Annotated in this window: 54 protein-coding genes (2 of these 54 only partly in view); 23 read left to right on the top strand and 31 right to left on the bottom strand. The window is 63.3% G+C overall.

From position 1 onward, the window contains the following. The 7 genes from QEN71_RS18310 to QEN71_RS18280 all read right to left on the bottom strand — a co-directional run. Window positions 1-1,313, bottom strand: partial view of a DHA2 family efflux MFS transporter permease subunit gene (locus QEN71_RS18310; RefSeq protein ID WP_201659715.1) — the 5' portion only. Its footprint begins 268 nt before the window's first position; the window shows 1,313 of its 1,581 coding nt (coding positions 1-1,313); its start codon is at window positions 1,311-1,313; its stop codon lies beyond the left edge, outside the window. A gap of 21 nt (window positions 1,314-1,334) precedes the next feature. Beyond that, window positions 1,335-2,438: an HlyD family secretion protein gene (locus QEN71_RS18305; RefSeq protein ID WP_201659718.1), complete on the bottom strand. Its 1,104-nt coding sequence runs from the start codon at window positions 2,436-2,438 to the stop codon at window positions 1,335-1,337. Window positions 2,439-2,524: 86 nt separating this feature from the next. After that, entirely contained in the window at window positions 2,525-2,968 is a 444-nt protein-coding gene (locus tag QEN71_RS18300; RefSeq protein ID WP_201659721.1) for a MarR family winged helix-turn-helix transcriptional regulator, read from the bottom strand. A 60-nt stretch (window positions 2,969-3,028) separates the two neighbouring features. Then, a complete protein-coding gene (locus QEN71_RS18295) occupies window positions 3,029-3,454 on the bottom strand; it encodes a MarR family winged helix-turn-helix transcriptional regulator (RefSeq protein WP_201659724.1) in 426 nt (141 codons plus the stop codon). Between the two features lie 74 nt (window positions 3,455-3,528). Further along, entirely contained in the window at window positions 3,529-4,419 is an 891-nt protein-coding gene (locus tag QEN71_RS18290) for a transglutaminase family protein (RefSeq protein ID WP_201659727.1), read from the bottom strand. Further along, complete coding sequence (locus tag QEN71_RS18285; RefSeq protein WP_201659730.1) at window positions 4,416-7,028, bottom strand: circularly permuted type 2 ATP-grasp protein; 2,613 nt, start codon at window positions 7,026-7,028, stop codon at window positions 4,416-4,418. The genes QEN71_RS18290 and QEN71_RS18285 overlap by 4 nt, the downstream gene beginning before the upstream one ends. A gap of 41 nt (window positions 7,029-7,069) precedes the next feature. After that, complete coding sequence (locus QEN71_RS18280) at window positions 7,070-10,480, bottom strand: transglutaminase family protein (RefSeq protein ID WP_201659733.1); 3,411 nt, start codon at window positions 10,478-10,480, stop codon at window positions 7,070-7,072. Between the two features lie 348 nt (window positions 10,481-10,828). Here QEN71_RS18280 and QEN71_RS18275 point away from each other — a divergent pair, with 348 nt between their 5' ends. Then, the gene (locus tag QEN71_RS18275; RefSeq protein ID WP_201659736.1) at window positions 10,829-11,899 is read left to right on the top strand and encodes a zinc-binding metallopeptidase family protein; all 1,071 of its coding nucleotides are present in this window, start codon (window positions 10,829-10,831) and stop codon (window positions 11,897-11,899) included. Between the two features lie 40 nt (window positions 11,900-11,939). Here QEN71_RS18275 and phaP read toward each other — a convergent pair whose 3' ends face one another. Next, window positions 11,940-12,359, bottom strand: a complete 420-nt coding sequence (gene phaP / locus QEN71_RS18270) for a phasin family protein (RefSeq protein ID WP_201659738.1) — start codon at window positions 12,357-12,359, stop codon at window positions 11,940-11,942. A 425-nt stretch (window positions 12,360-12,784) separates the two neighbouring features. On the opposite strand from phaP, the gene QEN71_RS18265 reads away from it, so the two are divergent. The 7 genes from QEN71_RS18265 (at window position 12,785) to QEN71_RS18235 (ending at window position 18,413) form a co-directional block, all read left to right on the top strand. After that, window positions 12,785-13,954: an HPP family protein gene (locus tag QEN71_RS18265; RefSeq protein ID WP_201659742.1), complete on the top strand. Its 1,170-nt coding sequence runs from the start codon at window positions 12,785-12,787 to the stop codon at window positions 13,952-13,954. A gap of 102 nt (window positions 13,955-14,056) precedes the next feature. Beyond that, window positions 14,057-14,470, top strand: a complete 414-nt coding sequence (locus QEN71_RS18260; RefSeq protein WP_201659745.1) for a MarR family winged helix-turn-helix transcriptional regulator — start codon at window positions 14,057-14,059, stop codon at window positions 14,468-14,470. Window positions 14,471-14,497: 27 nt separating this feature from the next. After that, complete coding sequence (locus QEN71_RS18255; protein WP_201659748.1) at window positions 14,498-16,315, top strand: chloride channel protein; 1,818 nt, start codon at window positions 14,498-14,500, stop codon at window positions 16,313-16,315. A gap of 113 nt (window positions 16,316-16,428) precedes the next feature. Beyond that, the gene (locus QEN71_RS18250; protein WP_201659750.1) at window positions 16,429-16,968 is read left to right on the top strand and encodes a DUF4142 domain-containing protein; all 540 of its coding nucleotides are present in this window, start codon (window positions 16,429-16,431) and stop codon (window positions 16,966-16,968) included. Beyond that, window positions 16,965-17,309 carry a cupredoxin domain-containing protein gene (locus tag QEN71_RS18245; protein WP_201659753.1) on the top strand — a complete coding sequence of 115 codons (345 nt, stop codon included), beginning with the start codon at window positions 16,965-16,967 and terminating at the stop codon, window positions 17,307-17,309. Before QEN71_RS18250 ends, QEN71_RS18245 begins: the two co-directional genes overlap by 4 nt. A 20-nt stretch (window positions 17,310-17,329) precedes the next feature. Next, complete coding sequence (locus QEN71_RS18240; protein WP_290468213.1) at window positions 17,330-18,049, top strand: RNA polymerase sigma factor; 720 nt, start codon at window positions 17,330-17,332, stop codon at window positions 18,047-18,049. A gap of 13 nt (window positions 18,050-18,062) precedes the next feature. After that, window positions 18,063-18,413, top strand: coding sequence for a hypothetical protein (locus tag QEN71_RS18235; protein WP_233472115.1), 351 nt, complete (start codon window positions 18,063-18,065; stop codon window positions 18,411-18,413). Window positions 18,414-18,415: 2 nt separating this feature from the next. On the opposite strand, the gene QEN71_RS18230 is transcribed toward QEN71_RS18235, so the two are convergent. Then, a complete protein-coding gene (locus tag QEN71_RS18230) occupies window positions 18,416-20,452 on the bottom strand; it encodes a 2Fe-2S iron-sulfur cluster-binding protein (protein WP_201659756.1) in 2,037 nt (678 codons plus the stop codon). Window positions 20,453-20,504: 52 nt separating this feature from the next. Then, on the bottom strand, window positions 20,505-21,146 hold the full coding sequence (locus QEN71_RS18225; protein WP_201659759.1) for a glutathione S-transferase family protein: 642 nt from the start codon (window positions 21,144-21,146) through the stop codon (window positions 20,505-20,507). Between the two features lie 111 nt (window positions 21,147-21,257). On the opposite strand from QEN71_RS18225, the gene QEN71_RS18220 reads away from it, so the two are divergent. After that, window positions 21,258-22,166 (top strand): LysR family transcriptional regulator, encoded by a 909-nt coding sequence (locus QEN71_RS18220; RefSeq protein WP_201659762.1) that lies wholly within the window; start codon window positions 21,258-21,260, stop codon window positions 22,164-22,166. Window positions 22,167-22,293: 127 nt separating this feature from the next. Beyond that, entirely contained in the window at window positions 22,294-23,346 is a 1,053-nt protein-coding gene (locus tag QEN71_RS18215; protein WP_201659764.1) for a sensor domain-containing diguanylate cyclase, read from the top strand. Window positions 23,347-23,372: 26 nt separating this feature from the next. Here QEN71_RS18215 and QEN71_RS18210 read toward each other — a convergent pair whose 3' ends face one another. From QEN71_RS18210 to QEN71_RS18190, 5 genes are all read right to left on the bottom strand, one after another. Continuing rightward, on the bottom strand, window positions 23,373-23,714 hold the full coding sequence (locus QEN71_RS18210) for a ribbon-helix-helix domain-containing protein (protein WP_201659767.1): 342 nt from the start codon (window positions 23,712-23,714) through the stop codon (window positions 23,373-23,375). A gap of 65 nt (window positions 23,715-23,779) precedes the next feature. Then, entirely contained in the window at window positions 23,780-25,363 is a 1,584-nt protein-coding gene (locus tag QEN71_RS18205; protein ID WP_201659770.1) for a GMC family oxidoreductase, read from the bottom strand. Window positions 25,364-25,378: 15 nt separating this feature from the next. Continuing rightward, window positions 25,379-25,999, bottom strand: coding sequence for a tat (twin-arginine translocation) pathway signal sequence (locus QEN71_RS18200; RefSeq protein ID WP_201659773.1), 621 nt, complete (start codon window positions 25,997-25,999; stop codon window positions 25,379-25,381). A gap of 55 nt (window positions 26,000-26,054) precedes the next feature. Then, window positions 26,055-26,453, bottom strand: a complete 399-nt coding sequence (locus tag QEN71_RS18195; RefSeq protein ID WP_201659776.1) for a VOC family protein — start codon at window positions 26,451-26,453, stop codon at window positions 26,055-26,057. Window positions 26,454-26,698: 245 nt separating this feature from the next. Further along, a complete protein-coding gene (locus tag QEN71_RS18190) occupies window positions 26,699-28,414 on the bottom strand; it encodes a SulP family inorganic anion transporter (RefSeq protein WP_201659779.1) in 1,716 nt (571 codons plus the stop codon). Window positions 28,415-28,590: 176 nt separating this feature from the next. Here QEN71_RS18190 and QEN71_RS18185 point away from each other — a divergent pair, with 176 nt between their 5' ends. The 5 genes from QEN71_RS18185 (at window position 28,591) to QEN71_RS18165 (ending at window position 33,344) form a co-directional block, all read left to right on the top strand. After that, complete coding sequence (locus tag QEN71_RS18185; RefSeq protein WP_201659782.1) at window positions 28,591-29,211, top strand: LysE family translocator; 621 nt, start codon at window positions 28,591-28,593, stop codon at window positions 29,209-29,211. A 319-nt stretch (window positions 29,212-29,530) separates the two neighbouring features. Then, the gene (locus tag QEN71_RS18180; protein ID WP_201659785.1) at window positions 29,531-30,160 is read left to right on the top strand and encodes a hypothetical protein; all 630 of its coding nucleotides are present in this window, start codon (window positions 29,531-29,533) and stop codon (window positions 30,158-30,160) included. Between the two features lie 9 nt (window positions 30,161-30,169). Beyond that, window positions 30,170-31,282 (top strand): GGDEF domain-containing protein, encoded by a 1,113-nt coding sequence (locus tag QEN71_RS18175; protein WP_201659789.1) that lies wholly within the window; start codon window positions 30,170-30,172, stop codon window positions 31,280-31,282. Between the two features lie 218 nt (window positions 31,283-31,500). Continuing rightward, entirely contained in the window at window positions 31,501-33,027 is a 1,527-nt protein-coding gene (locus tag QEN71_RS18170) for a sensor domain-containing diguanylate cyclase (protein WP_201659792.1), read from the top strand. A 125-nt stretch (window positions 33,028-33,152) separates the two neighbouring features. After that, window positions 33,153-33,344: a hypothetical protein gene (locus QEN71_RS18165; protein WP_201659795.1), complete on the top strand. Its 192-nt coding sequence runs from the start codon at window positions 33,153-33,155 to the stop codon at window positions 33,342-33,344. A 20-nt stretch (window positions 33,345-33,364) separates the two neighbouring features. Here QEN71_RS18165 and QEN71_RS18160 read toward each other — a convergent pair whose 3' ends face one another. Further along, window positions 33,365-34,774, bottom strand: coding sequence for an aminotransferase-like domain-containing protein (locus QEN71_RS18160; protein ID WP_201659798.1), 1,410 nt, complete (start codon window positions 34,772-34,774; stop codon window positions 33,365-33,367). 155 nt (window positions 34,775-34,929) lie between these two features. On the opposite strand from QEN71_RS18160, the gene QEN71_RS18155 reads away from it, so the two are divergent. Continuing rightward, window positions 34,930-36,258, top strand: coding sequence for an aspartate aminotransferase family protein (locus QEN71_RS18155; RefSeq protein WP_201659801.1), 1,329 nt, complete (start codon window positions 34,930-34,932; stop codon window positions 36,256-36,258). An 87-nt stretch (window positions 36,259-36,345) separates the two neighbouring features. Here QEN71_RS18155 and QEN71_RS18150 read toward each other — a convergent pair whose 3' ends face one another. Then, window positions 36,346-36,927, bottom strand: a complete 582-nt coding sequence (locus QEN71_RS18150) for a DUF6496 domain-containing protein (RefSeq protein WP_201659804.1) — start codon at window positions 36,925-36,927, stop codon at window positions 36,346-36,348. 224 nt (window positions 36,928-37,151) lie between these two features. Between QEN71_RS18150 and QEN71_RS18145 the strand changes: the two genes are divergently transcribed. Beyond that, window positions 37,152-37,403 carry a hypothetical protein gene (locus QEN71_RS18145; RefSeq protein ID WP_201659807.1) on the top strand — a complete coding sequence of 84 codons (252 nt, stop codon included), beginning with the start codon at window positions 37,152-37,154 and terminating at the stop codon, window positions 37,401-37,403. 74 nt (window positions 37,404-37,477) lie between these two features. On the opposite strand, the gene QEN71_RS18140 is transcribed toward QEN71_RS18145, so the two are convergent. From QEN71_RS18140 to QEN71_RS18125, 4 genes are all read right to left on the bottom strand, one after another. After that, complete coding sequence (locus QEN71_RS18140; protein ID WP_201659809.1) at window positions 37,478-38,698, bottom strand: ABC transporter substrate-binding protein; 1,221 nt, start codon at window positions 38,696-38,698, stop codon at window positions 37,478-37,480. Window positions 38,699-38,823: 125 nt separating this feature from the next. Further along, window positions 38,824-39,537 (bottom strand): ABC transporter ATP-binding protein, encoded by a 714-nt coding sequence (locus QEN71_RS18135; protein ID WP_201659811.1) that lies wholly within the window; start codon window positions 39,535-39,537, stop codon window positions 38,824-38,826. After that, entirely contained in the window at window positions 39,534-40,331 is a 798-nt protein-coding gene (locus tag QEN71_RS18130; RefSeq protein WP_201659813.1) for an ABC transporter ATP-binding protein, read from the bottom strand. The genes QEN71_RS18135 and QEN71_RS18130 overlap by 4 nt, the downstream gene beginning before the upstream one ends. Then, window positions 40,328-42,238, bottom strand: a complete 1,911-nt coding sequence (locus QEN71_RS18125) for an ABC transporter permease (protein ID WP_201659815.1) — start codon at window positions 42,236-42,238, stop codon at window positions 40,328-40,330. The genes QEN71_RS18130 and QEN71_RS18125 overlap by 4 nt, the downstream gene beginning before the upstream one ends. Before the next feature lie 311 nt (window positions 42,239-42,549). Between QEN71_RS18125 and QEN71_RS18120 the strand changes: the two genes are divergently transcribed. Then, window positions 42,550-43,689 (top strand): IS481 family transposase, encoded by a 1,140-nt coding sequence (locus QEN71_RS18120; RefSeq protein WP_201654201.1) that lies wholly within the window; start codon window positions 42,550-42,552, stop codon window positions 43,687-43,689. 629 nt (window positions 43,690-44,318) lie between these two features. Here the strand turns inward: QEN71_RS18120 and pcaC are convergent. From pcaC to QEN71_RS18105, 3 genes are read right to left on the bottom strand one after another with little or no spacing between them, the layout of a single operon-like run. Beyond that, window positions 44,319-44,711, bottom strand: coding sequence for a 4-carboxymuconolactone decarboxylase (gene pcaC / locus QEN71_RS18115; protein WP_201661813.1), 393 nt, complete (start codon window positions 44,709-44,711; stop codon window positions 44,319-44,321). Beyond that, window positions 44,708-45,499: a 3-oxoadipate enol-lactonase gene (gene pcaD / locus QEN71_RS18110; protein ID WP_201661810.1), complete on the bottom strand. Its 792-nt coding sequence runs from the start codon at window positions 45,497-45,499 to the stop codon at window positions 44,708-44,710. The genes pcaC and pcaD overlap by 4 nt, the downstream gene beginning before the upstream one ends. A gap of 21 nt (window positions 45,500-45,520) precedes the next feature. Continuing rightward, window positions 45,521-46,885 carry a 3-carboxy-cis,cis-muconate cycloisomerase gene (locus QEN71_RS18105; RefSeq protein ID WP_201661807.1) on the bottom strand — a complete coding sequence of 455 codons (1,365 nt, stop codon included), beginning with the start codon at window positions 46,883-46,885 and terminating at the stop codon, window positions 45,521-45,523. Here QEN71_RS18105 and QEN71_RS18100 point away from each other — a divergent pair. Beyond that, on the top strand, window positions 46,824-47,006 hold the full coding sequence (locus QEN71_RS18100) for a hypothetical protein (protein ID WP_201661825.1): 183 nt from the start codon (window positions 46,824-46,826) through the stop codon (window positions 47,004-47,006). The two genes, QEN71_RS18105 and QEN71_RS18100, sit on opposite strands and share 62 nt — an antisense overlap. Window positions 47,007-47,033: 27 nt before the next feature. Here the strand turns inward: QEN71_RS18100 and QEN71_RS18095 are convergent, their stop codons facing one another. The 3 genes from QEN71_RS18095 to QEN71_RS18085 form a co-directional block, all read right to left on the bottom strand. Then, the gene (locus tag QEN71_RS18095; protein WP_028368184.1) at window positions 47,034-47,693 is read right to left on the bottom strand and encodes a 3-oxoacid CoA-transferase subunit B; all 660 of its coding nucleotides are present in this window, start codon (window positions 47,691-47,693) and stop codon (window positions 47,034-47,036) included. Window positions 47,694-47,704: 11 nt separating this feature from the next. Further along, complete coding sequence (locus QEN71_RS18090; protein ID WP_201661804.1) at window positions 47,705-48,406, bottom strand: 3-oxoacid CoA-transferase subunit A; 702 nt, start codon at window positions 48,404-48,406, stop codon at window positions 47,705-47,707. A 306-nt stretch (window positions 48,407-48,712) separates the two neighbouring features. Further along, on the bottom strand, window positions 48,713-49,891 hold the full coding sequence (locus QEN71_RS18085; protein WP_201661801.1) for a 4-hydroxybenzoate 3-monooxygenase: 1,179 nt from the start codon (window positions 49,889-49,891) through the stop codon (window positions 48,713-48,715). 152 nt (window positions 49,892-50,043) lie between these two features. On the opposite strand from QEN71_RS18085, the gene QEN71_RS18080 reads away from it, so the two are divergent. Both QEN71_RS18080 and folE read left to right on the top strand, forming a co-directional pair. Beyond that, window positions 50,044-50,967: a LysR family transcriptional regulator gene (locus QEN71_RS18080; RefSeq protein WP_201661798.1), complete on the top strand. Its 924-nt coding sequence runs from the start codon at window positions 50,044-50,046 to the stop codon at window positions 50,965-50,967. Window positions 50,968-51,072: 105 nt separating this feature from the next. Continuing rightward, on the top strand, window positions 51,073-51,702 hold the full coding sequence (folE, locus tag QEN71_RS18075) for a GTP cyclohydrolase I FolE (RefSeq protein ID WP_201661822.1): 630 nt from the start codon (window positions 51,073-51,075) through the stop codon (window positions 51,700-51,702). A 661-nt stretch (window positions 51,703-52,363) separates the two neighbouring features. Here folE and QEN71_RS18070 read toward each other — a convergent pair. The 4 genes from QEN71_RS18070 to QEN71_RS18055 all read right to left on the bottom strand — a co-directional run bounded on the left by QEN71_RS18070 (window position 52,364) and on the right by QEN71_RS18055 (window position 55,544). After that, window positions 52,364-53,251, bottom strand: coding sequence for a DMT family transporter (locus QEN71_RS18070; RefSeq protein ID WP_201661795.1), 888 nt, complete (start codon window positions 53,249-53,251; stop codon window positions 52,364-52,366). A 100-nt stretch (window positions 53,252-53,351) separates the two neighbouring features. Further along, the gene (locus QEN71_RS18065) at window positions 53,352-54,179 is read right to left on the bottom strand and encodes an AraC family transcriptional regulator (protein ID WP_201661792.1); all 828 of its coding nucleotides are present in this window, start codon (window positions 54,177-54,179) and stop codon (window positions 53,352-53,354) included. Between the two features lie 39 nt (window positions 54,180-54,218). After that, entirely contained in the window at window positions 54,219-55,151 is a 933-nt protein-coding gene (gene epsC, locus QEN71_RS18060) for a serine O-acetyltransferase EpsC (protein ID WP_201661789.1), read from the bottom strand. Window positions 55,152-55,310: 159 nt separating this feature from the next. Then, on the bottom strand, window positions 55,311-55,544 hold the full coding sequence (locus QEN71_RS18055; protein ID WP_201661786.1) for a hypothetical protein: 234 nt from the start codon (window positions 55,542-55,544) through the stop codon (window positions 55,311-55,313). A gap of 286 nt (window positions 55,545-55,830) precedes the next feature. On the opposite strand from QEN71_RS18055, the gene QEN71_RS18050 reads away from it, so the two are divergent. Together QEN71_RS18050 and QEN71_RS18045 are read left to right on the top strand one after the other, a co-directional pair. Then, window positions 55,831-56,283 (top strand): DUF3005 domain-containing protein, encoded by a 453-nt coding sequence (locus QEN71_RS18050; RefSeq protein WP_201661783.1) that lies wholly within the window; start codon window positions 55,831-55,833, stop codon window positions 56,281-56,283. Between the two features lie 191 nt (window positions 56,284-56,474). Continuing rightward, window positions 56,475-56,838 carry the 5' portion of a short chain dehydrogenase gene (locus QEN71_RS18045; RefSeq protein ID WP_201661780.1) on the top strand. It continues 242 nt past the right edge of the window, so 364 of the gene's 606 nt are visible here — the first part of the coding sequence; it begins with the start codon at window positions 56,475-56,477; the stop codon falls past the right edge of the window.

Here is a 56,838-nt window from a genome sequence, read left to right as displayed (position 1 = left end):
CGTTCGTAATGCAGGTTCAGACGGTCGTTGAGCATCGTGCTGCACACGGCGATGCCGATTGCGCCGCCCAGATTGCGCATCAGATTGAACAGACCGCTTGCCGACTTGAGGCGAGAAGGCGGCAGCGAACCGAGCGCCATCGTCACGATGGGCGGCACGCAGAACTGCTGGCCGACGCCGCGCAGCACCTGCGGAATCAGCAGTTCATGCCAGCCCCACTGGTTCGTCAGCGGCACATACAGATAGCAGCCGACGCCGAAGCAGATCAGGCCGAACACCATCAGCAGCCGCATATCGACGAAACGTGCGAGGCGCGAATACACAGTCAACGCGACCAGTTGCGCGCAGCCCACCGACAGCAGCGCGATACCGATCTGCAGCGAATCGAAACCGCGCACACGCGAGAGAAACACAGGCGTCAGAAACACCGTGCAGAACAGGCCGATGCCCGTAATGAACGACAGCAGACTGCCGATGCCGAAGTTGCGGATCGCGAGTGCGCGCAGATCGACGATCGGCTCTTTCGCGGTGAATGCATGCACGAGAAACAGAAAGCCGCAGATCGCACAGATCCACGCACAAAACAGAATGACGTCGTCGCCGAACCAGTTCTTGCGCGGGCCTTCTTCGAGCACATATTCGAGGCAGCCGAGAAAGCCTGACATCAAAACGATGCCGAGATAATCGCCGCTCTTGAGCAGCGAAATATCGGCGCGATCGACGTCGACGTAACGCGGCACGAGCACCGTCACCAGCACGCCCGGAACGAGGTTCAGATAGAACAGCCAGTGCCATGACCATTGATCGGTGATCCAGCCGCCGATTACGGGGCCGATGGTCGGTGCAAGCGATGCGAGCGCGCCGATCGTCGTCGCGGCGATGATGCGCTGCTTGCCCGGAAACAGCATGAACGCAGTCGTGAAGACCGTGGGAATCATCGCTGCGCCGAGCGCGCCTTGCAGGCCGCGAAACAGGATCATCGAGTTGATGTCCCACGCGAGTCCGCACAGCATGCTCGTCACCGTGAAGCCGAACGCGGAGAACGCGAACACCCAGCGCGTCGAGAACACGCGCGTGAGCCAGCCCGTCATCGGAATCACCATGATTTCGGCGATCAGATACGAAGTCTGCACCCAGGAGAGTTCGTCCTGGCTCGCGGACAAGCCGCCGCCGATATCCTTCAGCGACGATGCCACGATCTGGATATCGAGCGTCGCCATGAAGAAGCCGAGGCACAGCAGCGAGAACGCGAAGACTTTGGTTGCGGTCGGCAGATCGGCCGGGTTCATGGGAGCGGAAGTCGTCTTGCTCATGATGTTCGCCGCGTCCGTGGATTACGAAGCCGAGCTTGTGTGATCGCCGTCGGCGCGCAGATGCACTTTCACCGTCGCAGAGAGACCGGGACGCAGCACGCCTTGCATGTCCTTCGGCACAGTGAGGCGCACACGAACGGGCACACGCTGCACGATCTTCGTGAAGTTGCCGGTGGCGTTCTCGGCGGGCAGCACGCTGAAAGTTGCGCCCGTTGCCGGCGCGAGACTTTCGACCACGCCTTCGATACGACGGCTCGACGCATCCAGATCGACGTCGACGGTATCGCCGACTTTCATCTTCTTCAGCTGGTCTTCCTTGAAGTTCGCGTCGATCCACAGACCGCTCGCGGGCACGACCGTCAACAGCGACACGCCGATATTCGCGAGCACGCCGACACGCGCCGTGCGATTGCCGACGTAGCCGTCGATCGGTGCGCGGATCGTCGTGTACTCGACGTTCAGCGCGGCGACCCGTTGCGCCGCCACTGCGGTTGCAACGCGAGCGTGTGCGTCGTTGATCTGTGCGTCGAGCACGCTTAGCTGACGTTGCGCGGCCGTCAGTGCCGCACTGCTGCGATCCACCGATGCATGGGCTTTCGCGAGATCGGCATCAGCACGTTCGACGACCTGGTTCGATACGGCATCGTCTTTCACCAGCTGGCGATAACGCACCGAATCCGACGCGCTGCGCGTGAGTTCCGCATTCGACGCGCGCACTTCGGCGGACTGTTCGTTGATCGTCGCGAGTTGCAGCGACTTCTTCGCTTCCAACTCCGTCACCGACGCTTCCGCGCTCGCGACTTCCGCGTTGGCCTGCGCGAGACGCGCATCGTAATCGCGCGAATCGAGGCGGATCAGCACCTGACCTGCTTTCACGTACTGGTTGTCCTGCACCAGCACGTCGTCGACGAAGCCGTTCACTTTCGGCGCGAGCACGGTGACGTCGCCGCCAACGTAGGCGTCGTCTGTGGTTTCGACAAAACGGCCCACGAAGAACCAGTACGAAACGGCGGCCGCGACCACGACGATCACGGAGATCACCGCCAGACGCATCCACGGAATGCTGCGTGTCTGTTTTGCGGCGCCGGCGACGGCGGGCGGTGCAATGGAAGGAGTGGTAGACATGGCTGTATTTGCGTGTGCGTATGCACTGAGAAACGTTGAAAAAAAGCGCTCAGAAGCGCCTGCTTTTTTGCTGCACTTCTTGAGCGTTATCGCTTCGTCATGTCGAACAGTTCTTCGCGCAGATTCGCAGCACGCTGCGTTCCGAAGCGCTGCTCGAACTCGTTCTGCGCTGCATGCCAATGCTCGCGCGCTGCTTTCAAGCGTTCTTCGCCCGCCGTCGTCAGCATCACGGTCAACACGCGGCGATTGCTGCGCGATGCTTCCGTGAAGACAAGTCCGTCGCGTTGCAGCGGCTGGATCGCGCGGACCAGCGTGGTTCGTTCCATCACCATCGAATCGGCGAGTTCCTTCATCGTCATCCACTTGCGATAACGCAGGTGGATCATGATCGAGAACTGCGTCGTCTTCAGGCCGACCTGGCCGAGATGGCGGTCGTAAAGCTGGGTCACAAAGCGCGCCGCCTGCCGGATCGCAAAGCAATCGTCTTCCGGCGACACCTGTATTTCTTCCGTTCCGGACTCTACGTGCATATGCACACCATTGAATCGATTTCGTCGGATGCGTCTCGCGACGCACAAAAGACAACGGGATTATGAAGACGTCAGATTGAACAGTTCGGCGCGCAATGCTTTCGCGCGGCTGCGTCCGAACTTGCTTTCGAATTCTTCCTGCGCTGCACGCCATGCAAGCGCGGCCTGCTCGAAGGTTTCCTTGCCCGCTTTCGACAGGCTGAACTGAAACGTGCGGCCGTCATGTTCCGACGATTCGCTAAGAACAAGACCATCACGCTGCAACGGCTTGAGCGCACGCACAAGCGTGGTGCGTTCCATCACCATCGAGTCCGCCAGTTCGAGCATCGTCAGACCCGGCTTGCGCGCAAGCTTGGCGACGATCGTGAACTGCGCCGCCGTCAGGCCGACTTCGCCGAGATGTCGCTCGTAGATTTGCGTCACGTACCGCGCCGCCTGGCGCAGCGCGAAACAGTTGCAATCGTCATGTGAAATGGGCTTGCTCATGGGAAGGAAGTCTATATGTGCGTATGCACGCTGTCAAATCGCAGCGCAGCACACAAACTGGAATTCTTTGTTGCTCATAACGCCAACACACTGACAGCCACGTCCACGCGATGCGCGCCGCCGCCAAGAATCATGCCGCGCAGCAGCGAAACGTCGCTGTAATCGCGGCCGATCGCGAGCGTGACGTGATCCATGTCGGCGAGAACGTCGTTCGTTGGGTCCAGATCGATCCAGCCGCTTTGCGGGCAATGCACCGACACCCACGCATGCGACGCGTCTGCGCCAATGAGACGCGGCTGGCCCGGCGGCGGATCGTTGCGCAGATAGCCACTGACGTAGCGCGCCGGCAACCCGAGCGCGCGCAGACAGCCGATCATCACCTGCGCGAAGTCCTGACAGACGCCGCTCTTCATATCGAACGCACGTTCGGCGGGCGTATCGAACATCGTCGCGGACGGTTTGTAGTCGAAATCCGCGTGAATGCGGTGCATCAGGTCGATCGCGCCCGCGACGATCGGCGTGCCAGGACGAAAGCTGCGCAGCGCGTAGTCGCGCAACGCGGGTTTGAGCGCGATATTCGGCGACGCAAAACAGAACTCGACTTGCGGATGACACGCGCCGCCCGCGCGAAACCGCATCGAATCCGCAACGTCTTCCCACGCAGGCGTCGCGTCGGAATCGAGATCGGTCCAGCGCGGCACGAGTTGAACGGTCGTTTCGCTGACCATCTGCAGGCGTTCGTGCGGCGCATCGAGCGCGAAATACAGCACGTCGTTGCCGAAGGCATCGATGCGGCTATGCAGATACGAAGGCGCCGGCTCGATGCGTTCCGTATGCGCGACCACGCGCTGCCACGCGCACGCAAGCGGACGAATCGTCGCGAGATGCTGCGCGGTTTCGACGAGCGTCGAATAGTGATAGGTCGTGCGATGCGACACGGACAGCAGCGTTTGCGCGTCTTTCATGACGACACCTGCGCCGCGAGCGTGTTCGCGTGGCTGAAATAGCGCGCGCTGATTTCATTGGCGGCGGCCGTCACGTTCATCGCGAGCCGGTCGCACAGCGCGATCAACTCCGTATACAGACCGTTGCCGTCCGTCGTGCACAACTGTTCGAGCGACGGCAACGTATTCGCAGCCGGCAGCATATCGCTGAACGGACGATGCCGCGCGCCGTCCGCCGCCCGCGAAATATCGTCGAGCTTCGAGCGCAAGCGCGCGTACACGCCGTACAGTCCGCGCGGATTGGTCGGCTCGATCACGAGCAGATCGATCAGCGCGGGCACCTCCAGCCGCCCCGGATACAGCGACCTATATGTGAGCGTGCTGTCGAACAGTTGCAGCAGCAGATCGAACGCGGCGGGCGTCGCAAGCTGACGCTGCATCGCGACGACGCGCAGTATCGATGTCATCGCCCACACGCGTTCGATATGGCGGCCCGCGAACATCAGTCGCCACGCTTCGTCACGCGTCATGCGGTCGCCTTGCGCGCCGCTGATCGCGGCCAGTTGCGTGGCGAGATGTTCGAGCGCGTTCATCAGCGAGACGCGGTTGTAGCGCGCCTTGCCGCGCGACGACGCATTCGACGACACTGCCGCAGCGGGCGTCAGTTCGTGCAACGCGTCGCGGAAGTCGTTGCGCGCCGCGAGCGTGATGCGCCAGTGATCGTTCGACAGCCGCCCGCGTATCTCGCCGCTCGCGCGCGCCTGGCTCGCGAGGTTTTGCCCGATGCTGTAAGCGCCCGTGTTTTCGTGCAGATTCGCGACCAGCGTGCGCTCGAACGCCTGCAACGATTGTCCCGCGACGATATCGCCCGGTTGCACGAGACCGAATTGCAGCGCGAGTTCGGCAAGCGTCGCGAACATCGTGTCCGCGCCATTGCTTTCCAGCGAGCCGAGTATCAGCCGCAACAGCCGCACGTTGTTTTCCGCGCGCTCGCCGTAACGGCCGCTCCAGAACAGATTCTCCGCAGCGCGGCTCGACACCGTGCGATGCTTGCGCGCGAGATCGGCGGGTTCGAGCGGCGACGGTAATAGTGTGAACGTCGAATTGGGCTGACTCGACAGCACCCACGTATCGACGCTACTGCCGCCGAACTGCATCGACACCGACGACTGCCGCTCCCCTGCGAGACGCGTGAAGCCGCCGGGCAGCACATGCCAGTCGCCGTTTACATCAGCGACGGCGATCGCCCGCAGCACGCCCGGACGATTGCCGAGCGTGCCGTCTTCATAGCGCGGCGTGCACGAATACGGCAGCGGCTGCTGGATCGTGAACGCATCGGGCGCGCGCTCGATTCGGCTCTTCCACCCGTCGAGCCGCTGCGCGCCCTGCGCCATCCCAGGCGGACCGTCAGGCTTGCGCGCAGGCCACGTCGGTTGCAGAAACGCTTCGTCCATGTTCGCGAACGCGTGCTCGCGCGCGGCTTCTTCGCCGCACCACCATGTCGACACGCCGTTGAGCAGCAGCGGCTCGTTGAGCAACGTCTGCGCGATACCCGGCAAAAAACCATGCATTGCAGGCGATTCGAGAAAACCCGAACCCGGCACGTTCGACACGATCACATTGCCCGCGCGCATCACCTGCAACAGACCGGGCACGCCGATCGTCGAATCGGCGCGCAGTTCGACGGGATCGCAGAACGCATCGTCGAGACGGCGCACCACGACATGCACGCGCTCGAGTCCCGTCAGCGTCTTCAGATACAGCATGTCGTTGCGCACCGTCAGGTCTTTGCCTTCGACGAGCGTCACGCCCAGATAGCGCGCGAGAAACGCATGCTCGAAATAGGTCTCCGCGAACGGCCCCGGCGTGAGCAACGCGATATGCGGCGCGCTGTCCGTGTTGCCGTCGCGCATCGTCGCGCGCGCCCATTCGGCGAGCGTCGCGATCAGCGTAGAAAACGTAGGCGCGAGCCGGCTCACGCGCATTTCGCGGAACGCATCGGCGAAAACGTTCGACACGATCATGCGGTTTTCGAGCGCATATCCAAGGCCCGACGGCACTTCCGTACGATGCGAGACGACCGTCCATTCACCGTTCGGCGCACGCGCCAGATCGACGCCGACTACCTGCAGGAACTGGCCGCCCTGTGGCTCGAAGCCCTTCACGGCGCGCAGATAACCGGGATGCCCGAACACCAGCGCGGGCGGCAGCTTGCTTTGCAGCAACAGCTTCTGCGCCCCATACACATCGGCGACGATCGCGTTGAGCAGCTTCGCGCGCTGCTTCACGCCGCGCTCGATATGCGCCCATTCGTCTTCATCGATGATGAACGGCAGTAAGTCGAGCGACCACGGACGCGGCTCGCCCTTATCCGCGTAGACGTTGTACGTGATGTCGTTGTCGCGCACCTGTTGCGCGATGGACGCGCGCCCCGGCTCCAGACCCGCGACGCCTTCCTCGCCGAGCAGTTCGAAAAAGCGCCGCCACGGTTCGCGCAGCAGGCCCGACGCATCGCGCAATTCGTCCCAGTGGCCCTCGCGCACGTCCAGCAGCGGCAGCGTGCGCAGCAACGCGAGAGCGTCCGGATGGCCTGCTGCCGCTTCGAACGGAAAAGTCGATTGAAAGGCCAAGATGTCGTCGCGAGTCTGTCGTTGTTGGTTTCAATAGCGGCTTACCAGTGCCGCAAATCCAGCGTGAACGGAAACTCCTGGCTGCGCGGCGCATCTTCGACAGCCAACGCACCCGGCGTGTGGCCCGTCGTGAAGAAGCGCGCGCGACGCCGGCTTTCCGCTTCGTACGCATTCACCGGGAACGTCTGATAGTTGCGTCCGCCGGGATGAGCGACATGATACTGGCATCCGCCGATCGAGCGCCCCGTCCACATATCGACGACATCGAACGTCAGCGGCGCGTGCACACCAATCGTAGGATGCAGCGACGACGACTGCTGCCATGCGCGGAAGCGCACGCCCGCGACGAATTCGCTGACGCGGCCCGTCGGTTGCAACGGCAAGGTCACACCGTTGACGCTCACGCGATGACGGTTGTCGTTCAGCCCAAGCACCTTCACTTCGAGCCGCTCCACCGACGAATCGACATAGCGCACCGTGCCGCCCGCCGCGCCCTCCTCGCCCATCACGTGCCACGGTTCCAGCGCGCCGCTGATCGCGAGCGACAAACCGTTCGCATGCATTTCGCCGATAGCCGGAAAGCGGAACGCGAAGTGCGGCGCGAACCATTCGCTGTCGAATGCAAAGCCTGCATCGCGCAGATCGGCGAGCACGTCATCGAAATCCATCTGCACGAAGGTGCCGAGCAGGAAGCGGTCGTGCAGTTCCGTGCCCCAGCGCGTGAGGCGCGTCGTGTACGGCTTCTGCCAGAACTTCGCGACGAGCGCGCGCAGCAGCAGTTGCTGCACGAGACTCATGCGCGCATGCGGCGGCATTTCGAAGCCGCGTAGTTCGAGCAGACCGAGGCGGCCTGTCGGACCATCGGGCGAATAAAGTTTGTCGATACAGAACTCGGCGCGGTGCGTATTGCCCGTCACGTCGATCAGGATGTTGCGCAGCGCGCGGTCGATCATCCACGGCGGCAGTTGCGCACTCTCCCTGCCGCCGAGCAGATCGATCTGCCGTTGCAGTTCGTCGAACGCGAGTTCGAGTTCGTAGACCTGGTCGTTGCGTGCTTCGTCGATGCGCGGCGCCTGGCTCGTCGGGCCGATGAACAGCCCGGAAAACAGATACGACAGCGACGGATGGTTGTGCCAGTACGCGACGAGGCTCGCGAGCAGATCGGGACGGCGCAGGAACGGGCTATCGACGGGCGTCGCACCGCCGAGCACGAAGTGATTGCCGCCACCCGTGCCCGCGTGACGGCCGTCGAGCATGAACTTCTCCGTGCTCAGATACGACTCGTGCGCGGCGTTGTACAGAAACTCGGTGTGATCGACGAGTTCGTTCCAGTTCTTCGCAGGATGAATGTTCACTTCGATCACGCCGGGATCGGGTGTCACCTGCAGCACCTTGAGACCCGGATCGCGCGGCGGCGGATAGCCTTCGATAACAACCTGCATGTGCAGTTCGGCGGCTGTCGCTTCGACGGCGGCGAGCAGATCGAGATAATCGTCGAGTTCGGTCAGCGGCGGCATGAAGACATGCAGCAGCGCGCGGCCATCGCTCATCGAGTCCGCTTCCACTTTCGGGCCTGCTGCGCGCGCCGGATTGCGCGCCTCGACGCACAACGCCGTGCGAATCACCGACGACGCCGATTCGCCGTGCTCGGGAACGCGGTCTTGCGGCGCTGTGCCGATGCCTGTGCCCGTTGCGCGTGCGGATGCACCGCGTGGCGCATCGTCCTTCGACACGCCGTCATACTGCATCCGCAATTCCGCCGACGTACGCAGCGGCATCGCTTCCGCGAACGGATCGTGCGCATGCTGATACGGATAGTCGGCCTTCGACACCCACGGCAGCGAATCGAGCGGCAAGCGATAGCCCATCGGCGAATCGCCGGGAATCAGATACATGCGGTCGTCGCGGAAGAACCACGCGCCGCTTGTCCAGCCTTTATCAATTTCGTCTCGCGCAATCGGCAGTACATATCCCGTCACGCCGGACAACCCCGCGTCGAACACGCGCCGCAGGCGCACGCGCTCCATTTCGTCTTCGAGGCGCGAATCGAATGGATCGACGTTGACGGGCAAACGGCGCTCGCGCCACAAGTAGTACCATGTGTCCTCGTAGCCCGCCTGCACATACTGGCTGTCCACCGACAGCTTGCCTGCGAGCACGTTGAGAAAGCGCTGCGCGTCGTCGGCTGTGTAGTAACCGGGACTGCGCTCGTCGGCGAACAGTGTCGGGTCGCGCCAGCACGCCTCGCCATCCGCGCGCCAATATAGCGACAGCGCCCAGCGCGGCAATTGCTCGCCCGGATACCACTTGCCCTGCCCGATATGCAGAAAGCCATTCGCGCCGTAGTACGCGCGCAGCTTGTCCATCAGCGCGACGGCGTACGCGCGCTTGGTCGGGCCGAGCGCGTCGGTGTTCCATTCGGCGGCATCGCGGTCGCGCACCGAGACGAAAGTCGGCTCGCCGCCCATCGTCAGGCGCACGTCCATCGCATCGAGCCGGCTGTCGACATGCGCGCCCATCGTCAGCACGCGGTCCCACGCGGCTTCCGTATAAGGCTTCGTGACGCGCGGCGATTCAAGCACGCGCGTGATCGACATCGCGTGCGCGAATTCGACTTCGGATTCGTCGACGGCGCCTGAAATCGGCGCGGCGCTGCCCGGCTCCGGTGTGCACGCCACGGGAATATGGCCTTCGCCCGCGAGCAAACCCGAAGTCGGATCGAAGCCGATCCAGCCCGCGCCGGGCAGAAACACTTCGCACCACGCGTGCAGATCGGTGAAATCGTATTCGGTGCCGCTCGGGCCATCGAGCGACTTCGTATCGGGCGCGAGCTGCAGCAGATAGCCGGACACGAAGCGCGCCGCGAGCCCCAGTTGGCGCAGCGTTTCGACCAGCAGCCAGCCCGAATCGCGGCACGAACCCGACGCGTTGACGAGCGTTTCCTCGGGCGTCTGCACGCCAGGCTCCATGCGGATCAGGTAGCGGATTTCGCGTTGCACGCGCTGGTTCAGATCGACGAGAAAATCGGTCGTGCCGCGCGGCGAGCGGTCGATGCTCGCGACGAACTCCGCGAAACGCGGCGTCATTTCGCGCTTCATCCGGTATGGCGCAAGCTCGGCGGCGAGTTCGGGCGCGTACTCGAACGGGAACTGCTCGGCGGAGGGTTCGAGAAAGAAATCGAACGGGTTGTAGACGGCCATCTCCGCGACGAGATCGACCGTGATCTTGAACTCGGGCGTGCGCTCGGGAAACACGAGCCGCGCCTGATAGTTCGCGAACGCATCCTGCTGCCAGTTGATGAAGTGCTGCCCGGGCTCGACGCGCATCGAGTACGACAGGATCGGCGTGCGGCAATGCGGCGCCGGACGCAGCCGCACGACCTGCGGCGACAATCCGACGAGACGGTCATAGCGGTAATGCGTGACATGGTTCAGCGCGACGCGTATGGACACTCCGGACTCCTGGACTGAAAAGGCCGATAACGGGGTAACCGCAGGGGGCAGCCGCGAAAAGCAAGCTTTATGCCGTTGATCGTGAGCGTGCTGCTTGCACTGCGTTTGTGTCTATCGCGTTGTCACGTCTGGGCTGCATGCTTTTGCGCGTGATTCGCTCAGAGGTTTCGCAGCGGCGTTGGCAGAGCTCACGCACCAAAGCGGCGCATGCGTGAATCCGTCCGCCCTCGCAATGTGCGCGCGACCTTCGATGTTATAGCGGAGCGGCATGAAGATTGCGGGAACGCGAGCGCCTTGCACATCCGTTTTATCACCTCCCTTAACGCACGACACAACCGGGTTGAAGCGATGAAAGCCTTCCATTGCAACCGATGCGACCAGCGTGTGTTCTTTGAAAACGTGTTGTGCGAACGCTGCGAAGCGCTGCTCGGCTACGTGCCTGAACTGCGCGAGATCAGCGCGTTCGAAGATGCGGGCGAAGGCCAGTGGCGCAGTCTGCATCCCGACGCCGAAGGCAAGCTGTACCGTCAATGCCACAACTATGCAGTCGAAAACGTCTGCAACTGGATGCTGCCCGCCGACGATCCTGAAACGCTATGCCGCTCGTGCCGTCTCACGCACACCATTCCGAACTTGGCCGAGCCGAATAACCGGCTCTACTGGTATCGGCTGGAAACGGCGAAGCGGCGCCTGCTCTACACGCTCGACGCGCTCGGTCTCGCGATCGAGTCGCGCCAGGCCGATCCCGACAACGGCCTCGAATTCGATTTCCTCGAAAACGTCGATCCTGCCGCGCCCGTGATGACGGGCCACGACAACGGCCGCATCACGCTGAATATCGCCGAAGCCGACGATGCGCATCGCGAGAAAGTGCGCACCGATATGCGCGAGCCGTATCGGACGCTGCTCGGGCATTTTCGCCACGAATCCGGGCATTACTACTTCGAGAAGCTGATTGCGGGCACGCACTGGCTCAAGCCGTTTCGCGAGCGTTTCGGCGACGAGCAAACCGACTACGGCGAAGCGCTCGACGCCTACTACGCCAACGGCGCACCCGCCGATTGGGACACGCGCTTCATCAGCGCGTACGCGACGATGCATCCGTGGGAAGACTGGGCTGAAACGTGGGCGCACTATCTGCTGATCGTCGACGTGCTGGATACGTCGACGGCATACGGGCTCGCGCTGCTGCCGCCCGCGCCGAACGAGCCGCGCCTGACGGACCAGACGCCCGTCGAGGAAGCGAGCTTCGATAATCTGATGAAACGCTGGTTTCCGCTGACGGATGCGCTGAACAGCCTGAACCGCAGTCTCGGCATGCCGGACGGCTATCCGTTCACGCTCGCGCCGCCTGTCGTCGACAAGCTGCGCTTCGTGCATCGCGTGATCGCACAGGCGTCAGCGTCCGCGCGTAAATGAGCGTGGGCCGCACACGCGTGCGGCCCACCATGAACGCGCGTTACTTCTTCTGCAGCAGCGACTTCAGCTCTTCGACATTCTCTTCGACGCGCTTCGCGATTACCGCATACGAATCGGCCTGCGTGCGATAAGCGGCTTGCGTGAGCTGCTGCATATCGGCGAGCGCCTTGTGCAGCGACTGCTGGACGAGTTCGGCCGTTTGCGCCGACGGCATGCCGCCCGACGCCGCCTGCTTCTGCACGGCTTCCTGAAGCTCGGTCAGCGTCGTGCGCAGCATTTCGGCCTGTTTTTGCGCGAGCGCCTGCATGCCTTGCACGGCCGTCTGGTTGGCGGCAATCAGCGCCTCGACGTCCTTGCGACGCGCTTCCATCACGGCCGGCACGTCGAATCCGGGCAGTTTGAACTGATCGAACAGCTTGTTGAATTCGGCGAACGGGTTGGCGGCGTCAAAGGGTTCCATGCTTGATCTCCTGGCGCGTCGGTGGGGTGGGATATGTGCCGCGAAGGGTTGAGCAGGCACATGGCACGATCATGCCCGTTAATGCGGCAATGCGCCAGCCACGGACGACGCAGGCCGTCAGCGTGCGCTCGCGCCCTGCTGGCGCTGCATTTCCCGTTCCACCCGCTTCGGAACTGCGGTCCGCCGCCTCCTTTCCGCCCCCAATTCATATCACGTTATGATGCACCGCGACAAAGCATGCGATACGGGTTTTCCCTGCGTTTTCAGGTCGATGCGAGCCTTGCCAGCCGGGCCTGGCGGCGGATTTATATCACGTTGGCATATATCCATGACCACAAGTTGTTTCCGTTCTGATAGCTTTTCCCTTAACGTACGCCTGCCGCATTCTCCCGCTTCTATTGTTTTCCCCATTACAGAACAAAATCTTGACCCGTTCTCCTCTTATCCAGTGGCTGGCGCGCTTTTACCCCGCCGCAATGAACGTCAAATGGCCCGAGCGCATGCGCTCGGCTCTCGGCGCGCTGATCGGCATTGCCTTCACGGGCGGCAGCATGCATCTGCTGCTCGGGCCGGGCGCAAACATTCCGATGCTGGTCGCACCGATGGGCGCGTCGGCCGTGCTGCTGTTCGGCGTGCCCGCGAGTCCGCTCGCGCAGCCGTGGTCGATCATCGGCGGGAATCTTGTTTCGGCGACGGTCGGCGTGGCCTGCGCGACGCTGATCTCGGACCCCGTCGCGGCTGCGGCCCTGGCCGTGGGCGTGGCGATCGCCGCGATGTTCGCGTTTCGCTGTGTGCACCCGCCGTCAGGCGCGGTCGCGCTGACGGCCGTGCTTGGCGGCCCGGCCATCCACGCGCTCGGCTTCCGTTTCGTGCTGGAACCGATCCTGATCCAGTCGGCGGCGCTGCTGGGCGCGGCGCTCGTCTATCACGCGGTGACGGGCCATCGCTATCCGCACGCGACGCGCGCCGCACCCGCCGCGCCGCAAGTGCCCGCGTCGAGCAGCAACATCACGCGTGACGATCTCGAAGCCGTGCTGAATCGCCGTGGCGAACTGCTCGACATCGATCCTGAAGATCTCGAAACGCTGTTCCGCGAAACGCAGATGCAGGCGTATGCCCGCACGTTCAGCGAACTGGCGTGCCGCGACGTGATGTCGGCGCCCGTCGTCAGCGTTTCTCCAGATACGACCTTGCGCGCCGCCGCCGATCTGCTGCAGCGCCATTCGATCAAGGCGCTGCCCGTGATCGACAAACGTGAACGCGTGGTGGGCATCGTTACGCGCGCCGATCTGGCGAACAAGCCGAAAAGCGTGGACCTTCGTCTGATGGAAGCGCTCGCGGCGCGCCTTTTCAAGCGCGACACGCATCGCGGCCGGCTCGTCAGCACGGTGATGACGACGCATGTGCGCACCGTCGCGACGGGCACGCCGATCGTCGAACTCGTGCCGTTCTTCGCCGACGACGGTCATCACCACATTCCCGTGATCGATAAGCACGACCGGCTGGTCGGCATCATCACGCAGTCCGATCTGATCGAGGGCCTCTACCGGCAAAGCCAGATGCAGGCCCAGGCGCAACAGCGTCCCGCCGCCTGACGAACCAACAGCACTGAATCTTCCGAACGGCGATGCACCTGCATCGCCGAATGTATCATTTTGTGATATATTTTCCGTTTCCCCCTTGCGCGGCCAACCGACATGAAAGTTCTCACACGCACGTTGAATAAAGCGGACTTCGAACAGCTATCGGAGTTTCGCTATCAGATGCGGCGCTTCGAACGTTTCTCCGAACAGGCCGCGCAGGGCGAAGGCATTACGCCGCTGCAATACCTGTTGCTGCTGCATATCAAGGGCTATCCCGATCGCGAGTGGGCGACCATCGGCGAACTGGCGGAACGTCTGCAGGCGCAGCATCACGGCGTCGTCGCGCTGGTGTCGCGCTGCGAAGCACTCGAACTCGTCAAGCGCAAGGTCAGCGAGACCGACCGCCGTCAGGTGGAAGTACATCTGCTGAAGGCCGGCGAAAAAGTACTCTCGCGCCTCGCCGAACTGCATCGCGCTGAACTGCGCTCGCTAAAGGGCGCGTTCACCATTCCGCAAATCGATTTTTAATTCCGGCTTCAAGGCAGCACAGCATCCATGAGCGACAACTCTCACAAGCGGGACTTCTCCAGCAATTCGCGTCTGCCCGGCATTTCAGCGCTAGCGGCAGGCATCGGATTTCTCGCCACGCTCGCGGCATTCGTGCTGCTGAGCCTGATTCATCTGTTCACGAACCTGTTCTTCTTCGGCAGCTTTTCGTTCGCCGACCGCTCGCCTGCGGGCAATACGCTCGGCGTGTGGGTGATCGTGATTCCCGTGATCGGCGGTCTGATCGTGGGCATGATGGCGCGCTTCGGTTCCGACAAGATTCGCGGACACGGCATTCCCGAAGCGATCGAAGCCATTCTGTTCGGCAAGAGCCGCATGTCGCCGAAGGTTGCTGTGTTGAAGCCGTTGTCGTCGGGCATCGTGATCGGCAGCGGCGGCCCGTTCGGCGCGGAAGGCCCGATCATCATGACGGGCGGCGCGCTCGGCTCGCTTATCGCGCAGTGCGTAAAGGTGACGTCGGCGGAACGCAAGACGCTGCTCGTCGCGGGCGCCGCCGCGGGCATGACGGCCGTGTTCGGCACGCCCGTCGCAGCCGTGCTGCTCGCCGTCGAACTGCTGCTGTTCGAATGGCGGCCGCGCAGCTTCTTGCCCGTCGCGCTCGCATGTGCTGTTGCGGGCTTCGCGCGCGCGATCTTCTTCGGCACGGAAGCGCTGTTCCCGCTGCAAACGGCAGCGCCCACGGCCATTTCGCTCGTCTGGTGCGTGATCGCGGGGCTGTTGTCGGGCGCGCTCGCGTCGGGCCTCTCGGCTGCGCTCTACAAGACGGAAGATCTCTTTCACAAGCTGCCGCTGCACTGGATGTGGTGGCCTGCCATCGGCGGCCTCGCGGTCGGCATCGGCGGTTTCATCGAACCGCGCGCGCTCGGCGTCGGCTATGACGTGATCGGCGATCTGCTGCACCAGCACATTGCGTTGCAGGTGGCGATAGCGATTCTCGTCGTCAAGGCGGTGATCTGGGTGATCGCGCTCGGCTCCGGCACGTCGGGCGGCGTGCTCGCGCCGCTGCTGATGCTCGGCGCGGGGCTCGGCACCGTGCTGGGCCACGTGCTGCCCGGCAGCGAACCCGCAATGTGGCCGCTCGTGTGCATGGCCGCGACGCTCGGCGCGACGCTCGGTGCGCCGTTGACGGCCATCGTGTTCGCCTTCGGCCTCACGCACGACGCCAACGCGCTGCTGCCGCTGCTGGCCGCGACGCTGGTAGCGCACGGCTTCGCCACCGTCGTGATGAAGCGCTCGATCATGACGGAGAAGATCGCGCGGCGCGGTTATCACATCTATCGCGAGTACGGCGTCGATCCGCTCGAACGGCATTACGTGGACGAAGTGATGACGCAAAAGGTCGATTCGATCGACGGCACGATCAGCGTGCGCGATGCGCTCGTGTCGTTCTTCGGCGCCACGCAGAAGCGCCGTGCGTATCCTGTCGTGCGTGAGAACGGCGCGGTGCTCGGCATCGTCGATCGCGCGACGCTCGATGCCGTGCGCGACGGCGCCACGCAGCACACGCTCGACACGCCGCTCGCCGATGTGATGAAAGATCACTCGCCCGTCGTCGCACTGCCCGACGAAACCTGCCGTCTCATCGCAACGCGTCTTGCCGTGCATGATCTCGAACGCTTGCCCGTCGTCGTCGATCGCGATTCGATGCAGCTGCTCGGCGTCGTTTCGCGCAGCGATCTCGTGAAGACATCGGTTGCGCACTTCGAAGAAGAGCACAAGCGCGAGCGCTTCCGCCGTCTGAGTTTTTCGTCGGGCAAGAAACAGTTCGAGCCCGTGCCCAAGACGCCGACGCGCACGCATAGCTGACGCGTCGCAACTATCGCAACGTAAAACCCCTGCAAATACGAGCCGGAAACAGACTTCCGGCTCGTGACATCTAACTCCTCGAAAACGTCGCATTGCCCGTCGAGGAGGCTCAGATGAAATCCGCACACTGGTTGCTGATTGCCGCGCTTGCTGTGTTCGCATTTGCAGGCGCGCCTGCCTGGGCGCAAAGCTCAGGTCCAACCGATCCACAAATCGCCGCCATCGTCGTCGCCGCCAATCAGGCGGATATCGACGCGGGCAAGCTCGCCGAATCGAAAGCGCATTCGCAAGACGTGAAGGGGTTCGCGCAACAGATGGTCAAGGATCACACGGCCGTCAACAAGACTGCCGTCGACCTCGTGAACAAGCTCGGCGTGAAGCCCGAAACGAATCCGACCAGCGACAGCCTAAAACAGGGCGGCGCAGCGAACATCGCGAATCTGAAGCCGCTGCAGGGCGCGAAATTCGACCGCGCGTATATCGATCATGAAGTGACGTATCACCAGAACGTGATCGACGCGCTCGACAAGACGTTGATTCCGTCCGCACAAAACGCCGAACTGAAAGCGCTGCTGGTAAAGGTGCGGCCCGCGTTCGTCGCGCATCTGGAGCACGCGAAGATGGTGCAGTCCTCGTTGCCGCAAGCGCAATGAAGCGCGTGCGCCATGCTGCGCTGCGAATGTGCGCGTCGTTTTTGTGGGTTGTCGCGACGACTTCGTTTGCGAACACCTATGTCGTGACGATCGAGCAGATGCGCTTCAATCCGCCTGCTTTGACCGTGCATCGCGGCGACGAGATCGTGTGGGTCAACAAGGATCTCGTCGCGCATACGGCGAGCAGCGATGCAAAGGTCTTCGATGCGGGCTTCGACTCGCAGAGCATCGCGCCCGACGCGTCATGGCGTTATCGCGCGAGCACGCCGGGGCGCTATACGTATCGCTGCATCTTTCATCCGACGATGCGTGGCACACTGACCATAGAACCCGCGCGATGAAGGCAATGACGCATAGCGACATGAAGAGGGAGACGATGGACGCCACGCTGGCCGACGCATCGACGACGCCACGCCCCGACGACGATCTGGAAATCGCGCACCGCATCGCAGCAGGCGACCGCGCCGCATTCGAACTGCTGATGCGCCGTCACAACCGGCGTCTCTATCGTCTTGCGCGCGCCACGCTGCGCAACGACGCCGAAGCGGAAGACGCGTTGCAGGATGCGTATCTGAACGCGTACAGATCGATTGCGCAGTTTCGCGGCGATGCAAAGCTGTTCACGTGGCTATCGCGGCTCGTGCTGAACGAATGCTTCGCGCGAATGCGACGTGAAGCTCGGCGACAGAATGTGGTTCCCATACTGCACGATTGTCCGGACGACGAGCAGATGTCATCCACCATGCACACGACGAACGCCCACGACTACAACGCCCCCGATCAGGCCGCAGCGCGCGCGGAGATTCGCGCGCTGCTCGAACGGAAGCTCGACGCGCTGCCTGCGGGTTTTCGCACGGTGTTCGTGTTGCGCTCTGTCGAAGAGATGAGCGTCGAAGAAACCGCGCAGTGCCTGGATATACCCGAAGCCACCGTGCGCAGCCGTCATTTCAGAGCGAAACTGTTGTTGCGCGACGCGCTCGCGGATGAAGTCGACACGCTGGGGCCGGACCTCTTCGAGTTTGGCGGCGCGCATTGCGATCACATCGTCGCATCGGTGCTCGCGCGACTGCGCGGCACATAGCGGGAGACACATCATGAAGCGAGGAATCAGCCTGCTCGCAGGCATCGCGCTTGTTCCCGTTGTCTGCATGGCGGGGCAAACGCAGCGCATACGGATCGAATCGGCGACATATGGCGTGAATTGCGGCGCGGCGTCCGGCAATTCCACGCACGATCTCGCGGCGCACTGCAACGATCGCTCGACGTGCCGCTATATCGTCAAGGCGAGCCTCGACCGGACGCAGGGCGCGTCATGCGCACGCGACTTCACGGCCGAATGGTCGTGCGATCATCGCGAAGTTCATCGCGCGATGCTGAGCGGCGAAGCGGGCAACGGCAGTTCGCTGATACTCACCTGCATCCCTTCGACGGGCGCCGGCAAGTAAGTTCACAAGTCCAGCGTCACGCTCGCGTTTTCTCCTTCGACAACGGGATGCGCCATGCAGATCAGCGCGCAGCCCTTTGCGACGTCGGCTTCCACTTCGCCGTCGTACGCGACCTGGCCTGACAGCACTTTCGTCGAGCACGTGCCGCACATGCCTGAACGGCAGCTCGATTGCGCATCGATGCCGTTTTTCTCGGCGAATTCGAGCAGGCTGCCATGCTTCGGCAGCCATTGGATCGTGCGTTGCGAACGCGCAAACGTCACTTGCGCGCCGCCTGCTTCGACTTCGGCTTTCTCTTCGGCAGCCGGCGTGCGCTTCACACTGGCCGGTCCGAACGCTTCGAAACGGATGCGTTCGTCGGCGACGTTCAGCGCGCGCAATCCTTCGTACAGATCGCGCATGAACTGCTCGGGGCCGCACAGGTAGAAGTCGTAGTCGTCGAATGGCAGTGCGCGCTTAAGGGCCGCGATGTCCACGCGACCTTTTTCGATGCCGTCTTTCGCTTCACCGCCGCTGTCATAAAGATGCACGGAAACGTGCGTATAACGCGCCGCCACATCCTTCAGATGCGCGCTGAACGGACGCTCGCGATCGCTGCGCGCGCCGTGAAAGAAGTACAGCTGCTTTGCCTTAGCATCGTTGCCCGCACGCACATTCAATTCATGATCGAGCATCGCAATCATCGGCGTGATACCGATGCCTGCCGAGATGAACACGGCGGGACGCGTGCTTTGAGTGTCGTAGACGAATGCGCCACGCGGCGTCATCGCTTCGATTTCCATGCCCGCGGCCAGATGGTCGTGCAGCCAGTTCGACGCGATGCCTTCACGCTTCACGCTGATCCGGTAACGGCGCGGATCGCGTGCGCCTGAGAGCGTGTATGTGCGCGTCAACGGCGCATCGCGTCCTTCGACGGGCACGCGTATCGGCAGATATTGACCCGGCTGATATGCAGCCAGCGGCGCACCATCCAGCGATTCGAAATAGAACGAGCGAACCAGCGGTGTCTCATCGACAACCGCCGCGACTTTCAACTTCCGCCAGGGCGATACAGCAGCAGCCGTCTTGCGAATAGCCTCGGCAAATTGCGGCGCATAGTCGACATCCGACCAGCGAAACGGCAACACGCCTTTGCTGCGCCGCACTTCCTGCACATGAAATCGCATCAGCCGCTCGGCGCCTTCAAACGCGGCCACTTCCGGCCCTTGCCAGACGATCTCGGCGCGCACCGCGAGATACAGCAGATCGCCGTTCGCGAAGTCGATGAACAACAAACCCGCGCGCGGATCGTGCAGCAGATTGCCGATCGTATTGAAGAACTTGTTGCCACTGAAGTCCGGCGTGGTAAGCGTCGCGGCATCGTCGACACGCACGAAGCCCGGCGCGCCGCCGCGATGCGACACATCCGCGCCGCGTGCAAGGCCCGCATCGTCCGCCGTATTGGCGCTCGCGATGTAGAACGTGTCGGCGCGAGCCAGCAGCGCGCGGTCCGCGTCGCTCAATTGCGCCGCGACTTCCTGCGGCGCGGCCGTATCGCCTGAAACGCGTTCGATAAACGTCGGCACGCGGCCCTGAATGTACTTCGCGCAGTTGCCGAAGCTCTGACTCACTTCGAGCGTGACGGCATCGCCGTCCACCGCCGTCACGACGCCGTTGATGCGATTGCGCCGCCGCGTATGCGGCTGAATGCCGAGCCCGCCGATCATCGCGCCCGTCTGCCAGCGTCCTTCGAGCGGGTCGCCGGGCAATGCGCCGCCCTGAATGCGCAACGTGTTCGCATCCGGCGACGACACGAAGCCCGGCGTGCCCGTGCGTATCGTCGCCCACGGCTGCCCGCTCACATCGACGCCGCCGAACACCATGAACGGCTGCTGCGCAAAGAACTCGCGATGCTGATCCGGCATCGAGCGCCGGATGCCGCGTCGTCCCGACGAATTCGCCTGCATGTCCACGCCCGCCAGCCGCTGAGCGGCAAGTTCGTCGGCGTGAAACGGCGAGGTGTCGAGGCCCCAGCCGTTCAGAGGGATGAAATCGGACATGTCAGGCTCCTGCAGGCAAAACGTCAATGCGTCGGACGGAACCGCGCGCTGTTTATCCGGCGAGCAGCCCCGCCTTCGTCGATGGCATTGCGATGAAACGCGGCAGCGCTTCCACGCGACGCAGCCACGCGCGAATGTTCGGATACGGTTCGAGCGACACACCGCCTTCGGGCGCATGCGCGATGTACGTGTGCGCGGCGATATCGGCGATCGTCACTTGCTCGCCCGCCGCGAACGGCTTGGTCGACAGTTCGCGGTCGATCACGTCGAACAGCTTCACCGCGATGCTCTTCGCCGTTTCGTGATGCAGCGGCGCGCCGAACACGGTGACGAGCCGCGCCGCGCACGGGCCGTACGCGATCTGCCCCGCCGCCAGCGACAGCCAGCGCTGCACGGCAGCGGCTCCCAAAGGATCGCTGGGCAGCCACGAGGCGTCGCCATAGCGCGTCGCGAGATAGACCAGAATCGCGTTCGAATCGAACAGCGTCACGTCGCCGTCCTGGATCGTCGGCACCTGCCCGAACGGATTCAGCGCCAGATACTCGGGCTTGCGGTTGTCGCCGGCGCGCATGTCGAGTTCGACCACTTCGAACGGCAGGTCGAGCAGAGTCAGAAACAGCTTCACGCGATGCCCATGCCCCGACAGCAGCGTCGTGTACAGGCGGATCGGTTGAGCGGGTTTGGCTGCGGGCATTCGGGTCTCCGTGGTTCAGCGGTGTTGGACAATCCAAGGTTAATGCGCGCCGTCTTGTTGCAGAAGCCTGATAACCTTGAAAACACAATCATCTGAAAGTGGACAATCGACATGGCCGACGTGCGCGACGTGAACCTGAACCGGCTGGCTGTCTTCGTCGCCGTGGTCGAAGCGGGCTCGCTGACGGCAGCGGCGGCAAAGCTCGGGCTCGCGAAGACCATGGTCAGCACGCACATGCAGCGGCTCGAAGCGGAAGTCGGCGCGAGCCTGCTGGTGCGCACGACGCGTCGGCTCGGCGTCACGGAAGCGGGCCGCGCGTTCTACGACGCGAGCGTGAAGATCCTGCGCGCGGCAGAGGAAGCGCTGGCTGAAATCGGCGGCGAGGAAGCGCCCGTGCGCGGCACGCTGCGCGTCAGTTGCCCGATCGATTACGGCACGCTCGTCGTCGCGCCCGTGCTGGTCGAATTGCGGCGCGCGCATCCGCAACTCGATATCGAACTGCTGTGCAGCGATCATCTCGTCGATCTGATCGCGGACGGCATCGATGTCGCGATCCGGCTCGGCCGTCTTGCCGATTCGAACTATCGCGCGGTGAAACTCGGCAGCTTCGAGAAATGGGTTGTCGCGAGTCCGGGCTTTGTCGAAAGCTGGGGCGAGCCGCAAGCGCCCGCCGATCTGCCCGCACGGCCTTTCGTCGCGCTGACTGTCTTGCCGCGTCCGCAAACGCTCGATCTGCGTCACGCGGACGGCCACACCGACAGCGTGCGCTGCGAGAACGCGTTTCTCGTGAACACGGCGGAAGCCGCGCGCGCCGCGACGCTCGCGGGCGGCGGCGTCGGTTTGTTGACCGACTTCTCGATTCGCGCCGATGTCGCCGCCGGGCGTCTCGTGCGCCTGTTGCCCGACTGGTCGACGGAAGCGGCGGGCATCCAGGCCGTGTTTCCGCCGACGCAGCACACGCCGCCGAAAGTCCGCGCGCTGATCGATACATTCAAAAACTATCTCGCGCGCAATGCGTGAAATTCAGTCGTAAAAGCGCATCGGTAGAATTGTCCGTCCGGGTTTCAGCCGATCAAGCGCGACGCTCGCCGGGCCGTTGTGACACGAAGCCAATTTCATCGAACACGAAGCGAACAACGAAGCAAACATGAAAAACATCGACGACACGCAAGACATGCTCGGCGCCGCGTTTCTGCGCCACGACGACACGAACGCCACGATGCGCGCCGAAGGCGAGCGGCTCGAACACGACAGCGCCGTCTATCGCACGCTGCTCGAATCGACGAAAGCGATTCCGTGGAAGATCGACTGGGCGACGATGGCGTTCACCTACATCGGCCCGCAGATCGAAGCGCTGCTCGGCTGGGCGCCGTCGTCATGGAAGACGGTCAATGATTGGGCCGAACGCATGCATCCCGAAGACCGCCAGAAGGTCGTCGAATTTTGCGTCGCGCAATCGCAGGCGGGCACCGATCACGAAGCCGACTATCGCGCGCTGACGAAAGACGGCGGCTACGTGTGGCTGCGCGACGTCGTGCACGTAGTGCGCAAGCCCGATGGCGGCGTCGATTCACTGATCGGCTTCATGTTCGACATCAGCGAACGCAAGCGCACGGAAGAAAAGCTCGCGCGGCTGCAAAAGGAACTCGAAGAACTGTCGTTCAAGGACGGACTGACGGGCACAGGCAACCGCCGCATGTTCGACGGCGTGATGCAGCGCGCGTGGGCGGCAGGTCAGGAAAGCGGCAAACCGCTGTCGCTGATCATGATCGACATCGACTTCTTCAAGGCCTACAACGATTACTACGGCCACATTCAGGGCGACGAATGCCTGAAGCGCGTCGCGGGCGTGCTCGCGAAAGCCGCGCGCGCCGACGACTTTCTCGGGCGTTTCGGCGGCGAAGAGTTCGTGATGGTGCTGCCGGATACCGACGCTGACACCGCCGTGAAAATGGCGGAACGCTGCCGCAATCTGATCGACGCCGAAGCGATCGCGCATGTGCGCTCGCCGCACGATCAGCGCGTGACGGCGAGCTACGGCGTCGGCACGATCGTGCCCGACGGCAAGATGGACACGACTGCGTTCATCAACCTGATCGACGCGCAGCTGTATCAGGCGAAGGACAACGGCCGCAACCGCATCGTGGCCGTCGATCGCGCGGGTCTCGGCGGCGAGGCGTTCCGCACGCACTCGCGATAAACCTTGGCGCTAGGCCTGCTGAAGCGTCAGACCGTCTTCAGCACGCGCGGCTTGGGTTCAGGCGCGGGCACGGGCAAAGGCATGCTGTCTAACTCGCTTTTGCCCGCGACGATCGACAGATACCGCAGACAGCACACGCGCAGGAACGATGCGAAATTGCTCGGCACTTCGCCGCGCAATGCGATGAGTTCGTCGTAGAGTTTGACGGCGAATTGCGTGGTCGTCATGTTTTCGCGCGACGCGATTTCATGCAGCACGTCCCAGAAGAGATTCTCCAGCCGCACGGTTGTGATCACGCCGTGGATGCGCAGCGACCGCGTGCGCGATTCGTAGAGGATCGGGTCCGCGTTGACGTACACGTTGCACATGTTTGTCTCCATTGATCATATGAGTGCGGCGGCTCGCACGACGCCGCCGCACTCACGCGTTTGGATCAGATTGTGCGCCTGTTCATCTGGTTTGCGATGTAGTCGGCCTGACGGATCGCGAGCGTCACGATCGTCAACGTCGGGTTTTCCGCGGCGCCCGTCGTGAACTGGCTGCCGTCGGAAATGAACAGATTCGCCACGTCGTGCGTCTGGCCGTATTTGTTGCACACGCCGTCCTGCGCTTTCGCGCTCATGCGTGCAGTACCGAGATTGTGCGTCGACGGGTACGGCGGCACACTGTACACGGTCTTCGCGCCCGCCGCCTGATACACGGCGCTGCCCTGTTTGAAGCCGTGCTCGCGCATCGCTTCGTCGTTCGGGTGATCGTCGAAATGCACGTTGGGCACAGGTTGCCCGTACTGATCCTTGACGTCCGTATTCAACGTGATGCGGTTCGTCTCGCGCGGCATGTCTTCGCCGACGATCCACATGCCCGCCGTGTACGGATACGAATCCATTGCCTGCGTGAAGTCGGAGCCCCATGCGCCGGGATTCAAAAACGCCGCATAGAAAGGCAAACCCAGCGACACCGTTTCCATGTGATAACCGCCCGCGAATCCGCGCGACGTATCGAAGCGCGCTTCGTCTTCGATAATGCCCGCCATCGTCGTGCCCTTGTACATATCCACTTTGTCGTTGAACACGGCATAGACGGAACCCGTGGTGTGACGCATGTAGTTACGTCCCACCTGTCCCGACGAATTCGCGAGGCCATCGGGGAAATGGCTCGAATGCGAATTCAGCAGCAGGCGCGGCGTTTCGATCGCATTACCCGCCACCGCGACGATGCGCGCTTTCTGGCGTTGCAGCTTGCCGCCGGCGTCGTAATAGACGACGGCGCTCGCCTTGCCTTTCGCGTCCGTTTCGATCTTCACGACCTGCGCCTGCGTGCGCAACTCCATATGGCCCGTCGCCTGCGCGCGCGGAATCTCGGTATAGAGCGTCGACCATTTCGCGCCCGTACGGCAGCCCTGGAAACAGAAGCCGCGCTGGAAGCAATGCGCGCGGTCGTCGCGCACGATGCTGTTGGTCGCCATGTGCCCCGTGTTGCATTCCTTGTAGCCGACCTTTGTCGCGCCGTTGTACATCACCTTGAAGTTGTTGTTGCCGGGCAAACCCGGCAAGCCGTTTGTGCGCGTCACGCCCATCTTCTTCTCGGCGCGGTCGTACCACGGCGCCATTTCTTCGCTGGTGACGGGCCAGTCGAGCAGGTTCGCATCCTTGATCGCGCCGTAATGCGTTTTGGCCTTGAATTCATGCGGCTGAAAACGCAGGCTCGCGCCCGCCCAGTGTGTCGTCGTGCCGCCTACCGTCTTGCAGATCCACGCAGGCAGCCCCGGGAAGTCGGTGGCGATGCGCCAGCTGCCCGACGTCGTGCGCTTGTCGAGCCACGACAGCATCGAGAAGGAACCCCACTCGTCGGTGGTGAAATCGCCTTGCGTATGCAGCTTGCCCGCTTCGAGCACGATCACGTCGATGCCCTTTTGCGCCAGTTCGTTCGCCAGTGTGCCGCCGCCCGCGCCCGAGCCGATGATGACCACGGCGCGCGCATCGTTGTGCGAGAAATGCACCTTGTTGTTGTCGTCCATGTCAGGTCTCCGTGCTCAGCTGTCGGTGGGGATCGGGCCGCTTGCGTTGGCGGGCGGATTCGGCAGCCAGGCGAGATCGTTGAAGCCCTTGGTCAGATAGCCGCCGTCGCCCAGCGCCGCGCCGTAGCCGAAGTGCGCGTAAGCCATGTCGTTGCTGTACAGCGAAACGATGGCCGTCGTGCGCACGGTCGTGAAAAACGGTGTCTTTTCCATTGCGGCGACATCGCGCGCCTGATCGGCGGGCGACCGTTTGGTCCAGTCGGAACCGTTCAGGGCATCGAGCTGCTTCACGCCGTCAGCGAGTTGCTGGCGCACCGCGGGATCTTTCTGCGCCTTTGCATCGAGATCCTTGACGACGAGTGCATAGACGGCATCGTCGAGCGTCTTGTGCGGGTATTGCTGCTTGACGAACGCGAGCAGCACCGCGCCCTGATGCGTATCGAGCGCCTGCATTTCGACCGCCCAGACACGGCTCGGCGCGAGCGTCGCGAGTATCGACGGAAACGCGAGCGTGCCGATCAGCACGCCCGTCCCCTTCAGCCACTCGCGCCTGGAAAGCGAACGCGGTGCAGGTGCGTGATGCTCATGGCCATGTTCGGCAGGCTCCGCTTCGATGGGAATCACTCTGTGACTCATGCCTGTCTCCTTGCATGATTGTGTTGTGGGGTGAGGCCGCGTGTTGCGCGGCTTTCTACTGGTAATGTCCGTGCTTTTCGAGTACTTCGATCTTGTAGCCGTCGGGATCGAGAATGAAGAAGTAACGCGCGAGCAATGCGCCGTCGTCGTTGTGGAATTCGCGCACGTCGTTCGGCGTCATGCCGAGTTCCAGAAAACGCTCGCGTTCGCGCGTCACGTCGTCGACGACGAACGCAACGTGGCCGTAACCGTCGCCATGCGAATACGCGTCTTCGCGGCCTTTGTTCCAGGTGAGTTCGATTTCGTTGTCGGATTCGTCGTTGCGCAAGTAGACGAGCGAAAAGTCGGGGAAGTCGAGCCGGTGCGACGGCGCGAGTCCGAATGCGTTCTGATAGAACTTCAGCGAGCGGTCGAGATCCTGAATGCGGATCATCGTGTGTATCAGCTTGGCCATGTCGTCCCTCCTCCGTGTGATGCTGAGTGTAGGAGCGCGACTTGCGCAGTGGTAATGCAGGGCTAAATGCGCTTAGGGACTTGCCCTATGTTGCGCATGCGTAGCGCGAAGCGAATCGGAAGGATGGATGAAGCGCGGGAACGAAGCGTTGCGCCGTCCGCGCGGGGCGTGCGGCGCAGCATGTGCGGGCTTTGCGATGGTGTCGCCGGTATGCGATCCAGGGTAAGCGATAAGACCAATGCGCTTTAAATCGCGCCCACTTCATGCGGCGGACTGATGCCCGCAGCCGCGAGCGCTTCATGCAGCGTATCGAAGATATTCGACTGGCCGATGACCTGCGTAATGCCGTGACGGTCCATATCGGAACGCAGATAAGGATTCACTCGCCCGAAGATGACAGCCAGCTTGCGCTCGTGCAGATCCTCGATCAGATCGCTCAACGTGCGCGCCGCCGAATAATCGAGCGCGGTGATCGCGGCTGCATCGACGACGAGCGAATGCAGATCGCCTGAAGCAGCATCGACGAGATCGACCACTTCCGCGCAGAAGAGATGATCGTTGGCGAAGAACAGATCGGCGCCGAAGCGATACACGATCAAACCCGGCGCCGTCATGATGCCGGGAAGCGCGGGCACCGGCTGCCATTTGCCGCTCGGCGGGGACGGCTCCAGCACCATCGTATGCGGACGATAGCTATGCCGCACATGCCTTAGCAGCGACAGCGCGACGGCGAGCAGGATGCCGTGTTCGACGCCGACCATCACGACGGCGGCCGCCGTGATCAGCGCCAGCGTGAACTCGCCGGGACTTTCGGCGCGGATCGCCGCTAGGCTCGGAATGTTGATCAGGCCAACGGCAATCGTGAAGACGATCGCGGCAAGCACGCAATGCGGCAGGTATTGCAGATACGAACTCAGAAACAGCAGCACCACGACCACAACCACCGCAAACGCAAGTTGTCCGATCTGGCTGCGCGTGCCGGCGCGTTCGGCCATCGCCGTCTGCGTCGGGCTGCCGTTGACGACGAACGTGCCGCTGAACGCGGCGGCGGCATTGGCCGCGGCCAGCCCGAGGATGTCGGCGTTGGTGTCGACTTCTTCGTGATACTGCTGCGCGAACACGCGCGCCGCGGCGGCGCTTTGCGCAATGATCATCACGAAGCACGATGCCGCGACGGGCACGAGATCGAGAAACTGCTGCCACGTGACCGAGGGAAAGGCGAGCGGCGGCAGACCGCCGCTGATCGGCCCGAGCACGGTGATGCCGTGCGCGGCGAAGTCGTATGTCTTGCTCGCCGCGATGCTGCCCGCCACGGCGATGAGCGGCGTCGGCACGCGCGGCAGAAAGCGCTTGCTGACGAGAATCGCGCCGACCACGAGCGCGGTAAGCGCGAGCGTCGGCAGATGCGCATGCGCGGCATGGCCTATGACATACGCCAGTTGCGCGAGACTTCGCGACGACGGATACGGCACGGTCATGCCGAACATGTCGCCGAGCATCGCAATCGATACCTGTATCCCCACGCCCGTCAGAAAACCGACCAGCACCGTGCGCGACAGGAAATCGGCGAGAAAGCCGAGCTTGAAGATGCGCGCGAGCAGCAGCAGCGCAGCCGTCAGCAACGCGACCATGCCCGCGAGCGCGACGTACTCGGCGCTGCCCATCGGCGCGATGGTCGAAGCGCGGCTGGCGAAGATCGTCGCTGTCGCCGAATCGGCGGCGACCACGAGGTGACGCGACGCGCCGAAGAACGCGAACGCGACGAGCGGCAGGAAGACGGTGTACAGCCCCGTCACGGCGGGCATGCCGGCGATGCGCGCGTAGCCGAGCACCTGCGGGATGTCCATCGACGCGAGCGAGATGCCGGAGAACACGTCGCGCCACGCCGTCGCGCGATCGAACGGAAGGACGCCCTTCAGCAAGCTGAGACGTGCGGCGGGTTTGTCTTTTGGAGTTTGCATGCCCGGGTGCAATGAGGATCTGTCCACGCATCCTGCCCTGAATCTTCACGCTCTGGCAAGGCATCCCGCAGCCGCCCCGCGCCGTACCGGAAATCATCTATCAATTTGTACCGGTACTGTACCGGCCTCGATCGTTACACTGTTGCAAAACCTCGAATCACTTTGCGGAGCCGTCCATGACCCTCGACACCCTGAGCGCCAGCGCCCTGCCCGCCGGCATCCTGTTCGCGCTCGTCACCACCATCACACCCGGACCGAACAATACGATGCTGCTCGCATCGGGCGTCAACTTCGGCTTTCGCCGCACGCTGCCGCATATTCTCGGGATCAGCGCGGGCGTCGTGCTGCTGATGCTGTCGGTGGGTTTCGGGCTCGGCGAAGCGTTCCGCCGCTTCGAGATGCTGTACACGGTGCTCGAAGTGCTGAGCGTCGCGTATCTGCTGTATCTCGCGTGGAAGATCGGCACGTCGGGCGAAATGCAGGTGAAAAAAGGCGAGCGTCGGCCGATGCGCTTTTACGAAGCGATCGCGTTCCAGTGGGTCAACCCGAAGGCGTGGATGATGGTGCTGACGGCAGCGACGACGATTCATCTGAGCGCCGACTTCGGCACCAATGCACTGCTGATGGCGCTGATCTTTTACGTGATCGGCTTGCCGTGCATCTGTCTGTGGGCCGCGTTCGGCACCGCGATGCGCCGCGCGCTGTCGAAGCCGGTATGGCTGCGCACGTTCAACATCGCGATGGCACTGATGCTCGTCGGCTCGCTGTATCCCATCGTGTTGCGTCTCTTCGCGTGAGTCTTTCACGCACACACAGCCTGGAAATTTTTCTCGCCGCGCGCCGCTTTTGACGCGCGGCCGTGTGCATCAAAACGCGTGAAGCGTCCGTTTTGCGCAACCGCCCGTCTCGCGATTTAACAGTAGAATGACGACGATATAACCCTGTCCTCGCGAGCGGGCTCTGCGCTGCCTCCAACCGGCATATTCGCCGGATATCGGCGCCTTTCGGGCTTGATAATTGCTCCTAGACCACGGTTCAGATTCCACCGGTGCGCACGCGACGCGCCGGTCCCGCCATTGACAAACGCAGACCGCAAGGGTCGGAGGCGTTGCACACATGGACACGCAGGATTCGCCCGACCGCGTGCGCGGCCGCCGGCAGCAGCATTACGACAGCGCGTTTCTACCCGAAAGCGACGATCAGCAGGCACGTCATTACAACTGGGTGCAAATTTGTCTCATCTCGGCGATGGGTCTGGCCGTCGGCGTGATGGGCACGGCCGCGTATGTGATCTGGTTCAGCCGCGATCAGGTGGCGTATGCCGAGGCCATGCAATCGGCCCGTCGTCCGTTGCCGACGCTGGCAACCAGCGCCGCCGACTTGCGCATCCCCAGTCATGCCGCCGTGCCGACGAGCGCCGTCTCGGGCCGCGTGATTCCGGCCGAGCCGACGCAAAAATCCGCGTCGCTCGCTGACAGCGACGCACTCGCCGCGGCTCAGGCAAGCGAAGACGACACCGCAGCCGACGCCGATACCGCCGACGATCCGCCGCAAGGCGCCCGCGCCGCGCCCAATTCCGCAGCCGCCCGCGCCGATCGCGGCAAGCAGCCGAACAGCGCGAACCGTCACGCGCAACGCGCGAAACCGAAGGAATCGTTCGTGTCGCGACTGACGGCGATGTTCCGCAGGGTCGGCTATCACGGTCGTCCCCGAGATCCCAACTCCGATCCGTACTCGCATCCCTAAACCCACGGCGTGAAGCGAACCGTCACGCCGCTCCGCCCCGCCAGCCCGCGATGGCGCCCGCAGCCGATCGCGGTCGGCGTTATCGCGCTGGCCTGTCTCGTAGTGGGCCTGCTGTATATCGCCGTGCAGGTGCGGGCGCTCTACTCCGATCACTTCCAGCAGCAGTACGCATCGCTCGTACTGGAGGCCGTCGCGCGCGCCGACAATGCGCTCGATACCGCGAGCCTGCTCAAACGCCTCCCGCCGCCGAAGCGGCCCGCGCCGAACGGCATCGACAGCCGATACCGGCAGGCGCTCGACGAACTGGACACGCGCATCACGGAACTCGACGCGCTGATCGGCTCCAGTCCCATTCCCGCGCCGCGTCTGCCGCAAGCCGATGCCACGGTAAAGAGCCTCGACGATCTGCAGCAATCGCTGGCCGCCACCGCCGACTACTGGCGCACGCGCCGCGACGCGATCAGCACCGACGTGCGCCGTCGTACGCTGCGCGTCGCGAGCGTGCTGGCCGTGCTGACCGTCGTCGTGACGGGCGCGCTGCTGGCGGCGCTCGTCGTGTTTGCGCGGCGGCATCGGCGGCTCGCGGGGCTCACGCATCAGTTCCAGCACGCGGCCCAGCATGATGCGATGACCGGTCTGCCGAATCGCCAGCAACTGCTCGCGCGGCTCGACAGCATCGCCGCTGGACACGCGTTCGACAAATCCGCGCTCCTCTATATCGATCTCGACGGCTTCAAGCAGGTCAACGACACGCTCGGCCACGGAATCGGCGACGAATTCCTAGTCGCGCTCGCGCAGCGTTTTCGTCAGTCGCTGCGCCCCGGCGATCTCGTCGTGCGGATGGGCGGCGACGAGTTCGCGGCGCTCGTGACCGGCTTCGGCAGCGACGACGAACTGATCAGCATCGCCACCCGGCTGATGAACTGCGTCGGCGCCACCGACGCGCACATGGGCCTCGGACTCGTTCGCGCGAGCGTCGGGATTGCGACGTATCCCGATCGCGTCGCCGATCCGCGGCTACTCGTCGCCGCCGCCGACGGCGCGATGTACGAAGTGAAACGCCACGGCAAGAACGGCTATGCGTTCGCCATCCCTCCCGCGCCGCCGATGCCGCTCGCATGATTCACACCCGAAAACCGTTTCCACCCGGACGACTCAGACGATAAATCGCACCTCGGCAGCACGTCTGTGCTCTTTCGTCTGAAACTGAAAATGGCAATCAACTTCCGTCCGGCGCTGCCGTTATAAGGGTGCAGCAAGGTGACGGCGGCAGCAGCATGCGCGCCGTCTTTTATGAACGGTCGAGTTGAAGTGCCACAGGCGTCAGCCAATAGCCAGCGATGAACACCGCGCCCGCAGCGAGGCCGCAAACAGGCAGACTTCGCACATTCCTCAAGCGCTTGCTGCCGCGCGGCCCCGGCAATGCGCCGCACCGCGCGTTCATTCTGCTGCCCGCGCTGACGGTGCTGATCCTCGCCGTGCTGTGGGTGACGATCCTGATGCGTCTGCGGATCGAAAAAGCCGCGGTGCTGCACGACGCGCGCGTCGCGGCGGGCACGGTAGCAAGCGCGCTCGACACGCATACGCTGAAAACCATTCACGACGTCGACGCGATCGCGCTGCTCGTCAAATATGGCTACGAAACGTCGCCCGAAACCTTCGACCTCAAGAAATACCAGGCGTACGGCCTCATCACGGCGGACACGGCGCTGCAAGTGACGCTCGCGGGCCCGGACGGCCACGTGATCGCGTCGACGATTCCGTTTTCCGGCGACATCGATCTCAGCGACCGCAAGCACGTCCGCGTGCATCGCGAGCGCGCCGACGTCGGCCTGTTCGTCAGCGACCCGCTGGTCGGGCGGATTTCGCGGCAATGGTCGATCCAGGTGACGAGACGCATCAATCGTCCGGACGGCAGCTTCGGCGGCGTCGTGATCGTGTCGGAGAATCCCGCGTGGCTCACGGACGGTTTCTACACGAGCGCCGCGCTCGGCGAGCACGGCATGATCGCGGTGCTGTCGGGCCGAGGCTCGATGTTGTCGCGCCGTGCCGGCGACGCGCCGAGCCGCACGGGCGATACTTTACCGACGAGCTATGTCGCGCCGCGCGTGAACGATGAACTGTTCGTCGACCCGATCGATCATGTGGAACGCATCGTCGCGAGCCGCGAGGTCAAGCGTTATGGGCTGACGGTGATGGCGGGTCTGTCGGTCGCCGAAGCGCTCGACGATTACTACCGGATGCGCCGCGTCTACGTGACGATGGCGAGCGTGATTTCGCTGATTCTCGTCGGGCTGTCGACGTGGATCGCCGCGCTGATCCTGAAGCTGCTGAAAGGCCGCGAGCAGCTGCACCGGCTCGCGCACACCGACCGGCTCACGGGTCTGTCGAATCGCGGCTGCATCATGGATTGGCTCGACGAAGCTGTCGCCGCGCCGGACGCCGTCGGGCGTGTCGCCGTGATCTTCGTCGATCTGGACCGCTTCAAGGAACTGAACGATACGTTCGGCCACCATCTCGGCGACACGATTCTTGCTGAGATCGCCCGGCGTCTGAAGGAAGTCGCGCAGGGGCGCGCGCAGATCGGGCGGCTGGGCGGCGACGAGTTTCTCGTCGTCAGCGAGGACGGCGAGGTGTCGGCGCGAAGCATCGCCGAGGCGATCACGACATCGCTCGAATCGCCCATCGGCGTGCACGGCCACGCGTACCGTGTGTGCGCGAGCCTCGGCATTGCAGTGCTGCAGCCGGGCGAGCGCGCGGCCGATCTCGTGAAAGCCGCCGACCGGGTGATGTACGACGCGAAAGAACGCAGCCGCGCGAGCCGCGCGCCATCGGCACCATCGGCACCGAAGGCACTCGTCGCGTGACGCGGAAATAACACAACACAAGGCATCCGGCATTCCTTTCTGCCGAAAGCGGAACGGGACGAACGGATGCTCGAAATCAGGGAGAACGGCTCAAGCTTTCCGGCTTGCGGTCGTTAGCGCATCGTATGGAAAAGAAACTTGCACAACGCATCGTCAGCTCCGCGCATCGCGCGGCGGAAGCGATCGCCAATGCCCGCGCGGACCTTCCCGAACTCCAGCGGGATCAGCTGTACAGCCGCGTCTTCATCGGGCTGCTGGAGGACAACGTCGGCGCGGAAAACATCACCGAACTGATCGACGCACTCGCGCGGCCGTAACGGCCCGCCTCGCGGCGCGCTCAACGCCGTCCCACGCGTTCGATGAAGCGCCACAACGCGTCGTCCGTCGAATGTGGAACGTTGAAACGGAACCACGCGCTCGGGGCATCGTCGGGACGGAAATAGGAGCCCGGCGCGAGCCAGATGCCGTCCGCCAGCGCCGCCGTCGCGATCTCTCCTGCGCGCTCGGGTTCTACCGGCAAGCGGGCAAACAGGAACAAGCCCGCGCGCGGCCGGTAAAACGCTTCGAGCCCGAGCGCATCCAGCCGCTCCTCGACGACGGCATGCGCGGCGCGCAGCCTGTCGTTCACCTGCTCGACATGCCGCGCGTAGCGCCCTTCGTTCAGCACCTTGTCGACGATCCGCTCGATCGCCTCCGACGACGTCAATCCCACCGCCATCTTCGTGCGCGCCAGTTCGCGCAGCACGTCGCGCTCGGCGACGACATAGCCGCAACGCAGCGCGGGCGTCACCGTCTTCGAAAAGCCGCTGATATACAGCACGCGCCGCAAGCCTTCCATCGCCGCGAACATCGGCGCGGCGGGCGGCGCGAGTTCGCGGCTCACGTCGTCCTCGATCACCCACATGCGGTTGCGCTCGGCGATCTGCAGCAGCCGGAACGCCGACGCCATCGCGTAAGTCGCGCCCGTCGGGTTCTGCAGCGTCGTGTTGACGAAGATCGCCTTCGGACGATGCTCGTCGGCGATTTTCTCCAGCACGTCCGTATCCATGCCCGCCGGCGTGCGCGGCACGCCGATCACGTTCAGGCCTGCGAGCTTCAGGATTTGCAGCAGATTGCAGTAGCCGGGATCTTCGACGACCACGGTATCGCCCGCACGCAGCAGCGTGCGCACGATCAGGTCGAGCGCCTGGGTTGCGCCTTGCGTCAGCAGCACGTTCGATACATCGACAGGCAAGCCGCGCGCGTCCATCTGCTCGGCGATCTTCGCGCGCAGCGGCGCGAAGCCGTACGGATGCCCGTAGTCGCCGAGGCGCACGGCGGGCACCCGGCTCATCGCGCGAAACGCGTGCTGCATGCCCGTTTCGTTGATCCACTCGCTCGGCAGCCAGCCGCCGCCCGCCTTGATCGGCACGGAATGATCGGCGAACACGTCGGACAGCAGCCAGTTCGCCGTGAGACTGGGCGGCTGCCAGTCGACACTACTTCCATGCGAGGCCCGCGCACGCGGTGCGACGCGGTAGCCGGAACCGCGCCGCGCCGTCACGAGTCCCATCGATACGAGCCGGTTGTAAGCCTCCGTCACCGTGAAGGTGCTCAGCGCATGCGACTGCGCAAGCTGCCGCACGGACGGCAGGAGTGCGCCGGCGCGCAGCGATTGACTGTCGATTGCGCGCGCGAAGCCTTGCACGACCTGCTCGACGAGCGTCGGTGCGGAACGGCGGTCACGGTCCAGTTCGAGTTCGATCATGCGGAAGCATTCAAATGGGCTTGGCGAGACGGCTCCGCTACCAGCACAGTCGACGCAATTCGACCAGCACAGTTAGCAGCGCAGTGACGCAACTGTTTATGTCCGCCATTTAACCTCGGACGCTACAGTTTCGCTACCCAATCGAGGAGAGACCCATGACTTCGCGCCCCGTGATCGACGATCTGTCGAACTTCTGGATGCCGTTCACCGCCAACCGCCAGTTCAAGAGCGCGCCGCGCCTGCTGGAATCGGCGAAAGGCATGTATTACCGTTCGAGCGACGGGCGCGATGTGCTCGACGCTTGCGCGGGCCTGTGGTGCGTGAACGCGGGCCACGGCCGCGACGAGATCGTCGCCGCCATCCAGCAGCAGGCCGCGACGCTCGACTTCGCGCCGACCTTCCAGATGGGCCACCCGCTCGCATTCGAAGCGGCGTCGAAAGTCGCGGAACTGATGCCCGAAGGGCTCGACCGCGTATTCTTCACGAACTCCGGTTCCGAATCCGTCGATACCGCGCTGAAGATCGCGCTCGCGTATCACCGCGCGCGCGGCGAAGGCCAGCGCACGCGTCTGATCGGCCGCGAGCGCGGCTATCACGGCGTGGGCTTTGGCGGTATTTCGGTCGGCGGCATTGCGCCGAACCGCAAGACGTTCTCGGGCGCGCTGCTGCCCGCCATCGATCACCTGCCGCACACGCACAACCTCGAACACAACGCGTTCTCGAAGGGTCAGCCGGCCTGGGGCGCGCATCTCGCCGACGAACTGGAGCGCATCGTCGCGCTGCACGACGCGTCGACGATCGCCGCTGTGATCGTCGAACCCGTCGCGGGCTCGACGGGCGTGCTGATTCCGCCGCAAGGCTACCTGCAGAAGCTGCGCGACATCTGCACGAAGCACGGCATCCTGCTGATTTTCGACGAAGTGATCACGGGCTTCGGCCGCCTCGGCGCGGCGACGGCCAGCGAGTATTTCGGCGTGAAACCCGATCTGCTGACGATGGCGAAGGCGATCAACAACGCGGCTGTGCCGATGGGCGCCGTCGCCGCGAGCCGCACGGTGCACGACACGATCGTCAACGCAGGCGCGCAAGGCGCGATCGAGCTGTTCCACGGCTACACGTACTCGGCGCACCCGCTGGCGGCAGCCGCGTGTATCGCGACGCTCGATCTGTATCGCCGTGACGGGCTGTTCGAGCGCGCGGCAAAGCTTGCGCCGAAGTTCGAAGCCGCCGCTCACGCGCTGCGCGACGCGAAGCATGTGAAGGACGTTCGCAATCTCGGGATGGTCGCGGGCATCGAACTCGAGCCGCGCGACGGCGCGCCGGGCGCGCGCGCGTACGAAGCCTTCGTGAAGTGCTTCGAAGCAGGCGTGCTGATCCGCTTCACGGGCGACATTCTGGCCTTCTCGCCGCCGCTGATCATCGACGAAGCGCAGATCGACCACGTTTTCCAGACCGTGCGTAACGCGCTGGCATCGATCCAGTAAATTCCGGCTGCATCGTCGATCCGCAAGCCGCTGCGCGAGTCCACGCGCAGCGGCTTTTTTACGCCTGTCTGCTGGCCGCTGGCGATGCTAGTGATGCGCCCGCGCAGCCCGCGTATGCGCAGCCTTCTTCGCCGCCGCAGAACGGGCCGCTGCGCCCTTCGTGGCTGCAGCCTTCTTCGCTGCCGCCGAGCGGCTCGCTGCCGGACGCTTGGCCGCGGCTGCCTTGGTCTGCTTCGACAGCGCTTCCTTCGATGCGCCGCGTCCGCTTTCGCGCTTCAGCACGGCTTCGGACACGCGTGAGCGCTTTGCCGTCGTTTCGCTGCTCGGCTTGCGCGCTGCCGTCTTCTTGCCCGTGGTCTTCGCGACGGCCTTCTTCGCGGCCGTGCGCTTCGCAGCAGGCGACTTCTGCTGGCCCGCAGCTGAATCCGCAGCGGCTTTCTTGCGCGTGCTGGTGCTCGTCGTCCCGGCCTTCGGCTGCTTCAGCGCGACACCCGCGCGGCGTGCCTTCGACAGACCGATCGCAACCGCCTGTTTCGCCGATCTGACGCCGTGCTTGCCTTCGCGCACGTGGTCGATCTCTTCCTTCACGAACTCGCCGGCCTGGGTGCTCGGCGACTTGCCGGCGCGCTTGTCGGCGGCGGCACGCTTCATCGTTGCTTTGTCGGGCATGACAGTGCTCCCTTTGACTGGTGGCCCATGTAGCGCAGCAACGGCTGTGCCGCGTCCTTCTCCACACGTCGATTGCATTGAAACGTCATGCCCGCGCGAGTGCCTCAACCGCCTCAAGCGCAACAGAGGCTGCGCGATGTGCGTAGAGCGTCTATGGTTTACGGGAAGGGCAAGCGATCAGGCCACCATCCAGCGACCTTCTGCATCCAAAAGGGAGACGCTTCATGAACACACCGACAGTCAGAGCAGGCGCGCATATCGAAGGGATTCACTGGGTCGCGGAATACTCGGAGACGATCCACGAGATCCGCATTCTGCGCGAAGGGCAGGAAGTCGACGTGCACGACGCGCCGTCGACGCTCTTCGGCGACGAAGAGAACGCCGGTTCGAAAAGCTGCGCCGACCATCGCGCGGCGGAAGCGGCCGTGCTCGCGTATCTGCGGCACTTCGTGGCCGAGCACGACGCCGAGGAATGACGGGTTACACGCGATAAAAAAGGCCAGCTTTACAAGCCGGCCTTCTCCTTCTACAAGCTCGCAACGCGCGCCGCTCACTCGGCGGGACGCAGCTTCTTCACTTCGGCGTCGGACGGCTGCACGCTCGCGCCGTCGATATAGCGATACGACGTCATCACGCCCTTGCCGTCCTTCAGCGCGGTGACGCCGACGAACGCGCCCATCGTCGACTGGTTGTCCTGCGGTCGATAGGTGATCGGTCCGAACGGCGTATCGACATTCAAACCCTTGAACGCCGCCGCGAGCTTGTCGGGATCGGTCGAACCGGCCTTCTTGATGCCGTTCGCAATCGACATCAGCGCCGCATAGCCGACCACCGAACCTAGACGCGGATAGTCGTGATACTTCGCCTCGTAATCGGCGACGAACTTCTTGTTCGCGGCCGTATCGACGGAATACCACGGATAGCCCGTCACGATCCAGCCGACGGGCGCTTCCGCCCCGAGCGTGTCGAGATAATCGGGTTCGCCCGTCAGCAGCGAGACCACGCTGCGGTCCTTGAAAAGCCCGCGCGTATTGCCTTCGCGGACGAACTTGCCGAGGTCCGCGCTGAACAGCACGTTGAAGATCGCATCGGGCTTCGCATCGGCGAGCGCCTGCACGGTCGCGCCGGCGTCGAGATTACCGAGCGGCGTCGCCTGTTCGGTGACGAACTCGACGTCGGGCTGCGCGGCCTTCAGCAGCTTCTTGAACGTCGCCGCCGCCGACTGGCCGTATTCATAGTTCGGATACACGAGCGCCCAGCGCTTCTTCTTGAGCTTCGCCGCTTCGGGCACGAGCATCGCGACCTGCATGTAAGTGGACGGACGCAGGCGGTACGTGTACTTGTTGCCGTCGGCCCAGACGATCTTGTCGGTGAGCGGTTCGGCGGCGAGGAAGAACATGCGCTTCTGCTTCGCGAAGTCCGTCAGCGCGAGACCCGTGTTCGACAGATAGCCGCCGAACAGCAGTTGCACCTGCTCGCGCGCGATCAATTCTTGCGCAACGCGGATCGTGTCGCCGGGATTGGCGTTGTCGTCGCGCGATACCACTTCGAGCTTCTTGCCGAGCACGCCGCCCGCCGCATTCACCTGATCGAGCGCGAGATTCCAGCCGTTCTTGTACGGCATCAGGAAAGCGGGCTGCGCCTTGTAGCTGTTGATTTCGCCGATCTTGATGGTCTGCTGCGCGGACGCGCCGGGCGCCGCGAGCGACACACCGAGGGAAACGGCCAGCGTAGCGGCGATACGGAAAGTCCATGCTGCGCGCGAGGTCATGCGTCACTCCGTTTATTGTCGGTTGATTGGTGCGGCGGCGCGGGCCGCCGGACGGTGCTGCATCGTACCGGAGTTTTGCGAGCGCGCCCGGTAGCGCGCCACGCATGTAGCGCCGTCATCGATCATTAAACGCCCAGGTACGCGCGCCGGACGACATGATCTTGCGCAAGTTCGCGCATCGTGCCGCTGAAACGGATCTGGCCTTTTTCGAGCACGTACGCGCGGTCGCTGACCAGTTCGGCGAAATGCACGTTCTGCTCGGACAGCAGAATGGACAGACCCTCGCGCTTGAGTTCGAGGATCATGTTCGCCATCTGTTCGACGATCACGGGCGCGACGCCTTCGGACGGTTCGTCGAGCAGCACCAGATATGGATTGCCCATCAGCGTGCGCGACACGGTGAGCATCTGCTGCTCGCCGCCGCTCATCTGGCCGCCCGGACGCTTCGGCATTTCGCCGAGATTCGGAAACAGCTTGAAGAGCTTCCCGGGCGTCCACGACGGCGCGCCCGCGCGTGGCGGCTGGCGCCCCGTGTCGAGGTTCTCCATCACCGTGAGCGAAGAAAACACGCGCCGGTCTTCGGGCACATAGCCCAGACCCATGCGCGCGATCTTGTGCGGCGGCTGCGCGGAGATGTCAGCGCCGTCGAAATGAATCGAACCTTCGCGGCGCGGCATGAGGCCCATGATCGACTTCATCGTCGTCGATTTGCCCGCGCCGTTGCGGCCCATCAGCGCGACCACTTCTCCGCGCCCCACTTCGAGATTCACGTCGAAGAGAATATGCGCGCGTCCGTAGTACGCGTTCAGGCGTTCGACTTTCAGGATCGGTGCGTTCATTCTTGCCGCCCCGTCCTGCTTTCGGACGATAACGCCGCGCGCGGTTGAAACGTCTTGCCCGTGCCGAAGTACACGGCCTGCACGTTCGCGTCGTTGCGTATCGTGTCCGCGTCGCCTTCTGCGATCAGCTTGCCGCGCGCGAGCACGATCATCCGGTCCGCGCTCGCGAACACGACGTCCATGCTGTGCTCGGTGAACAGCACGCCGATGTTGCGTTCGACGGCGAGACGCTTCGTCAGCGTCATCAGTTCGCTGCGTTCCTGCGGCGCCATGCCCGCCGTCGGCTCGTCCATCAGCAGCAGCTTCGGACGATTCGCGAGCGCGACGGCCATTTCGACGCGCTTCACGTCGCCATAGGCGAGCACGCTGCACGCGCGCTGCGCGTGCGCAGCCATGCCGACCTGATCGAGCAATGCGAGCGCTTCATCCGCGAAGTGCGATGCTGCACGTTTCCACAAGCCATACAGACGCTTTTCGCGCGACACGAGCGCCATCTGCACGTTTTCGAGCACGGTCATCGAATTGAACGTCGCCGCGACCTGAAACGTGCGGCCGACGCCGCGCCGCCAGATATCGCGCGGACGCATGCCGACGAGTTCGTGACCGTCGAGCATCACGGAGCCGCGTGTCGGACGCAGTTGTCCGTTGACGATGTTGAAGCACGTCGATTTGCCCGCGCCGTTCGGGCCGATCAGCGCGAGCAGTTCGCCGGGGTTCACGTCGAATGAGACGTCGTCGACGGCTTTGACGCCGCCGAACGACATCGACAGATTCGATACGCGCAGAAGGCTCATTGCGTGCCTCCTTCTGTGCGCGTGTCGTCATGCTCGAAACGCTCGAAGCGATCGCGGATGAAGCCCACGATTCCCTGCGGAAACGCGATCACGAGCAACAGGATCGTGACGCCGAGCAACGCCTGCCAGTAATCCGTCTGACGCGCGACGGCATCCTGCAGCCACGTGAACAGCGCCGCGCCCGCGACAGGCCCCGTTAGCGTCGTGATGCCGCCGAGCAATACCATCACGAGACCATCGACGGAACGGCTCACGCTGATCACTTCCGGCGAGATCGTGCCTTTCGAAAACGCGTACAGCGAGCCGGCGAGTCCGCAGAACAGCGACGCGATCACGAACGCGGCCCATTGCACGCGCTTCGTATCGATGCCGATCGCTTCCGCGCGCAACGCCGAATCGCGCGACGCGCGCATCGCGTAGCCGAGCGGCGAGAACAGCATGCGACGCAACAGCCACACGCCGAGCACGGCGCACGCGAGCGTCAGGTAGTAATACGCGACCGGCGACGACAACCAGTTCGACGGCCACAAGCCGAGGATGCCGTTGCTGCCGCCCGTCACGTCGTCCCATTGATACACGACCGACCACACGATCTGCGCGAATGCGAGCGTGAGCATCGCCAGATAGACGCCCGACAGCCGCACGCAGAACCAGCCGAACACCAGCGCGCCGAGCATGGCGAGCAGCGGGCCGAGGACGAGCGCGGCTTCCATCGGCAGATCGAGCACTTTCAGGAAGAGCGCCGCGCCGTACGCGCCGAGGCCGAAGTACGCGGCATGACCGAACGAGTGCATGCCGCCCGGTCCCATGATGAAGTGCAGGCTCGCGGCGAACAGAACAGCGATCAGGATTTCGACGAGCAGCACGGGCGTATAGGGAAACGCGTTCGCGGCGAGCGGCGCGAGCACGAGTATGGCGAGCACGCAGACCGCGAGTGCTTTCAGTTGTTTGCTTGCGGGTCGCAAGGGCGCTTCGGGCGCGGTTGTCGCGCGCACGGTCGATGTCGGACGCCCGAGCAAACCCCACGGTCGCACGACGAGCACGACGGCCATCACGACGAACTCCGCGACGAGCGTGAAGCGGCTCAGCGACAGATCGATACCGAATAGCGACACATGCCCGATGCCGATGCACAGCGCCTTGATCTCGGCGATCAGGAGTGCCGCGATGAACGCGCCGGGAATCGAGCCCATGCCGCCGACCACGACGACGACGAATGCATTGCCGATGGTCTCGAGATCGAGCGACAGATTCGCCGACATTCGCGGACCCTGCAACGCGCCGCCCAGTCCCGCGAGAAACGCGCCGACGAAGAACACGCCTGTGAACAGCCACGCCTGGTTGATGCCGAGCGCGCCGAGCATCTCGCGGTCTTGAGTCGCTGCGCGGACGAGCGTGCCCCAGCGGGTTTTCGTCAACGCGTACCACAGCGCGAGCAGCACGAGCGGGCCGATGATGATCAGCGCGATATCGTAGGTTGGGAGTTGATGGCCGAGCAGCTCGACTGCGCCTGCGAGGTGCGGGGCGCGTGGGCCGAAGAGGTCTTGCGGGCCCCAGATGGCGAGTGCCGCGTCGCGGAAGATCAGGACTAGCGCGAAGGTCGCGAGCAGGTGGAAGAGTTCGGGTGCTTTGTAGATGCGTCGTAGCACGATGAATTCGACGAGTGCGCCGAGTATGCCGATTGTCAGTGCCGAGGCTACGACGGAGAGCCAGAAGCCTGTTGTCGTTGCGCCGAAGCGGCTCGTGATCGTGTAGGCGACGTAGACGCCCAGCATGTAGAAGGAGCCGTGCGCGAAGTTGACGATGCGGGATACGCCGAAGATGAGCGATAGACCCGCTGCCACGAGGAAGAGCGCCGAGGCGTCGGCGAGTCCGTTTACGAGTTGGACCAGGAGGTTCGGAAGCATTTTTGCCTGGCGGCGCATGGGGTTTTGGGTTGGGCAGCAGGTATACCTGAAATGTTCGTGGTTTGCAGAAGGTTTTTTTGTCTGCGACGCAGTCGCCATGCTGGCCTTTTTGTTCTTGGCTGCGACGCAGTCGCTGTCTGGGTTTTCTGGCTGCGCTGGCATCCGCGAATTCGTAGCGGTGCTTCAGGCGTTGCCCCTGTGCGGGGCGGCACCTACTTTTCTTTGCAGCGGTGTAAAGACTGGAGACATAGCTGACAGGTGTACAGGGACATGGTTGACACTTTCGGGTAATCAAACGCCCGGATTCAACCATGCCCTGGGAAGCAAAAAACACCATGAATCTCCGCGAAGAATTCGTCAGCCTGGCCGCCACACAGGCTCTGTCATTCAGCGAGCTATGCCGGCGCTACCGGATCAGCCGCCAGACCGGCTACAAGTGGCTGGACCGTCACAAGGCCGAAGGCCCCGGCGGGCTGGCCGACCGCTCCCGACGCCCGCACCACAGCCCCCTGCGCTCACCTGAACACATCGAAGCGCGGGTGCTGGAACTGCGTCGCGAACATGGCTGGGGCGGACGCAAGATCGAACGGCGCCTGAAGGATCTGGGCGAGACTGAGGTGCCCGCGCCCGCCACGATCACCGAAATCCTGCGCCGCCACGGGCTCATCGATGAACAGGCGTCGCAGCAGCGCCAGCACTGGCAGCGCTTCGAGCACGCGCATCCGAACCTGCTGTGGCAGATGGACTTCAAGGGCGACGTCCAGACGCTGAAGGATGGGCGCTGCATGCCGCTGACGGTCATCGACGATCACTCGCGCTACAACCTCGTGCTCAGCGCCTGCTCGCGTACGACCACACAGGTCGTGCAGGCCGCGCTTGAGCGCGCGTTCCGCTGCTACGGGCTGCCTGCGCGCATCAACACCGACAACGGCGCGCCGTGGGGCTCGCCCAGCGCGCCGGGGCAGCTCACCGAACTCGCGGTCTGGCTGATCCGGCTGGGCATCCTGGTGAGCTACAGCCGGCCGTATCACCCGCAGACCAATGGCAAGGACGAACGGTTTCACCGCACGCTGAAGGCCGAAGTGCTGGACCGGCAGGCCTTCAGCACACATGCGCACATGCAGCAGGCACTGGATCGCTGGCGGCACGTGTACAACGTCGAACGTCCGCACGAGGCACTCGGGATGGCCACGCCCATTACCCGCTACGCGTGCAGCCTGCGCGCGATGCCCGGGCGGGTGCCCGAGCCCGAATACGGCTGTGGCGATGAAGTCTTACGGGTCAATGCCAGCGGCGTGGTGCGCCTGCGCGGCCAGAAACTGAAGCTGTCGATCGCGCTCAAGGGGCTGCAGGTAGCAGCCCGCATGAGCGAGAAGGAAGACGGGGTGATCGAGATCTGGTTCGCCCATCAGCGGGTCGCCAAACTTGACCTGAAGGCACCCAAACCCTGACCATCAGGTGTCAACGATGTCCCCGTACATGTGTCAACCATGTCTCCAGTCTGTACACAGCGGCAAAGAAAAGTAGGCAAAAGAAAGCCGCTTTTGTACCTCCGGTGCCTGCCACGATAACGGCACGGCGCACTTTCTTTGAGCCGTCGCGCAGCGACGCAAACACTCCGTAGAAAGCCCGCAGTCAGGCGCGCGCGGCGCAAAAGATGACATCCACCTGGGGCACATTCGGTCGGCTTGTTTTTGTGCGTTTGCCGTCAGTTGATTGCGGCGGTATGTGCTCCAGACTGTGTGGGGTTTTCGCGCCGTGCGCGGTTGACTGCGGGCTTTCTACGGAGTGGGGACGTCGCTGCGCGACAGGTCGACTGCGGCATGCCGAAAGCGCTATCCTGGTAGGCACCGGAGGTTCAAAAGCGGCTTTCTTTTGCCTACTTTTCTTTGCCGCTGCAAAGAAAAGTAGGTGCCGCCCCGCACAGGGGCAACGCTAATAAACCGACACGAAAAAGCGGATGCCAGCGCAGCAAAACCCGCGTATGCCAGCGCAGCAAACACAAAAAAGCCGCGCAGACGAAAAAAGTCCACACGGCTCCGCAGAAGAAGAACAGCAAAAAAACCAGAACCGCGCCGCCTCAGGCGCCCCCTTCCTGATCTTGCTCTTTAAAAACCTTATCAGCCAGATGAAAAGCAGAATTAGCGGCGGGCACGCCACAGTAGATAGCAGTCTGCAGCAAAACCTCTTTAACCTGCTCCCGAGTAACCCCATTATTCCGCGCAGCGCGAAGATGCAAAGCAAGCTCCTCGCTGCGATTAAGCGCAACCATCATCGCGATGGTCAAAAGGCTCCGCGTATGCCGCGGCAACCCCTCTCGCGTCCAGATCTCCCCCCACGCATACCGTGTGATGAAATTCTGAAACTCCTCGGTCACTTCAGTGCGATTCGCCAGCGAACGATCCACATGCGCATCGCCCAGCACTGCGCGGCGCACCTTCATGCCCGCTTCGTAACGTTCTTCGTCGTTCATCGTTGTCCCTTCAGGAAATCGAGTACCGTCTTCGTGAACGTGTCGGCCACTTCGATGTTCGAAATGTGCGACGCATCCAGTTCGACGTATCGCGCACCCGGAATCGCAGCAGCCAGTTCGCGACCCTGCGCAGGCGTCGCGGCGAGATCGTGCGTGCCGGAAATCACCAGCGCCGGTGCCTTGATACCAGGCGCCTCAGGCCGCAAGTCAGTCGCGTTGATCGCCTCGCAATTCAGCGCATAACCTTCCTTGTCGGTGTGCACAAAAACATCGCGGACATAGTTGTACACGAGCGGCTCGCGCGCAATGAACTCCGCCGTGAACCAGCGCGGCAGCACGGCTTCCGACAACGTCAGCATCCCTTCCGTACGCGCCCGCGCCGCACGCGGCACCCACACTTCCGGCGAACCGATGCGCGCCGCCGTGTTGCACAGCACGACGCGATCGATACGATCCGCGTAACGCGCCGCGAGACCGATGCCCGTCAGCCCGCCCATCGAGATCCCGCAAAAATTCGCGCTTGCGATCTTCAACGTGTCGAGCAGGCCGATCACATCGCCCGTCAGAAGCTCGATCGAATACGGTCCCTTCGGCGCTTCCGAATGACCATGGCCGCGCGTGTCGTAACGCAGCACGCGGAAATGCTTCGCGAGTTCGGCGACTTGCGGCGTCCACATCGACAGGTCCGTGCCGAGCGAATTCGACAGCACCAGCCACGGCGCATTGCCGTGCCGGTCGCCGTCGATCCGGTAATGAAGCTCGATGCCATTGACTGCGGCGTAAGGCATTCCTTTACTCCTGATGTTGGTTCACGCGTTCTTGCGCGCGGTATGAAGAGCCAGCACGGCGTCCACGAAAGCGTGCGCGCTGCCCACGTAATGCGCCGGATCGAGCAGGCGTTTCAGTTGCTCGACGGGCAAGTGCTGAGTGACGGATGCATCGGCGGCGAGCACGTCGAACAAGGTCTTGCCGCTTTTCACAGCCTCTTTCGACGCATGCTCGACGAGATGATGCGCATCCATCCGGCCGATCTTGTCGCCGAGCGCAAGCATCACCGCTTCGCCGAGAATCAGGCCGTGCGTCACGTCGAGATTCGCGGCGAGCCGCTCGACGTTCACTTCGAGTCCCTTCGCGATCTGTTCGATATTCGCGAGCGCGCCGCCCGCGAGACGCGCGAGATCAGGCAGCGCGTCCCATTCGGCCTGCCAGCCGCCGAGCGCGCGTTCGTGCTCCTGCACCATGCCCGCGAACACCGTCGCGACGAGTCCCGGCGCGCGCGTCGCCGCCGTCAGCACAGCCGCGCAGCCAACCGGATTGCGCTTGTGCGGCATCGTCGACGAACCGCCTTTGCCTGCGGCAACCGGTTCGCCGAGTTCGCCGAGTTCGGTCTGCATCTGCAGCGAGATATCGCGTGCGATCTTGCCGAGCGTGCCGATCAGCATGCCGAAAAACGACGCCGCTTCGGCAATGCGGTCGCGCTGCGTGTGCCACGGCACGGCCGGAAGCTGGAGCTTCAGTTCCTGCGCAAGCGCTTGCGCGACCACGCCGCCCTTGTCGCGCAGACTCGCGAGCGTGCCCGCCGCGCCGCCGAATTGCAGCACGAGCGCGCGCTCGCGCAACGCGTCGAGTCGCTCGCGATGACGCAGCAATGCATCGAGCCATTGCGCGAACTTCAGACCGAGCGTGATGGGCAGCGCCTGTTGCAGCCATGTGCGGCCGATCATCGGCGTCGCGCGATGCCGTTGCGCGAGCGCGGCGATCGCGTCACACGTGGAGAGAAGCGCGCCGTCGAGCAGATCGAACGCGTCGCGCAGTTGCAGGACGGTCGCCGTATCGATGATGTCCTGGCTCGTCGCGCCCCAATGGACGAATTTCGACGCCTGCGCGTCGGCGTCCTTGACGCGCGCGGTCAGCTGTTTGACGAGGGGAATCGCGAGATTGCCGCCGAGCGCGGCGTCGCGCACGAGCGCGTCGGCGTCGAGCTTGTCGGCATGACAGGTCGCTTCGATCGCGGCGACAGCCGATTGCGGAATCACGCCATGAGCTGCCGAAGCGCGCGCGAGCGCCGCTTCGACATCGAGCATCCGTTGCAGCGTCGCGCGCGGCGACCAGATGTCGTTCATCGGCTGCGTGCCGCAGATCAGGCCAGTCAAGCGGGCGCTAGCTTCTAGCATGATGTTCAGTGCGTTGGATGAATGCGCGTTGGGTTCGCGCAAAAAGCGCGCGGCGTTCGGTTTCATTGTCGCCGAACGCCGCGGCGAAATCACGCGCGCATTTGCGCACGTGCTTGCGTGACATGTCGAGGCCGCCTGCGGGCGAACCTCAGGCCGCGCGAGCCTGCTGCGTGCCGTCGATCAGCGCGACGCCCGTCAGCTTCTCCAGTTCCGCGAAATCGATATCCGAGAAGATTTCGCGCACGACGAGGCCGTCCTTCGTCACGTCGATCATCGCGAGGTCCGTATAGATGCGGTCTACGCAGCCGACGCCCGTCACCGGGTACGAGCACTCGGCGACGATCTTGCTTTCGCCCTGCTTCGTCAGATGCTCCATCATCACGAACACCTGCTTCGCGCCGATGGCCAGATCCATCGCGCCGCCGACAGCGGGAATCGCGTCGGGCGCGCCCGTATGCCAGTTCGCGAGGTCGCCCGTCGCCGATACCTGGAACGCGCCGAGCACGCAGTAGTCGAGATGGCCGCCGCGCATCATCGCGAACGAATCCGAATGATGGAAGAACGCGCCGCCCGTCAGCAGCGTGACGTGCTGCTTGCCGGCGTTGATCAGTTCGTCGTCTTCCTCGCCTTTCGCGGGCGCCGGGCCCATGCCGAGCAGGCCGTTTTCGCTGTGCAGGAAGATTTCCTTGTTGGCGTCGAGGTGGTTCGCCACCAGCGTCGGCACGCCGATGCCGAGGTTCACGTAAGCGCCTTCAGGAATGTCCTGCGCGACGCGCTTCGCCATTTCATCGCGGGTCAGTCGTTTCATGTCAGGTCTCCTCAGGCGGCTTGTTCAGGGCGTTGAGTCAGATGCGCAGCTTGCGGCACTTCGACGATGCGCTGCACGAAAATGCCCGGCGTCACGATCACTTCAGGGTCGAGTGCGCCGAGCGGCACCACTTCCGATACCTGCACGATCGCCGTCTTCGCGGCGCTCGCCATGATCGGGCCGAAGTTGCGCGCGGTCTTGCGATACACCAGATTGCCCCAGCGGTCGCCCTTGTACGCCTTGATCAGCGCGAAGTCGGCGTGCAGCGGCGCTTCGAGCACGTAATGCTTGCCGTCGATTTCACGCGTTTCCTTGCCTTCCGCGAGCTTCGTGCCGTAGCCCGTCGGCGTGAAGAAGCCGCCGATGCCCGCGCCCGCCGCGCGAATGCGCTCGGCGAGATTGCCCTGCGGCACGAGTTCCAGTTCGATTTCGCCCGCACGATAGAGCGCGTCGAACACGTACGAGTCCGTCTGACGCGGGAACGAGCAGATGATCTTGCGCACGCGCTTCGCGTTCAGCAGCGCGGCGAGGCCCGTGTCGCCGTTGCCGGCGTTGTTGTTGACGATGGTGAGTTCTTTGGCGCCCTGCTCGATGAGCGCGTCGATCAGCTCGGACGGCATGCCCGCCGTACCGAACCCGCCGATCATGACGGTCGCGCCGTCATGCACGTCGGCGACCGCCGACTGGAGTGACTCGAAAATCTTGTTGATCATGTCGAATATCCTCTGGAACGCGTCGTTCCGCGCCGCGCGATCCGCCGATTCCCAGACGGAATGCGCGCCGGACGGTCTCCACGTCCGCTTACGTCCTTCATGTCCTGCTGACGGCATGCAGACCTGCTGCAGGCCGCATGTGTTGGGTTCGTCGTGCGCCTCTTCTGCACCGTGCCGAACTCCGAAAAGTTCTATATGCGAACACAGTTTCGTTTAGCGAACGTACCGGCGCATTATGGTTTGCGCTCGCGTCTCTTGTCAAGGCAAGGGTTTCTGTGGTTTGCCCTGATGCCGATCGATCACAGATCAATTGCGAAACGGCAGTCCGACGTAATTCTCTGCCAGCATCCGCGACGCTGCATCCGAACTCGTCACATAACGCAGTTCCGCCAGCTTCAGCCGCTCGACGAAAGGCGAGTCGTCGAGCGACGGATGCAGCATGTTCGTCATGAAGTACGAGAAATGCTCGGCGCGCCAGACGCGTTCGAGGCACGTCGCCGAATACGCGTGGAGCAGATCGTCACGGGCTTCACGATAGTGCGCGGCGAGCGCCTTCGACAGCACGCGCACGTCGGCGACGGCCAGGTTCATGCCTTTCGCGCCCGTCGGCGGCACGATGTGCGCGGCGTCACCGGCCAGAAAGAGCCGGCCGTACTGCATCGGCTCGCAGACGAAGCTGCGCATCGGCGTGACGCCTTTCTGCGTGATGTCGCCGATCGCGGGCAGCCAGCCGTCGTCGTTGGCGAAGCGCGCGTGGAGTTCGGCCCAGATGCGTTCGTCGGGCCACTGCGCGAGGTCTTCGTCGGGACGGCATTGCAGATAGAGACGCGTCACATCGGGCGAACGCATGCTGAACAGCGCGAAACCGCGCGCATGATGCGCATAGACGAGTTCGTCGCAGTTCGGCGAGGCGTCGGTGAGAATGCCGAGCCACGCGTACGGATAGATGCGCTCGAAGTTTTGCAGCGCGTCGCGGGGAATCGATTCGCGCGAGACGCCGTGGAATCCGTCGCAGCCCGCCACATAGTCGCAATCGATACGCTGCACTGCGTCATCGTGCGTGAACTGTACCCACGGCTTGTCTGTGGCGAGATCGTGCAGTGCGACATCGGAGACATCGAAGCGCAGCGCCTGCTCATGCTCGACAGCCGACGCGATCATGTCGCGCACCACTTCGTGCTGGCCATAGACGGTGATCGCGCGGCCGCCCGTCAGCGTCGTCAGATCGATGCGATGGCGTTTGCCGTCGAACAGCAGTTCGATGCCGTGATGGATCAGCCCTTCGCGCTGCATCCGCGCGCCGAGGCCGGCTTCGTTGAGCGTATCGACGGTGCCCTGTTCGAGCACGCCCGCGCGGATCCGATGCTCGCAGTGATCGCGCGACCGGCTCTCCAGCACAATCGATTCGATGCCCGCGAGCCGCAACAGATGTGAGAGCAGCAGACCGGCGGGGCCTGCGCCGATGATCGCCACTTGAGTACGCATAGACGTATCTCCTTCCTTCTTTCTTATTGGAGTATTCAAGGCCTCCAATCGATTCTCGTCGCTTTCCCGTATATGCTTTGGCGAGATTTCCGCGGTAGCCTGTATACGATTTATAGATAATGCGCGGCTCAATGCCAATGACGCGCCCCAGCATGGCCGAACTCGATCTCAACCTGATTCCCTACCTCGTCGCGCTCGAAGACATGCGCAACGTGAGCCGCGCCGCCGAACGTCTCGGCGTGAGCCAGCCGCGCGTGAGCACCGCGCTTGGCCGGCTGCGCGAATACTTCAACGATCCGCTGTTCGTGCGCACGTCGCGCGGCATGGAGCCGACGCCCCGAGCACTCGCGCTGATTCCCGCCGCGCGCGAAGCACTCGCGCGCATCGAGAAGGGCATGCTCGAATCGCAGGACTTCGATCCCGCGACGTCGACGCAGACCTTTTCGCTCGCGCTGTCCGATGTCGGCGAAATCGTGTTTTTGCCGCGTCTCTTGCAACTGTTCGCCGAACGTGCGCCGCATGCGAATCTGCGTTCGGTGTCGCTGCCGCCCGCGCATGTCGAACGAGGACTGGAGTCGGGCGATATCGATCTCGCCGTCGGCTACTTTCCCGATCTGTCCGGCAACAACTTCTTTCAGCAGCGTCTGTTCACGCACCGCTTTATCTGCCTGATGCGCAGCGATCATCCGCTGGCGGGCGCGCCGCTGACGCTCGAACAGTTCATCGCACTGGGGCATGCCGTCGTGCGTGCCGAGGGGCGCAGCCAGGAAGTGCTCGAACAGTATCTGGAGAAGAAGCGCATCCGCCGACGCGCCGTGCTGGAGACGCCGCACTTCATGAGCCTGCCGTTCATTCTTGCGCGCACCGATCTGATCGCGACGGTGCCGCACGCGATCGGCTTCGCGTACGTGTCGGAACACGCGTCGATCACGCTGGTCGAACCGCCTTTGCCGTTGCCCCGATTCGACTTGCGCCAGCACTGGCATCGCAAGTTTCACAACGATCCGCGCGCGGGCTGGCTGCGCGGCGTGGTCGCCGAGCTGTTCAACGACGCGAAGGACGAGTGGCCGAAATAGCGTTTGCATCAGGCCGTGATGCATATCCATATTGGGCGTAGGGCCAGGAAACATGGAACAATGCCTCAACGTGCGATGCGCGATTTACTGGAACTGGAGCGAAGGATGACTACGAAGAAAACAACGCCCACCGACGCACCCGGCCGGCCGTCCCGGGAGGAAGCCGAAGAAGCCGTGCGCACGCTGCTGCGCTGGGCGGGCGACAATCCTCAGCGCGAGGGGTTGCTCGATACGCCTGCGCGCGTCGTGCGAGCGTATGAGGAATTTTTCGCGGGCTACAACGTCGAGCCGCGCGACATACTGGCTCGCACGTTTTCCGAGGTGGACGGCTACGACGAGATGATCGTGCTGAAGGACATTCGCTTCGAGAGTTATTGCGAGCATCACATGGTGCCGATCATCGGGCGGGCGCATGTTGCTTATTTGCCTGAGCATCGCGTGGTGGGGATTTCCAAGCTGGCGCGGCTTGTCGATGCGTTTGCCAAGCGGCTGCAGATTCAGGAAAAGATGACCGTGCAGATCGCCGATACGCTCAACGAAGTATTGCAGCCGAAGGGCGTCGGGGTGATTCTCGAAGCGTCGCATCAGTGTATGTCGACGCGCGGCGTGCATAAGGCTGGGGTCGAGATGGTGACGTCCCGGATGCTCGGGACTTTTCGCTCCGATGCCTCTACGCGGAGGGAGTTTTTGTCTATCGTAAATAGTCCTACTTCCGTTAGTGTTGCTAATACGTAGCGTTTTTTTTGTCTGCGACGCTAGTCGCCATTCTGGTTTTTTGCCTTTTTGCTTTTTGGTTTTTGCTGCGCTGGCATCCGCGAATTCGTATCGGTGCTTCTCGCGTTGCCCCTGTGCGGGGCGGCACCTACTTTTCTTTGCAGCGGCAAAGAAAAGTAGGCAAAAGAAAGCCGCTTCAAACCTCCGGTGCCTGCCAAGATAACGCCACGGCACACGTTCCTTGAGCTGTCGCGCAGCGACGCGAACACTCCGTAGAACGCCCGCAGTCAAGCGCGCGCGGCGCGAAAGATGACATCCACCTGGGGCACATTAGGTCAGCACGTTTTTTTGCATTTGCCGTCAGTTTGATTGCGGCGGTATGTGCTCCAGACTGTGTGGGGGCTTTTCGCGCCGTGCGCGGTTGACTGCGGGCTTTCTACAGAGTGCGGAGGTCACTGCGCGATAGCTCAACTACGGCATGCTGAAGCGCTTTCCTGGCAGGCACCGGAGGTTCAAAAGCGGCTTTCTTTGGTTACTTTCTTTGCCGCGGCAAAGAAAGTAACTGCCGCCCCGCACAGGGGCAACGCTAATAGACCGATACGAAACCGCGGATGCCACCGCAGCAAAAAGCAAAAAAACAAAAAGCAAAACCAGAATGGCGACTGCGTCGCAGACAAAAAACCTATCTCGTAGCAAGCACCACAGCCGCGAGCACGCACCCAACCCCAACAACCTGCGCCCCACCAACAGCCTCCCCCAACACGCCAACGGCAAGCACAAGCGCCGACACAGGCACCAATGCCGTGACAACTCCTGCTTCCGCGCCGCTGAGGCGCGCAGCCCCCGCATACCAGAGCACAAACCCAACCACGGTAGGAACAAGCGCGTAATACACGACACCTGCAATCGCATGAACAAAAACAGCATCGAATGGCAACAACCAAGGCTGCTCATAAAAAGCAGGCCCGATAGCCACGAGAAACCCGATGCCGCTCATCAGCGCCGACAACGGCAACGCCGCGACCGGCGTCCGCAGCTTGCGATTGAGCAGAATAAACAGCGCCTCGCAGACAATCGCGGCAAACACCAGCGCATTACCCACAAAAGAGTGCCCGCTGCCCGAACCATCAGCAAGCTCACCAACACGCACAGTACAAACGATCACACCCAAAGTCGCGAGCACGATCGCCGCAAGCAAGGCGCGAGATAAACGCTCGCCAAGAGCCAACGCCGCGAACGCGGCAGACACTGCAGGCAACGTCCCCGCAATCACCCCCGCATCAGCCGCCGACGCGAGCCGCATTCCGCCGATCAGGCAAACCGTATAACCGACACTTCCCGCGCCCGCCTGCGCGATCACGAGCAACGCATCGCGCGCGCCGAGCTTCGGCCATCGAACCTTCAGCACGCGCATCATCGCGAGAAAAATCGGAAACGCAATCGCAAAGCGCAACGCGGTCGCCGAGAACGGCGGCAGGCCGCCCGCAATCGCCTTGCTGACCACCACAGTGCTGCCCACGCCAATCATCGCCAGCGCGCAAAAGGTATAGCCGGTGTAACGCGCGTTCATGCCGCCGTCTCCTCATAACGAACGATGCGGCAAGCGTACGGTTCGCGTCGACGCGCGGTCTTGAACGTTATTGCAGAGAGTCGGAATGCAGCTGGATGGATCAGCGGACAGCCGCTGCGTAGCCCGCAGGCGTCACGCCCAGCAGTCGCACGAACGCGCGCGTCATGTGGCTTTGATCGGAGAAACCTGCCGAGACAGCGGCATCCGCGAGCGATGTGCCGAGCGCGATCAATTGCCGCGCCAGCGCGACCCGACGCTGCATCCGGTACGCATGCGGCGGCAACCCCACTTCGTGCGCAAAAGTACGCAACAGCTGGAAACGGCTCATGCCGGCTTCGGCAGCGAGATCGGCGAGCGTCGATGGCGACGCGGGATCGTCGTCGATACGGCTCTTTGCGCGCGCAACCGAACCATTGCGTTCCGTGCATGGCGGCGCCGACGTCGCGTAATGCCGGCCCACATGCGCGAACAACGCGAGCAACGCTTCTTCGCAAGCGAGATTGTCGGAAACCGAGCCGTCGTTCGTGTCGCGCGCAGCCACGGCAAACAGGCGCGCAAAGCACATCGACAATTTCGGATCGTTCAGCACCGGCCGCGTCAATTCCACTTCTCGCAGCGGTGTCTGCGCGCATTCGGCAAGCGTCGCGGCGACGAGCGACGGCGCGAAATACAGCATCCGCCACGCGCGTCCGTGTTCGTCGAGCGGACTGCCGTCATGGACTTCGCCGGGATTGACGGTGATGACATCCGTCGCGCGCGCTTCGACGGGACCGCGTCCACTCGCCGAACGCTGCCCGCCCGCGATCACCACGCCGATGCCGAAACGATCGTGAGAATGACGGGCGAACGCGTGCGTCGTGTGCGCGACGGTCGCTTCGACGCCGTCGAGCGCGCAGCGCAGCATCTGAACGCGTCCGCGCGGTTTCATCGTTTCAACCGCCTGAGCAGAAGAAAAGACGAGTGCGCATCAACGCCGGCCCTCGTCGTTACGGCTGCGCTCGCCTTCGCGGATCTTGCCCTGAGACACGCTGCTGCCAGGCGGCACGCTATGCGTGAGCCACACGTTGCCGCCGATCACCGAGCCGCGTCCGATCGTCACGCGGCCCAGAATCGTCGCGCCCGCGTAAATCACGACGTCGTCTTCGACGATCGGGTGACGCGATTTGCCCTTCACGAGCGTGCCGTCGTCTTCCGCGGCGAAGCTCTTTGCGCCGAGCGTTACCGCCTGATAGACACGCACGCGCTCGCCGATGATCGCCGTTTCGCCGATCACGACGCCCGTGCCGTGATCGATGAAGAAGCTCGGGCCGATCTGCGCGCCGGGGTGAATGTCGATGCCCGTCGCCGAATGCGCGATCTCGTTGATAAAGCGCGCGAGCAGCGGCACGCCGAGCTTGTGCAGCGCATGCGCGAGCCGGTGATGCGTCATCGCCCACACGCCCGGATAGCACAGCAGAATTTCCGTGATGTGCTGCGCGGCGGGGTCGCCGACATACGCGGCCTGAATATCGCTGACCAGCAACGCGCGGATGCCGGGCAACTGCTTGCCGAACTCGCGCGCGACATCGAATGCGCGCGTGCTCAGATCAGCATCCGATGTCTCCGCGTGTTCGGGCAAAAAACGCAGCGCGCGGCGAATCTGTTCGGCGAGCAGACGAAGCGTGCTTTCGAGCGTATGGCCGACGTAGTAGTCGACGCTTTCGTCGGTGAGATCGGGCGCGCCGTAATGCGTCGGGAACAGCGCGGCGCGCAGTCCCTGCACGATGTTGATCACGCCGTCGCGCGAAGGCAGCTCGCGAATGCCGCGCGGATGACGCGTGCGATGCAGTTCTTCACGCGACGCGCGCAATTCGGCGACGATCTGTTCGAGGCCCCAGTTGTGGGAAGAAACGTTTGACATGGCGAGGACGGCAGTTGCGGGCGGGCCGCAACGAAAGTGAATTGTCCCCAGAGATTACCGCGTTTCGCCGCGCGTCGCCGGAGCCTGGTGCGATTTGCATAAGGAATGGCTCATGCAGACGAATCGATGCATGCGCGGCAGTGCGTAGCAGATGACGTGCTAGACGGTGATACTGCTTGCGTCAATCCAGCGCACTGCCCAGTCGCGCGCGTGGGCGATAGCAGCGGCTTCGTCGGTAAAGCGGAGATCGGTGGGGAAGAAGCGGTTGGCGACCAGTTCGCCATCGCTCGATCGCGAGACGACCACATACGGTTGCCAAGTTCCATCGCCTGAACGCGCCGGCGCGCAGTTCAGCAAGTAGCCACGATGTGTGAATGCAGCATCAACGTGCATGAGTCACCCGCCCCTGACTGCCTCATAGATGGTCCTTTTTCGCGAGTGCGATGCCAGGTATCGAAGCAACCGGCGAGACTGCCGCGGGAATACTCTTATGTGGTCTTGCTGCACTCGAACCAAGATCATACTCTGTAGGAAAAGAGCGTCCACCAAAAAAATTCGTAAAAAATTTCCGCTTGCGCGAAGCACCGTCACGCGCGCTTCGCCAGGTAATCGGGCGCTCACGCGGAACGACTTTTGCTCGTATCCTGTGCTTCAGGCACTAGTCAAAGGAGGGCGTCAAATGAGCCTCAACACCCGCAAAGTACCTGCGACGCAATCGGGAACCGACGTCGCGCGCAACGCCGCGATGCATAACGACCGCACGCACGACAGCACCGTCGATACCGACAGCAAGAACCACGAAGCGGCGCGCATCGCTGGCCACGCGCCGATCGGCCCCGACGAAGTCACGACGAGCAATGCGTCGCTCGTCAACAGCATCCCCGACGATCCGTTTGCGGAACTGGCGGGATTCGACAGCCGTATCGGCGGAAACCATCTGCTGCTCGCGCTGGAGCCCGGCTATCGTGTGATCGACAAGGGCATGCTCGCGCCCGAGGTCGTCGAGCAATTCGAAGATCGCTTTCACGAGCCGCGCACCCATTCCGGCGAGCGCATGCGCAGCGGCCGCATGCACTACGCGCTCAACCATCAGCGGCCGACGCGCGTGATCGAGCTCGAACGCGTGAAGTGAGCGGTTGTGTGTAGATTGTCATGTGACGCGTCATCTTCGGAGCGCGTCACATGTCTTCAGCGCATTGTTTTCAGCGTGACGAACGTGCATGCGATTCGAAACTGCCGGTTTCGTGATTTCGTCGCGCGCGCATCTTTTTCCCGCTTCAAACGGTCGGCACAATCGGCGCAATTCCATTCACGGAGCGAAAGATGAGCAGAATCGTCGTGATCGGCGCAACGGGCACGCTCGGCCGTGCAGTCGCCACCGAACTCAAAGCGCGGCATGAAGTGATCGAAGTCGGCGCGACGCGCGGCGCGCATCAGGTCGACAGCACGGACCCGGCGAGTGTCGAACGGCTGTTTGAAGCGCTCGGCAAAGTGGACGGCGTCGTCACGACGACGGGCAAGGTTCACTTCGGCCCGCTGCCCGAGATGACCGTCGAGCAATTCTGGGTCGGCCTGCGCGACAAGCTGATGGGACAGATCAACGTCGTGCTCGCCGCGCAGAAGTACATGAACGACGGCGGCTCGTTCACGCTGACGAGCGGCATTCTCGCCGACGAGCCGATCCGCC

Origin of the sequence: Paraburkholderia sabiae (assembly GCF_030412785.1) — a bacterium.
In the GTDB taxonomy this organism is placed as follows: domain Bacteria; phylum Pseudomonadota; class Gammaproteobacteria; order Burkholderiales; family Burkholderiaceae; genus Paraburkholderia; species Paraburkholderia sabiae.
Note: the sequence above shows the minus strand (reverse complement) of the source record. Positions and strands in the feature narration are given on the sequence as shown.

Coding starts and splice junctions, on each gene's coding strand:
- QEN71_RS18260 (WP_201659745.1), top strand. CDS start 14,057: ATGAAAGTTCTCACACGCACGTTGAATAAAGCGGACTTCGAACAGCTA.
- QEN71_RS18195 (WP_201659776.1), bottom strand. CDS start 26,453: ATGGCCAAGCTGATACACACGATGATCCGCATTCAGGATCTCGACCGC.
- QEN71_RS18305 (WP_201659718.1), bottom strand. CDS start 2,438: ATGTCTACCACTCCTTCCATTGCACCGCCCGCCGTCGCCGGCGCCGCA.
- QEN71_RS18055 (WP_201661786.1), bottom strand. CDS start 55,544: ATGCACGTTGATGCTGCATTCACACATCGTGGCTACTTGCTGAACTGC.
- QEN71_RS18225 (WP_201659759.1), bottom strand. CDS start 21,146: ATGCCCGCAGCCAAACCCGCTCAACCGATCCGCCTGTACACGACGCTG.
- QEN71_RS18290 (WP_201659727.1), bottom strand. CDS start 4,419: ATGAAAGACGCGCAAACGCTGCTGTCCGTGTCGCATCGCACGACCTAT.
- QEN71_RS18250 (WP_201659750.1), top strand. CDS start 16,429: ATGAAATCCGCACACTGGTTGCTGATTGCCGCGCTTGCTGTGTTCGCA.
- QEN71_RS18165 (WP_201659795.1), top strand. CDS start 33,153: ATGGAAAAGAAACTTGCACAACGCATCGTCAGCTCCGCGCATCGCGCG.
- QEN71_RS18235 (WP_233472115.1), top strand. CDS start 18,063: ATGAAGCGAGGAATCAGCCTGCTCGCAGGCATCGCGCTTGTTCCCGTT.
- QEN71_RS18140 (WP_201659809.1), bottom strand. CDS start 38,698: ATGACCTCGCGCGCAGCATGGACTTTCCGTATCGCCGCTACGCTGGCC.
- QEN71_RS18190 (WP_201659779.1), bottom strand. CDS start 28,414: ATGCAAACTCCAAAAGACAAACCCGCCGCACGTCTCAGCTTGCTGAAG.
- QEN71_RS18275 (WP_201659736.1), top strand. CDS start 10,829: ATGAAAGCCTTCCATTGCAACCGATGCGACCAGCGTGTGTTCTTTGAA.
- phaP (WP_201659738.1), bottom strand. CDS start 12,359: ATGGAACCCTTTGACGCCGCCAACCCGTTCGCCGAATTCAACAAGCTG.
- QEN71_RS18125 (WP_201659815.1), bottom strand. CDS start 42,238: ATGCTTCCGAACCTCCTGGTCCAACTCGTAAACGGACTCGCCGACGCC.
- QEN71_RS18300 (WP_201659721.1), bottom strand. CDS start 2,968: ATGCACGTAGAGTCCGGAACGGAAGAAATACAGGTGTCGCCGGAAGAC.
- QEN71_RS18135 (WP_201659811.1), bottom strand. CDS start 39,537: ATGAACGCACCGATCCTGAAAGTCGAACGCCTGAACGCGTACTACGGA.
- epsC (WP_201661789.1), bottom strand. CDS start 55,151: ATGTCAAACGTTTCTTCCCACAACTGGGGCCTCGAACAGATCGTCGCC.
- QEN71_RS18240 (WP_290468213.1), top strand. CDS start 17,330: ATGAAGAGGGAGACGATGGACGCCACGCTGGCCGACGCATCGACGACG.
- QEN71_RS18065 (WP_201661792.1), bottom strand. CDS start 54,179: ATGAAACCGCGCGGACGCGTTCAGATGCTGCGCTGCGCGCTCGACGGC.
- QEN71_RS18105 (WP_201661807.1), bottom strand. CDS start 46,885: ATGCTAGAAGCTAGCGCCCGCTTGACTGGCCTGATCTGCGGCACGCAG.
- QEN71_RS18255 (WP_201659748.1), top strand. CDS start 14,498: ATGAGCGACAACTCTCACAAGCGGGACTTCTCCAGCAATTCGCGTCTG.
- QEN71_RS18130 (WP_201659813.1), bottom strand. CDS start 40,331: ATGAGCCTTCTGCGCGTATCGAATCTGTCGATGTCGTTCGGCGGCGTC.
- QEN71_RS18215 (WP_201659764.1), top strand. CDS start 22,294: ATGAAAAACATCGACGACACGCAAGACATGCTCGGCGCCGCGTTTCTG.
- QEN71_RS18230 (WP_201659756.1), bottom strand. CDS start 20,452: ATGTCCGATTTCATCCCTCTGAACGGCTGGGGCCTCGACACCTCGCCG.
- QEN71_RS18120 (WP_201654201.1), top strand. CDS start 42,550: ATGCCCTGGGAAGCAAAAAACACCATGAATCTCCGCGAAGAATTCGTC.
- QEN71_RS18210 (WP_201659767.1), bottom strand. CDS start 23,714: ATGTGCAACGTGTACGTCAACGCGGACCCGATCCTCTACGAATCGCGC.
- QEN71_RS18100 (WP_201661825.1), top strand. CDS start 46,824: ATGTCGTTCATCGGCTGCGTGCCGCAGATCAGGCCAGTCAAGCGGGCG.
- QEN71_RS18160 (WP_201659798.1), bottom strand. CDS start 34,774: ATGATCGAACTCGAACTGGACCGTGACCGCCGTTCCGCACCGACGCTC.
- QEN71_RS18080 (WP_201661798.1), top strand. CDS start 50,044: ATGGCCGAACTCGATCTCAACCTGATTCCCTACCTCGTCGCGCTCGAA.
- folE (WP_201661822.1), top strand. CDS start 51,073: ATGACTACGAAGAAAACAACGCCCACCGACGCACCCGGCCGGCCGTCC.
- QEN71_RS18150 (WP_201659804.1), bottom strand. CDS start 36,927: ATGCCCGACAAAGCAACGATGAAGCGTGCCGCCGCCGACAAGCGCGCC.
- QEN71_RS18155 (WP_201659801.1), top strand. CDS start 34,930: ATGACTTCGCGCCCCGTGATCGACGATCTGTCGAACTTCTGGATGCCG.
- QEN71_RS18185 (WP_201659782.1), top strand. CDS start 28,591: ATGACCCTCGACACCCTGAGCGCCAGCGCCCTGCCCGCCGGCATCCTG.
- QEN71_RS18180 (WP_201659785.1), top strand. CDS start 29,531: ATGGACACGCAGGATTCGCCCGACCGCGTGCGCGGCCGCCGGCAGCAG.
- QEN71_RS18145 (WP_201659807.1), top strand. CDS start 37,152: ATGAACACACCGACAGTCAGAGCAGGCGCGCATATCGAAGGGATTCAC.
- QEN71_RS18095 (WP_028368184.1), bottom strand. CDS start 47,693: ATGAAACGACTGACCCGCGATGAAATGGCGAAGCGCGTCGCGCAGGAC.
- QEN71_RS18295 (WP_201659724.1), bottom strand. CDS start 3,454: ATGAGCAAGCCCATTTCACATGACGATTGCAACTGTTTCGCGCTGCGC.
- pcaD (WP_201661810.1), bottom strand. CDS start 45,499: ATGCCTTACGCCGCAGTCAATGGCATCGAGCTTCATTACCGGATCGAC.
- QEN71_RS18245 (WP_201659753.1), top strand. CDS start 16,965: ATGAAGCGCGTGCGCCATGCTGCGCTGCGAATGTGCGCGTCGTTTTTG.
- QEN71_RS18205 (WP_201659770.1), bottom strand. CDS start 25,363: ATGGACGACAACAACAAGGTGCATTTCTCGCACAACGATGCGCGCGCC.
- QEN71_RS18200 (WP_201659773.1), bottom strand. CDS start 25,999: ATGAGTCACAGAGTGATTCCCATCGAAGCGGAGCCTGCCGAACATGGC.
- QEN71_RS18090 (WP_201661804.1), bottom strand. CDS start 48,406: ATGATCAACAAGATTTTCGAGTCACTCCAGTCGGCGGTCGCCGACGTG.
- pcaC (WP_201661813.1), bottom strand. CDS start 44,711: ATGAACGACGAAGAACGTTACGAAGCGGGCATGAAGGTGCGCCGCGCA.
- QEN71_RS18170 (WP_201659792.1), top strand. CDS start 31,501: ATGAACACCGCGCCCGCAGCGAGGCCGCAAACAGGCAGACTTCGCACA.
- QEN71_RS18050 (WP_201661783.1), top strand. CDS start 55,831: ATGAGCCTCAACACCCGCAAAGTACCTGCGACGCAATCGGGAACCGAC.
- QEN71_RS18085 (WP_201661801.1), bottom strand. CDS start 49,891: ATGCGTACTCAAGTGGCGATCATCGGCGCAGGCCCCGCCGGTCTGCTG.
- QEN71_RS18070 (WP_201661795.1), bottom strand. CDS start 53,251: ATGAACGCGCGTTACACCGGCTATACCTTTTGCGCGCTGGCGATGATT.
- QEN71_RS18220 (WP_201659762.1), top strand. CDS start 21,258: ATGGCCGACGTGCGCGACGTGAACCTGAACCGGCTGGCTGTCTTCGTC.